The organism is Grimontia sp. SpTr1 (assembly GCF_947387585.1).
GTDB lineage: Bacteria > Pseudomonadota > Gammaproteobacteria > Enterobacterales > Vibrionaceae > Enterovibrio > Enterovibrio indicus.
Genome location: NZ_CANDOD010000002.1, coordinates 57266 through 114936, shown reverse-complemented (window position 1 = coordinate 114936; position 57671 = coordinate 57266). Strand labels below are relative to the sequence as shown.

Sequence of the window (57671 nt, the reverse complement as noted above, 5' to 3'; positions counted from 1 at the left end):
GTCTCCGTTGATGCTCCAGTCCTGCTGTAGGTCAGCGCCCTATTCACTGAGGTAATCCCCCGCTGCTTCGTCTCGAACCAGCAGTCTCTCAACAAAAAACTCTAAGTGTCCGCCCGGATTTCGTGGCACAGGCCATGTCAGGGCCTTGTTTGCCAGCGCATTGAGTGCAAGCGCGGCTGGAGACTTAGGGAACGCATCAATCACGACACGTTGCTTCTTCACAGATTGACGCACATGTTCGTCAAGTGGAACACATGCTACTAATTCTAGATTAGCATTTAAAAATCTTTCTGTTACACGAGTTAATTTTGTAAATAAATCGCGACCCTCGCGATAACTGCGCACCATGTTGGCGACAACCTTGAAGCGGGTCACGCCATGTTCACGGCTCAGCAGCTTGATCAGGGCGTAGGCATCAGTGATAGAAGTTGGCTCATCGCAAACCACAATCAATACGTCCTGCGCCGCGCGGGAGAAACTCAACACCATGTCCGATATACCTGCCGCGGTGTCCACCAGCAGTACATCGACATCTTCTTCAAGCGTACCGAATGCACGAATAAGACCTGCATGCTGCGCGGTGCTTAACTCTGTCATTCCACGCATGCCTGAGGACGCAGGAATAATCTTCATGCCATGTGGACCTTCAACAATAATGTCTTTCAGGTCGCAGACGCCTTGCATCACGTGGCTGAGGTTTTTACCTACCCGCAAGCCCAGCAGGACGTCGACATTGGCCAATCCTAAGTCAGCATCCAACACCATCACTTTTTTACCTTGTTTGGCCATGGCTGCTGCCATACCCAAAGTGATGTTGGTTTTACCTACCCCGCCTTTACCACCAGTAACAGTAATAACTTTGGTGCGAGTCGGGTTGGTCAGGCGGCGGAGGCCGCTTGCTTGATCATGCATGGTTGTCTCAATCATAAAAGTCCGCCGCATTCGACTCTGGTACATCATGACTCCAGAAATGGTTTCGCTGCTCTGAATCTTGATCCATCAGTTCACTCGCCTTGTTAACCAGGTATCTCCCACTTGCCTGGCGAATGTCCTCGGGTACACGCTGGCCATCAGCCAGATAGGTAACCGGAAGGGCGTTTTCTATGGTCACACTCAATAATTCCCCCAGACTGAGGGATTCATCCAACTTCGTCAGTACACACCCTGAGAGGGGAATACGTCGGAAGTGATCAATAGTCTCCTGCAGCACGCGACGCTGAGAGGTCGCTGGCAATACAAGAAGGCTTCGGATATGTGAACCACTGTTTTGGATAAGAGTATCAAGTTGTTCTGATAGCCTCAGATCTCGCTGGCCCATGCCTGCGGTATCCAACAGGATCAGTCGACGGTGACGTAACTGATACAGTATATCGGCCAGTTCATCCGCATCTTTAGCAACTTTTACGGGGCAACCCAAAATTCTGCCATAGGTTGCCAATTGCTCATGTGCGCCAATACGGAAGGTATCAGTTGTCACAAGGGCAATTTCTTCAGGGCCGAAGTCCATTGCGGCTCTGGCTGCTAGTTTTGCGATGGTCGTTGTTTTGCCCACACCGGTAGGACCAAGCAGTGCAATCACACCGCCTGACTCCAGTAGGTTCTCACTGGTGGTAATGACTTGATCTGCCACTAAATCCAGTAACTCCGACCACGCTTCATTCGGTGGTGTGTCTTCCGGGATATAACCCGCTAGCTGGTCAGCCAGTACCGGGGAGATACCCATTTTTTCCAGACGTTTGATCAGCATGGCGCGAAGCGGCTCTTTGCGCTCCACTTCCTGCCACATCAGACCGGAAAGCTGGTGTTCAAGCAGGCTGCGAATCGTCGCCATTTCTTTACGCATCGCTTCAATTTCTTCATTGCCTTGACGCGAAGGCTGACGACGTTGTTCGGTGCGCAGTTCAAAACGGTCATCACGACCCGGTGCGCGGCGATCTTGCTCGTCACGTTTTTGACGTAACAGGCGTTCAATCTCTTGCCCTTTTGCCTGCTGCTGAGCGCGGGAGAAACCATTGTTGCCGTTGTTTGCCCCGTTGCGGTTGCCATTGTTCTGTCCATTGTGACCATTTTGGCCATTCGGACGGCGGGCTGGCGCAGCGTTGTAGGTATTTTCGTTTTGACGAAGACGGGCATCATTTTGACGCGCCAACAATGCGCTTAAAGAATCTGCTTCCTGCTGAGGTTCATCGGCTGCGCTATTTTCCGGCAGTTGCGACTGATAGCGGTCAAGCAAGCTGGAGAACTTGCTGCCCAGTGCGCCTCCAAGTGGTTTGCGCGCAGCTTCTTTGCTGATGTCACGGCGCAGATGCACAGTATCATCAGCGAGTCGGCGTGTTTGTTGAGCGCGGTCCATGCTCTGCGCCATCTGCGTTTTCGCCGCTTCTTTGCGCACATCACGGGTTGGTGCGTCAGTATCTACTGCCGCCACGATTTCGACACCGCCAGTCACTTTTTTGTTGGACATGATAACTGCGTCTGCGCCGAGTGCTTCTTTCACTTCGGCCAGCGCTGTTCGCATGTCTTTGGCAAAAAATCGTTTAATCTTCAAAATCGTCGTCCTGAGTTACTGATGCCGCACATCAGTTGCCAACCGCTCTTACAATTCTTATTTGTTTTTCATCCGGCACTTCCTGATAAGACAGGACTCGCAGCGACGGAATGGTGTTCTTCACAAATTTCGCCAGTGTGGACCGCAGTACCCCTGAAGTCAGCAGGACGGCCGGTTCACCTTGCAGTTCCTGATGCTGGGTTGCTTCTGACAGGCTTTGTTGCAATCTTTCTGCCAGCCCCGGTTCAATACCGGTTGATTCACCACCTGACGCTTGCATAGTTTTATGCAATATCTGTTCCAGTTCGGGAACCAAAGTAATAACCGGCAATTCTGGCTCTACCCCATTGATTTCCTGAACAATCAGACGTCGAAGTGAAATTCGGACTGCCGCCGTCAAAATGTCGGGATCTTGACTCTTCGGCGCGTACTCAGAGAGTGTCTGTATAATAGTCCGTACATCGCGGATAGGAATCGCTTCATTGAGAAGGTTCTGCATAACCTTGACCACGGCACCGAGGGTGATTTGATCAGGGATAAGCCCCTCCACCAATCGAGGAGACTGCTTAGCCAGCATATCAATAAGGTTCTGCGCTTCTTCGTGGCCCAGCAGGCGCTCAGCGTTGTTGGTCAGCATCTGGCTCAAGTGGGTTGCCAGCACGGTCGCGGAATCAACCACCGTGTAGCCAAGTGCCTGGGCATGTTCGCGCTGTGATTTTTCAATCCATACCGCTTCCAGCCCAAATGCCGGGTCAACCGTGCCTTCACCATCAACCGGCCCAAACACCTGACCCGGGTTAATCGCCAGTTCTTTGTCAGGGCGGATATCTGCCTCACCGACCGCAACGCCCATCAGAGTAATGCGATAGCTGTTCGGTGGCAGTTCCAGGTTGTCACGGATGTGGACAGGAGGGATAAGGAAGCCGAAGTCTTGCGACAGCTTCTTACGTACACCTTTCACGCGATCAAGCAACTCACCACCTTGGTCACGGTCAACCATAGGGATCAAGCGATAACCCACTTCCAAACCAATCACATCAACAGGCTGCACGTCGTCCCAAGACAGCTCTTTCGGCTTCGGCGGTGCCACTTCTTTGGTCGGCGCGGCTTCCGCTTCTTTCTTGATTCGGGCTTGCTCTTTGGTTTTCCAGTAAGCGAAACCACCACAAACCAGCGCTAGCGTTAAAAATGGAATGTGAGGCATGCCAGGCACAATACCCATCACGGTCAGAATGCCGGTCGCAATGATCAGTGCACGAGGGTTATCTACCAGTTGGAAGACCAGCTGTTGACCCATGTCTTCGTCAGTGTTCTGACGGGTCACCATGATGGCGGCGCCAATCGACAGCAAGAGTGAAGGGATTTGAGCAACCAGACCATCACCGATGGTCAGAAGGGTGTAGATTTCAATCGCGTCAGAGAAACTGACGTCATGCTGAATCATACCGATGGAGAGACCACCGATAATGTTAATCGCCAGGATAAGGATACCGGCGATGGCATCACCTTTAACGAATTTTGACGCACCGTCCATCGAACCGTAGAAGTCAGCTTCTTTGGTGACTTCCTGACGACGGGTACGAGCCTGATCCTGATTAATCAGGCCAGCATTCAAATCCGCATCGATAGCCATTTGCTTACCCGGCAAGGCGTCGAGGGTGAAGCGCGCGCTCACCTCGGAGATACGGCCCGCACCTTTGGTCACAACCATGAAGTTGATGATCATCAGGATAAGGAACACCACCAGACCGACGGCGTAGTTACCGCCAATCACGACCGAACCAAACGCATCAATCACCTGACCCGCTGCGCCTGGGCCTTCATGGCCATGAAGCAGCACCACACGAGTGGAAGCCACGTTCAATGCCAGTCGCATCAGGGTAGCTATCAGCAACACTGTCGGGAATGCGGCGAAATCGAGCGGTCTACGGGTGTAAACGGTAACCAACAGCACGACCAGAGAAAGGGCAATGTTAAAAGAGAACATCAGGTCGAGCAGCAACGGCGGCATAGGCAGCACCACCATCGCAAGGGTTGAGAGTACGAGGAGCGGTGCACCAATCGCTGGGAATGCATTCCCTCGCTTGAATGGGTTTTTGTCCTGTACCTTGTCGTAGAACGGCAAAGAAAGCTTCATGTGTCGTTTTAGGTTCTTCTGGGCTTAATCACTGAAGACCTCAGAAGCAAAAAACGAACCAGTTTTACTCTGCCTATTTATCAATAAGTTATTGGCAAATAAAAAGCGCAGTATCACATCAGCGACGTAAATCCGGCGGTATTGGCAGTTGTTGATCCGCCAGCGGGTTTGGCCGTCGTCCACGACCTTTCTTGTACTGTTTAAGCTGGAAGACGTAAGCAAGCAGCTGGGCGACAGCCGTAAACAGACCGTCAGGGATTTGTTGTTCAAGCTCCGTGCTGTAATACACCGCACGGGCAAGCGGTGGAGCCGGCACAATCGTGATGTCATGTTCTGCTGCAATTTCCCGGATTTTCAGCGCCAGGAAGTCAGAACCTTTGGCGACCACTACTGGTGCTTTGTCAATTTTACTGTCATAGCGAAGCGCGACCGAATAGTGCTCCGGGTTGGTAATAACAACGTCGGCAGACGGCACTTCTGCCATCATTCGCCGTTGTGCCATTTCACGCTGAAGCATACGGATCCGCCCTTTCACCTCAGGCTTACCTTCAGTTTCCTTGTATTCGTCTTTGATTTCCTGCTTGGTCATCTTGAGCTGTTCGTTGTGCTGCCAGATTTGGAAAGGCACATCTATCGCGACGACCACCAGCAGGGAGCAACAAATCAACAATACGAAATTCAGCAGAATATCGAGGGCGTGATAGAGGTTGGTCGGGAAGGTTTCGATGTTCAGTTGGTAGAAATCATCAAGACTCACCCACATCAGATAGAAAGCCACACCGGACACCAGCGCCACTTTCAGAATCGACTTGAGAAGCTCAACCCAGCTTTGTTTGCCGAACATGCGCTTGATGCCCTGCAACGGGCTCATTTTGGACAGCTTAGGTCTGGCGGCTTCCCAAGAGAAAGAAACCCCGCCAAGCGCCGACGCGCCAATCAAACCGGCGATAAACAGCATCAAAAGTACAAAGGTGATCGGCCAGACAATATGGAATATCGCGCCGTAAGAAATCAGCCCCAACGAGGTGACATCAAATATCTCTTCCCGCGTAAGCGTAAAGAGCTTTCGCATCATCTCCATCAAGGCTTTGCCAAGACTCTCGCCAAACCACATCAATGCCACTGCGCCCACGACGAGCACGGCGACTGATGCCAGTTCTCTTGAGCGCGGTACCTGACCTTTCTCCCGCGCCTGCTGTCGCCTTCGGGGCGTTGCGTCTTCTGTGCGTTCCTGACCGTCGTTCTCTGCCATTAGGCACCTCCCTCGACATAACACTCGAGACGGATAAGATCACAGATAGTCTTAAGTCCTGTGTCCCAGTGATTCAGGTAATGCGGCAAAATGCCGTTGAGCAGGTACATACAGATCAACAAGCCCACCAGCAAGGCGAACGAAAAACCGAGTGAGAAGATGTTCAACTGAGGCGCTGCACGGGTCATGACACCGAACGAGAGATTGACCGTCAGCAAGGCGATGATGCCCGCCAATGCCATGCCAAGTGCCACGCTGAACATGATGCCAAACCAACTCGCCAGTGCGCGGTAATCTGCAACACCCAGCATTTCACCCACAGGCAGGGTTTTAAAGCTCATCACCACCAGATTAAGCATCTGAAGATGTCCGTCGGTGGAAAGGAAAATCATGGTGGCAACGAAGAGATAGAACTGGCCCAGCAAGGGCGTGTTCTGCCCGTTGGCCGGGTCGACCATGGAGGCAAAACCCAAGCTCGATTGCATACCGATAATTTGACCGAGCAACACGAAGGTTTGAATCACAAACTGGGTCACCGTCCCCATCGCGATGCCAATCAGGATTTGTTGCGCCAACACCACAAAGCCACCAAAAGAAACCAACTGGATGGTTTCAGGCACTTGAGGAAGCGCAGGCATCACCGCAAAGGTGATAGCCAGAGACAGATACAAACGGATTCGAACCGGCACAAATCGGGCACCGAAAAACGTCATCGTCATCATCATTGATGAAATGCGCGTAAACGGCCAGAAGTACTGTGCCAGCCAATTGAGAATGATATCTGCCGGATATTCCATGCCTGATGCTCAGTCAGTAAAGCAGCAGGGGTATTTCTTCAATCAAGCGGAAGAAATACTCCATCAGCATGCGCGTCATCCAATGGCCAAACACCATCAGAGCAACCAGTGTCGCAATCAAACGCGGCAGGAAGCTTAAGGTCTGTTCGTTAATTGAGGTTGCCGCTTGGAAAATTGCCACCAGCAAACCAACAATAAGGCCAGGAATGATAATGGCGCAGACCATGACCAGGATGAGGTATAAGGCATCCTGGAACAGTTCGACAAACGCTTCTGGTCCCATGACTCACTCCTACCCGAAACTGCCTGCGAGGGTCGACAGGATCAGATTCCAGCCGTCCACCAGCACAAACAACATCAACTTAAATGGCAGTGATACAATCATTGGCGAAAGCATCATCATACCCATCGCCATCAGTACCGAGGCCACCACCAGGTCGATAATCAAAAACGGCAGGAAAAGCATAAAGCCTATCTGGAACGCCGTTTTCAGCTCTGAGGTAATAAACGCCGGGATAAGCACCGTCATCGGCACCTCTTCCGCTTCAGTCACCTGTGAGCCAGACATATTCACAAAGGTTTCGAGATCTTTTACTCGCGTCTGTTGCAACATGAACTCACGGAGAGGTACCTGCACACGATCAAACGCTTCGCGCGAGGTAATTTCTTCATTGAGATAAGGCTGCACCGCAGTCACGTTCATACGGTCAATCACCGGTGACATGATGAAGAAGGTCAGGAACATGGCAATACCGATGATCACCTGATTCGATGGTGTCTGCTGCAAGCCCATGGCTTGACGCAAAATCGCCATCACCACCACGATACGGGTGAAAGAGGTCATCAGGATAACAATCGCTGGCAGGAAGCCGAGAGCTGTCATCAACGCCAGGATCTGCAGGGTGACCGAATAATCCTCGCTGCCATCCGGGTTAACGGTCATGGTCAGCGCAGGAATACCGCCACCGTTGCGCGCCTGAATCATCGAGGCTTCACCTGCATCGTTGATCAGGGTTTCAGTAATGGTTTCTGACGCTGGAGCTGGCTCTTCTTCAGCCAGCGCAAATGGGGTGACAAAAAAGCAGCAAAGCGCCAGAAAAATGGCAGTGACGGATTTAAGACGCATCATTTTTCTTCAGAATCTGGTTGAATTGGGAAGAGAAAGATTTGGTGGACTCCGCTTCAGTGATCGGATTTTCCAATGATTTAATCAGCGTGATTTGCTGAGGCGTGACACCCACGAGCACTTGCTCACCGTTCACATCCAATACCACGACACGCTCTTTCTGGCCTAACGGTAGTTGGCTCATCACCTTCAGCCCAGATTTCGCGCCCATCAGCGAAGGAACCTGCATGCGTTTGAGCGCCCAAGCCAGGCCGAAGATCACGCCAATCACCAGTACTAACGCACCGAGTGTCGTCGCCAGGTCCTGGCCATCAGGCGCGGCGGCGTAAGCGCCCGGGGCAAACGTCAATCCAATTACAGCTCGTCGCAGAAATACCATGAACTCTCTTTCTCAGCCTGTGTTTTTTGGGTAATACACCCTTTAAGCAAAATCCAGGCCTAAAAAACGCCCACCGCAAAGCGGCAGGCGTCTTCCATTCAACAAGCGAAGGGGTTGTCGTTAACGCAGCTTTTTAATTCGTTCTGTTTGGCTGATAACGTCAGTGAGTCGGATACCGAACTTGTCGTTCACCACCACGACTTCGCCATGGGCAATCAGGGTTCCGTTAACCAGCACATCCAGTGACTCACCGGCCAGACGGTCTAACTCGACCACCGAGCCTTGGTTAAGCTGAAGCAAGTTACGAATGTTGATGTTGGTGCGTCCCACTTCCATCGAAATGGTCACCGGAATATCAAGAATCGCGTCCAGCTTTCGGGCTTCATCAGCATTGATGGGTGGTGTTTCATCGACCAACTCATCTAAAGGGGCAGTTTGTACATCATCACCGCCTTCCACTACCGCCTGTTCGGCAAGCGCTGCAGCCCAATCGTCTTCTACATCACTCATGATTATCTACCAACGTATTAATTAATCTTCAGAATTTTGTCCATCGGGGCCCAAGTCTTCAAGCAGCTCGATCGGATCGTCTTCTAACAAGGTCACTGAACTCTTCATCACTTCCGGTCGTTTGAGTTTGTCAGTGATCTTAATCGCCAGATTGTCGTTTGACTGGCCCATCTTGCCCCGGAAGGTCGGCAAGTCTTCAATATAAATCGTGCAGGCATCCGGCATTTTCACCGGAATCACATCACCGGCTTCCAACTCCATCAAATCACGGAGTGACAGTTGGGTTTCCAGCAGCTTAGCCGTCAGCCCCACTTCCACATCCATCACTTCATCCTGCAGCGCTTTCGACCAGCGCTTGTCGGTATCCATCTTGTCACTCTGGATACCTGCGTCGAGCAATTCACGGATAGGCTCGACCATGGAATAAGGCATGACAACGTGGAAATCACCGCCACCACCATCAAGTTCGATGTGGAATGAGCTCACAACAATCACTTCTGTCGGGCTCACGATGTTCGCCATTGCCGGGTTCACTTCTGAGTCGAGATATTCGAACTCGACCTTCATGACCGGTGCCCAAGCGTCTTTGTAGTCTTCAAATATCAGCTTAAGCAGCATTTGAATAACACGACGCTCGGTTGGGGTAAATTCACGCCCTTCGATACGTGCGTGGAATCGACCGTCACCACCAAAGAAGTTTTCTACCAGAATGAACACCAGGCGCGCTTCCATGGTGACCAACGCGGTCCCCTTCAGCGGACGGAAGCGAACCATGTTCAAACTGGTTGGGACAAACAGGGTGTTTTGGTATTCACCAAACTTCACCATTTGTACCCCGTTAATCGACACTTCAGCCGTTTTGCGCAGCATGTTAAACAAGCTGATACGCATATGACGCGCAAATCGCTCGTTTATCAGCTCCAGGGTGGGCATGCGCCCACGGACGATTCGGTCTTGAGAGGAGAAGTCAAAATTCGAGGCCGAGGCGATATCGCCGCCACCGCCGCCGGAATCCTGTTCCTCTTCTTCAACGTCGTCTACACCATGAAGAAGCGCATCAATTTCGTCTTGACTGAGGAGATCGGTCACATTGCACCTATTGCATTACAAAGCCAGTAAATAACACCCGCTCAACCACTGTTTTGCCGGTGACTTTTTCCATTGCAGCCTGCACGGTATCGACAGCCTGCTTGCGGACTTCCACCTGTCCTTGCGGCGTACGCAGTTGCTCAACGGTTGCCGCCCCGAACGTTGTCAGAAGGCTGTGCTCAACCAAAGGCAAATTCTGCTTCGCCAATGTTTCGTTCTGGTCGCCACGCACCAACAGCTGAACTTTAACTTGTACCAACCGTTGTTGCATGTCGCCGGTTACGTTAAACACAAAAGGCTGCGGTAACGTAACGTAAATTGCTTGAAGGTTCACTGGTTCAGGCTCTTCAATCACAATGTCTTCCTGTGGCGCGCTTTCACCACCCATCAGGAAAAAGAAAGCACCTGCACCACCACCGAGTAACAACACTGCCGCCACGATGATAATGATCAGTTTCTTTTTACCGCCACCACCGCCGCCAGCTTCAATATCTTCATCTGCCATGATTCACCTCAGTTTCGGGTTAATTCGATTTCCAGTTTCAAAACAAGCGCAGCAAGAATGCTACATTAAGCATAATAGTCAACACGATCTTTTGATGTATTGACATAGAGCTCAGTGTTTACCACAGAGTGATCTGCGTCCTGTTCATTTCCCCTGCCAAATCGAGATGAGTCACCTTGTCCACTCTGCCCGCTCTGACCTTCACCCTGTTGGGCTTGGTTACCTGCAAATTGCTGTCTGCCGCCTGCATCCTGATGTTGAACAGAGGACTGGGACAATTGCAGACCTTGCTGCTGCATCATTTCACGAAGACGCGGCATGGACTGTTCCACCAAATCCCTTGCGGCCTGATTCGCCACCGTAAACTGCACCGAAGCCTGATCGTTGTTCACCGACAGTTTGATTTGCAGTCTGCCCAGTTCAGGTGGGTCGAGACGAATATCCACATGCTTGAGGTTTTTCGACATCATCATGTTGACGCGTTCAGACAAGGCATTCGCCGCTTCTGTCTGGTTTTGGCTCATTTGTAACGGTGTTTGTGCCACTGCGGCATCCAGTTTTGCTGCTGTGGTTCCCGCTTGCTGACCAAAACTTGAGGCCAGTTGCTGAGCAAGGTGATCCGCTTTTGCTTCACCCGGACGCGCGGTTTCCGTCAACTGTTGGGCGGCTGTCGCTTCAAGTACTGCTTGGCTGGCTGCAGGCTGTGGTTGGTTAGCACCATTTTGCATCCCTGCCGGCGTCCATGGGATTGCGGCAAACGCTGACATTGGGGTAGTTTGCTGAGCTTGAGGGTTCACCGCTGCTTGCACCGCAGAGGCGGCTTGACTCATGTTTGCCTGAGCCGTCGGCGTTAACCCTTTCGCCTGCAGTTCTGCCGCGAGCGCTTTCTCTGGCTCACCATTCATGGTCGATGCCGTCGCCATCTGGGCTCGCATCATCATATCCTGCTGGGCTTTTGTTCCCGCCCACTCTGGTGACTGACTGGCTTTCGCCATCATTTCCGGTGTAATTTCCACGTCACCGTTCGCGGCTACCATTGAAGCTGCCTGAGCCACTACCGGCGCTGCGACAATCGGTGAATCGGGTTGTGTGATTTCTTGTGCTGTCGATGCGCGAAGGGTATCCACTGCCGCAATCAGTTCTGCGTCGCTCAGAGGTTTGGCATCAGCCTCAACACTGCTTTTTACGGGTGAAACGTTCAGGGAATCCGCTTCTACCTTGGCAACCAGTTGTTGAATGACAACTTTTTCTTCATCGGTGAGCATATTGACTGGCTTAGAAAGCAAGGCATCCACTTCGGCTTCAACGGCTTTGTCCAATGCTGGCTTGGCGCCATCTACCTGTGTTTCTGTATCAAGCTGAGAAGCCCCCTTTGCCAATGCTGGCTTTAGCATTTCAGCCTGTATTGCCAACGCGGGTTTTACCTCTTCAGGCATAACTTCGGTGTTGGCTTTCTGTGGCGGCAAGCTTTTGCCATCAGCCATCACGGGTTCAACCTGCACGGCTTTAAGTTCTGGTGATGAGGTATCGGGTTTGGCCTGAAGTGCCTGATTGGACTCATTAAGGCGCTGCAACAAGACTTCGCCATCATGCTTAGCGACCTGTTGACGTGTCACAACAGCGTCTTCGCCATTTTCCTCAGAAGCCGTGGCTTTCAGCACCTGTTCTTCAGCTTCTCCGTTTGCCACTGGCTTGGTGACGACTTCTTCGCCTTCAGCGTCAAAAATCACTTCGTCCAGCGCCAACTTTTCGGCATCTTCACCTTCGCCACTGGCGAGTGCTTTCGTCAAAGCGGCATTAATCGCCTCTTCACTCGCAGCATCACCTTCGGCAGAAACAGCTTTTTCACCAACAACCACGTCGGCTTCACCATCACCAGAAACCAGCTGCGTCAGTTGTGCAAAGAAACCTTCTCCTTCACTTTCAGACACTTCTGGAGACATGACAGCTTTACCCTCCCCAACAGGGGCTTTGCTGCTTGATAAACCGGAAAGTAAGAAACTGGTTTGGCTCATAATTATCCCGCTTCAGATTCTTTATCGTTTGACGCCGGCAACCTTGCCCGGCAACGTGTTACAAAGGTAAAAGCAATTATCAGGCCAGCTTAGAATTTCGTGGCATTTTGACGGGTATAAATGAGGGTGGCGAACTCGTCCATCTGTTTTTGCTCCAGACGTTCAGCCCGTATTTTTGCTTCGTTCTGGCGTTTTTCAACCAGCCATTCAAGGGACTTGGTTTTCTGCCGACATTGCTGCCAGTGCTCTCGGCACTGCTCGACATTGTCTTCGAAATCCATTGCCGCCTGGCGTTGTTTTGCCAGTGTTTCATCCAGTTGGACGATAAAACGGTTCAGGTGGCCATAGCTGCTGGCGCTTAAGCCAGCCTGTCCACGCTCGGACATTTGGCGGAAGTAATCCAGACGGTAACGCTCAATCTGTTCTACCTGAAGGTGGTAATTTTGAAGTTCTTGCTGGGCAGCTACCAAAGCCTGCTGAGCCTGTTGTTCCTGCTCTTTGGCTTGGTCGATCAGAAGGTTCATCGCGGCTTCAGACATGGCTCACCTACTGAAGCGTTGAACGTAGCATGTTGACGCACATGTCGTAAGGCACCACATCTTTCATCCCCTGTTGCAGATACATGTCCAAACGGGGTTTGAGGGTGAACGCCTGATCGATCCCTTGATCGGTGCCCGGCTTATACGCACCAATCGACACCAAATCCTGATTTTTACGACACACGGAAAGCACTTGCCGCACAGCTCGCGCCATCAGCATATGTTCGTCATCAACAATATTAGGCATCACACGACTGACTGAGCGTTCGACATCGATCGCCGGATAATGCCCAGCGTCTGCCATTTCACGGGACAGTACAATGTGACCATCAAGAATCGCACGAGCAGCATCTGCGATAGGGTCCTGAAGGTCATCCCCTTCGGTTAATACCGTGAAGAATGCCGTGATAGATCCCTGTCCTTCGTTGCCGTTACCCGCACGTTCTACCAGTGCAGGCAGTTTCGCAAACACCGAAGGCGGGTAACCTTTGGTGGCAGGCGGTTCGCCAACAGACAACGCAATCTCGCGCTGCGCCTGAGCGAATCGGGTCAGTGAGTCCATAAGAAGCAGGACATCCAAACCCTGATCACGGAAAAACTCGGCAATGGTGAGTGCAGTCTGACAGCCCTTTAAACGCATCAAAGGTGACGCATCGGCAGGGGCCGCAATCACCACTGAGCGCTCACGGCCTTCTTTGCCAAGGATTTCATCAATGAATTCTTTCACCTCACGGCCACGCTCACCAATCAACCCCACCACAACTACCTGTGCAGTCGTGCCTCGGGTCATCATGCCGAGCGTCACCGATTTACCGACACCAGAGCCAGCAAACAGACCAATACGCTGACCTTTACCTACGGTTAACAGGCCATTGATGGCTTTAATGCCGACATCCAACGGTGTATCAATAGGCTTTCTTGCCAGTGGGTTGATAGCCGCAGGCGTGAAAGGCGCCGTTTGTCCGGTAAAGATATCCCCCAGTCCATCCAGCGGATTGCCCACGCCATCAATGACGCGACCAAGGAGTTCAAGACCAACTGGAATGCCCTGCTCGCCAACCATAGGGGTGACGCGCGCGCCCGGTAATACACCGGAGATTTGCTCGCTTGGCATCAGATATAAGGTTTCGCCAGAAAAGCCCACGACTTCGGCTTCAATGGTGCCGTTGAGGGTTTCGACTTTGCACAGGCTGCCAACCGGGGCGCGGCAACCAATGGCTTCTAAAGTCAGACCAACCACACGAACCAGTTTGCCTGAGGCAACCGGACGTGTGGAAAGATTATCGGTTTTCAGCGTGGCGAGGCGCTCAAACAGGCTGACCATCGTCTTCTCCTGCCTGAACGTCTGCATCAGGAATTTCTTCGATGGCAGGTTCAACGTCTTGTGCTTGTTCTGGTTCACTGGCAGAAGCGAGCACGTCTTCATCCTGTGGTTCAGACAAAGATTCTTCTGGCTGTTCAAGCATCTCACCTGTCACCACTTTGTCTGCACCTTGAAGAACGTCAGCACCCAAGCCATCAGCAGGTGCTTCTGGATCTTTCGCCATATTCTGGCCAGCAAATCGGGTCAGCATTTCACGGATGCGATCTTCCATGCGATAGTCCACCACCGAGTCGCCACAGGCTACCTGAATATCACCACGGTTAATCGAGGGTTCTGCAATCAAACGCCATTCACGGTCGCGAAGGGATTCAACACTGTGCGCGGTTGTCACCACATCCAGATCTTCCGGATGGAGGTAAATGGTAATTTGACGCCCACTCATCGGCAGCGCATTGACGGCCTCACGCAAGGTGTTAAGGATCACCTGGGGATTGGTTTGCACTTCAGTTTGAATCACGGCTTTTGCTAAGTGCAGCACCAGTTCAACCATCTGGTTTTGTACCTGATGATCAACCTGTACCAAAGGGAATGCTAGCTTAGAAAGAATGGCATCAAGTTGGTGACAGCGGTTTTCAATTAACTGCTGACCTTCTTCCATGCCTTGCTGATAGCCTTCTTCCTTACCTGCATCAAAGCCTTCTGTTTTGCCTTCTTCAAAGCCCGCTTCTTTGCCTTCGGTAAAGCCCGCTTCACGCCCTTCTGCCATACCTTCTTCAACAGCAGATTGGCGGATTTGCTCAAGCGCATCAGCAGTCAGCATAGAAAGATCGAGTTCAGGCTCCTGGTCGTCTTCTTCCAGTTCAGTCGGTTCCCAACCCGGATCGTAGTTCATTGCGGTATCGCGCGGAGGGGCATTCGCTGGGTCATAATTAGGGATGTCCCAACGCTCCAGAACGTCTTCTGTTTGCTCGCTTGCGCGAATGTATCCGCGACGACGTTCTAAACTCATGCTGTTACCTTATAAAACGCTGTGTTCAAGCTTGGTTGATTGGACAAAAAGTACGGAATTACAGGAATTCGTCCGCACCGCCGCTCGCCAGCATGATTTCGCCAGCATCGGCCAGTTTGCGTGCCACAGACAGAATTTCTTTCTGCGCCGCTTCCACATCTGCCACGCGAATTGGACCCATGGCTTCGAGATCGTCCTGCAGCATTTCTGCAGCACGTTTCGACATGTTGCCCAAAATCTTGTCGCGGAGCCCTTCTTCTGCACCCTTGAGTGCTTTGAGCAGTGCTTCCTGAGGAACGTCTTTGAGGATAGCCTGAATACCGCGGTCGTCCACGTCTGCCAGATTGTCGAAGACGAACATGAGATCCTGAATTTGCGATGCCATTTCTTCATCGTTCTGGCCAATTTGCTCCATCAGCGCAGACTCGAGCGCGTTGTCCATGTAGTTCATGATATCGGCAGCCGCTTTCAGGCCACCAATCTTCGCGGCCTGTGCACCTGCTTGACCCGCGAACTGTTTCTCCATGATTTCATTCAGCTCATGCAGTGCAGCAGGCTGAACTTCTTCAAGGTTGGCAATACGCATCACCAGGTCGAGGGCATCACGTTCTGCAAACTGAGAAAGAATAACCGCTGACTGCTCCGGTTCCAGGTAAGAAAGTACGATGGTCTGGATCTGCGGGTGTTCGTTGATGATGATGGAAGCCACCTGACGAGGATCCATCCATTTGAGTGAATCGAGGCCTTTTGAGCCACTGCCAAGCACAATCTGATCGACCAGGTTGTTGGCTTTGTCCTCACCCAATGCTGCAACCAGTGCATTACGAACGAAGTCTTCACTGCCCATGCCTATAGCCGTGTAGCCCTGAATGTCTTCAAGGAAGGCGCGATGGACAGCATTCACTTTGTCCTGATTAAGATCAGCCAACTGGGTCATGGCGCTACCCACCTTCTGAACCTGTTTTGGTTCAAGGTGGCGAATAATGCTGGCCGCGTCCTGCTCAGTGAGACTGAGGAGGAGAATTGAGGCCTTTTCTATGCCTGATAGCTGCGACACATCAAAGGTGTTCGCAGGTAAGTCTTTATCGTCTTTAGCCATCGTTGCTTACCCAGCTTTTCACTACCTGAGCTGCCAAATCAGGTTCATTGGCAACCAGTGCCCGAACTGCTTTCAGCAGGTCTTCATCTTTATGGAGGTCTGGCAGGTTCAGGTTCGAAGAACTCATGCCGAAGTTGTTCGAGCCATCGAGCTCTGCACCAATCAAGCCAATATCGTCGTCTGGGCTGAGAGGCAAGCCATCTGGCCCCAGCATCTCGCCGTTTGGTCCCAGTAAGCTGTCGTCGTCTTTCGCTGGGTTGATAAGTTTGGACATCGCTGGGCGAATCAACACCAATACCACCACGATGATAACCAGAGAGGCCGCCAGCCAACGCACCCAGTCGTTGAAGTTTTGGTGCTCCCAGATTGGTACATCACCCAAGGACACTTCTTCCGGTGTCACGAACGGCACGGAAATCACTTCCAGAATATCGCCGCGGTTTTGCGCGTAGCCTACACCACCGACAAGCAGGCGGCGGATTTTTTCCAGCTCTGCGTCTCCGACAGGCGTACGGGCAATTTCACCGGTTTCCGGATTAGTGGAAGCAATGTAATCCACGGCCACTGACACGGTTTGACGGGCAATGGTGCCAGTCTGACCACGGCGGTGACTGATGGTGGTGTCCAATTCAAAGTTTCGGGTGGCTTCGCGACTGAGTGAACCTTTGTCACCGACGCCGCCGTTTTTCAGATCCTGCACGTCTTGCGGAATCGCTGAATCAGCCGGTGGCTGGTTACTCAGCGCGCCCGGAATACCGGCAACATAGTCGGTATTGTTGTAGTTCTCACGTGTGTATTCGCTTCGGGTTGAGGACGTTGCCGGATCGAAACGCTTGCGGGTTTCTTCAATGGAGCTGAAATCCATAGTGACATCGACCTGAGAGGTGTAATTACCCAAGCCCAGAACAGGGATCAGAATCGCGTCAATTTTGTCTCTAAGCGCCTCTTCTTGCTTGCGCTCCAGCTCGTATTCTTTGCGGCGTTGAGAAGCCATTGGGTCCTGACTGCCTGAACTTAGCAAACGGCCATGTTGGTCAGTCACTGTCACGCGTGAAGGTTTCAGGCTTGGTACGGCAGACGCCACCATATCAACAATCGAGTCCACTTCTTCCTGACCCAGCTGAGTGGTACCGCGCACGGTAAGGAACACGGTTGCGGAAGCTTCTTGGTTGTGGCGAACGAACACGCTTTGTTTCGGCATGGCCAGTAGCACTCGGGCTTTGCTGACTGCACGGATTTTCTCAATCGCAGCAGCAAGCTGGCGTTCGCGGCTCAGTTTAAGACGCTCACGTTCAAGTTGCTGAGAAACACCAAAACCCATGTCCTGCATCAGAATATCGTCACCGGCTTCAGTGACAGAATTCAGACCGGCGCGGCTCAGGTTGAGTTTGATGGTCGAGTAATCTTTCGCAGGCACACGAATGGTGTTGCCTTCTAGCTTGTAATCGATTTTTTGCTGGTCAAGATGGTCAAGAACCGGGATCAACTCTTCCGTTTCGTAGGTGCCCAATGGGCGCATTTCTGGTTCTTGAACCCACAGGAAAAGCAGCACAACAAGAGAAATACAAATAGCGACGGCTGCAACGAGGATCAGTTGGCGTGCAATATCAATCCCGCCCAGTGGACCGGTTGGGGTGACATTTCGCTCCATCATGTCCGGATCGGCAAGCGACGATCCGCCATCGGTGGTGGCAGGTAATGCTGCTGCACCATCGTTTAGAGCGAGTTGTGTGTTGTCGTTGTCTTCCGCCACAGGTTACGTCCTACGTTAAACAGGCATGTTCATCAGTTCTTTGTACGCTTCGACCAGCTTGTTGCGGGTCTGCACCGTTGCTTCGAAAGCAACGCTGGACTTGTTACGCGCAATCATCACATCTGAAAGGCTGACGCTGCGGTCGCCTTGGTCAAAACGTGTCGCCAACTCACTGGACGTCTTTTGAATGCCATTCACGGAATTGATGGCGCCAGACAAAAGTTCGCCAAAGTCCTGAGAGACTTGTTGACCAGTCGCAGCACGTGACGTGTTCTGCGCTTCCAATGCCATGGTCTGCATTTCATGCTGCATCGGGTTAATTTTCATAGGTCATCCTCGCTGTCAAAACTTTGGCAATTCCCGTCAGTTCGGGCTTTTTGGGCTATCTGATTACTATTTATGCAATTATTAAGCCAGTTATTATAACGTAGTCACTCAGCAAAAAGCACCGATTCACTGAGGAATGTCGATCCCCGCATCACGCATTTTGGCGAGTTTATAGCGCAAGGTTCTTGGACTGATGCCTAAACGCTCAGCCACATCTTTCCGGCGACCTTCACAGGCACGAATCGTATCCAGAATGATGGCGAACTCCTGATCGCGAAGTTCACTCCCCAGACTGTCAGAAGATGCAGTAACAGGTTCGGAATGGTAAGATTCAACGCGATTTGGCATGGCTTGTGGTTGAATAGTCGGTGACACAGCTTCACTGCCCGAGACCAGATTCTGCAAGCTGCCAGCGTCTTGCCAGTCAACGCCTTCCAGAAGGATGTCGACAGCTTCAATCACTCCCTGATTGCAAAGGATCAAAGCGCGTTGCATCACGTTGTCCAGTTCACGCACATTCCCCGGCCAGCGATACTGTGTCAGTTTTTCGGCAGCGCCTTGGGTCAGTTGCGGAACCGCTTGTCCCAGCTTGCAGCAATGGCGTTTCAAAAGGTGTTCGGCAAGCGGAATAATATCTCCAGCGCGCTCACACAGCGGCAACCAGGAGATTGGGAAAACATTCAGACGGTAGTAAAGGTCTTCTCGGAAATTTCCTTCTTCCACGTACTGGCGAAGATCGCGGTTACTGGTTGCAAGCACGCGAACATCCAACTTGATGCTCTTGCGGCTGCCCAGACGCTCGACTTCGCGCTCCTGGAGCACGCGCAGCAGCTTGGCTTGCAGTGCCAAGTCCATTTCACTGATTTCATCCAGCAAGATGGTGCCGCCCTGAGCCTGCTCAAATTTGCCCGGGCACGCCTGAACCGCTCCGGTAAAAGCACCTTTCTCGTAACCGAACAGAGTCGCTTCCAGCATATTTTCTGGAATCGCCGCACAGTTGATGGCGACAAAAGCCCCTTCAGAACGCAAAGACTGACAGTGAATATGGCGTGCCATGACTTCTTTACCTGAACCGCTTGGGCCTAGGATCATCACGTTGGCATCGGTCTTCGCTACACGGTCAGCTAATGCAATCAGTGCCTGACTTTTCGGGTCAGCGACCACAGCATCACTCGTGTCAGCCTTAACCGGTGCATAACGGCTCACCATGTTCAGCAGCACTTCGGGTGCGAACGGTTTGGCCATGTAATCAATCGCGCCCTCTTTCATGGCGGCGACCGCATCCTGAATATTGGCGTAAGCCGTCATCAGCAGCACAGGCAGGTTGGGATAGTTCAGCTTTAGGTTTCTAAGCAAACCCAGACCGTCCATCCCTGCCATCTGAACATCAGAGACCACGATGTCGACGGTTTCATTTTTCAGCAGTAACAGAGCCTGTTCGGCGCTGTCTGCTTCAAGCCACTGGTAACCTGCAAGTGCAAGGGTATCCACCAAGGCTTCACGCAAGCCTTCATCATCTTCAACGATAAGTACTTTGCTCTGATTCATTGTGCTTCTCCTGATACCTCTTCCTGCGTGGTATCGCAGTTGTCTGCCAGCGGTAGGCAGAGCGTAAAACAGGCACCCTGGCCCGGTTGAGATTGAAGAGTCAGCCTGCCTTTATGGGCATGGCAGACCATTTGAACAACAGCGAGACCAAGGCCTGTGCCTTGCTGTCTCGTTGTGAAAAAGGGTTCGAGAATTTTGCTTTGAAGTTCCGGCGCAATACCGGGACCATTGTCGGCAACCGACAAGAAGAGTTGTCCCTGTATTTCGCGTGCGTCGACAACCACCTTGCTGCCTTTACCTGCCACCTGAATGGCGTTAACCACCAGATTCGACAGGGCGCTGGCCAGCGCATTCATATTTCCGAGCAGCTGGTGGGATTCGTCATCACAGTTGATTTCAAAGTCGACTTGCTGACTGCTCACCAGGGCTTCGACCATTGGCTCAAATTCGTTCAGCAGGTGCTCGAGGGTAAAAGTGTTCACGACTTTGTTGTCGCCACCTTTGGCGAATAGCAGCATGTCGTTGACCTGCTTTTCAAGATCGTGAAGCCTATCCACCAGCTTCATCTGGAAGCGTTTACGGGTAGGCTCATTAAGGTTTGGCGCACCTAGGTTTGCCGCATAGAGCAAAGCACTGGAAAGCGGGGTTCGCACCTGATGCGCCAGTGAGGCGACCATCTTACCCAACGAGGACAGACGCTGGAGATCGCTCACACGTGATTGCAACAGGCGGGTTTCCGTCATATCGGTGATCAGAATGAGCTGACCGGAATCAGAAGCGGAAATGCCGAGTTTCACCTTGCGTCCGTCACGCAGTGAAACTTCATGACCATCATCTTCACGGGGCGAGAAGGCACGGTTGATTACATCAACCCAACGCTCTTGCGTTAACGGTGTGCCAAGCAAGCGAAATGCTTCTGGGTTGGCTTCCGCCACACGGCCGTAGGGATCGAGCAGAATCACGCCTGCGGGCATGACATCTAACACTTGTTTGTATCGTAGAACCTGCTGATCAACGGTTCCCAAAGGAGAATGATTCGCTTCCATGATGCTCGACTATTTAGCTCTCTTTTTCTGACGCTAAGTAGCTCTAAGCAGGGAATGTGCCAATTATTAAATCATTGAAAATCAGTAGATTAAGCAAGATAGGAACAAAAAAGCGAAGTCAAAAAAATGACTTCGCTTTACGGTTAACCTTTTTAGTGAAAGGTGTTTACATCCAAACAACCTGAAGATGCTCATATTCAGGTCGTTTGGGTATGTAATCAGGTCACGTCTTCTTTGTTGAGGCCGTACTTACGCATCTTCTCAACCAGCGTGGTACGTCGCATACCCAGCATGTCGGCTGCACGGGCAACAATACCCATTTGCGCTTCGAGTGCCTGACGAATCATTTCCACTTCCAGGTCCGCTAGCATAGCTTTCAGATCAACACCTTCCGGTGGTAGCCCTGCTGCTGAAGGACTCGCAAAGCCCGGCATTTCTTCTTCCGGCTCGTCCATCGCAAACACCGCATGCAGTGCGTCACGCTCCAGGTCTTCCTCGGCTTCCAAACCGCCCAAGGTTTCTGGTTGGAATTCCGGGATATCGCTATAGCGATATTTCTTCGGCAGTCGGTTTACATCCACCATCTGACCTGGGTACAGAATCACCATGCGCTCGATGAGGTTAGCGAGTTCGCGGACGTTGCCCGGCCACTCGTGCTCCATCAAAGAACTGATCGCACGTGGTGTCAGGTGAACCTGATTCGCCCCTTCTGCTTCCAAACGCGCCATGAGTTCTTGAATCAAAAGCGGAATGTCTTCAATGCGTTCACGCAGCGCTGGCATTTCGATTGGGAACACGTTCAGGCGATAGAAAAGGTCTTCACGGAACGAGCCCTCTTCAATCATGGTATCGAGGTTGCGGTGTGTCGCCGCGACAACACGTACATTCACCTGAATGGTCTTATTGCCACCAACACGCTCAAAACAACGCTCTTGAAGTACGCGCAGCAGCTTAACCTGCATTGGCTGCGGCATATCACCAATTTCATCCAGAAACAGCGTGCCACCTTCTGCCAGCTCAAAACGGCCTTTACGCGCAGAAATCGCGCCGGTAAATGCCCCTTTTTCGTGACCGAACAGCTCACTTTCCAACAGTTCCGGTGGTATCGCACCGCAGTTCACTGGCACAAATGGCCCTTTCCCGCGTTGCGAATGGTAATGGATGTTACGTGCAACAACTTCTTTACCGGTGCCGGATTCACCCAGAATCAGTACGCTGGCATCCGTTCCTGCAACTTGCTCAATAAGATGACGAACATCGGCGATCGCTTCACTGCGACCGACCATGCTTCTGAAGAGCGTATTTTTTCGGCTAAGTTGAGGAATATTGAATGCGCGCTTGCCGGAAAACTCCTGACAGTGTCGGAGTGCATCAGCAAGTTGGGGATAATTTAGTGGCAGCTCGAGCTCACCGACGAAGTTTGGCAGTCCAGACAATTCCGCTTTGTGTTTTGCAAGCGCAATAATAGGAATGTGATTATTAATCGCCAAACTGTCCAGCACTTGGGATAAGCGCTGCGGTGAGTGGATGTTACCCAGAAAACAAGCACCCTCGGCCTGTTTCCAGTGCGAATCATTTAGCTCAGTGGTTGAACATAGCAGGTATTGCTCACCAATAAACTCCAAGATAACGCCTAAATCGTGACGAAATTTTTCATCATCCTCGATAACAAGAATCTTCGTTAAACCTTGCATGTGTGAGATATATCTGCCCTAAAACCATCTAAGTCATCGGCGCGACGGATGTCACCAATAACAGAATAATCCAGCTATTGTAATTATTGCTTGGTATAAGGCAACTAGAGACACAATAAAGCTGTGACTCCAGTGCCAAGACAGATTAGATTGTAGTGAATCTGACGCGTTTTTATGCGTCTGCAGAGGTGATATTGTGATACTCAGCCGGTATTTGATCCCACGCCGATTTAATTTCGCGCAAAATATCGACAACTTCATCGATTGGCGCTTCCAGATTGTCTCGATTAGCCTCTGAGATTTGGCGGATCATGTAGTCGTAAAGCGCATCCAGGTTAGAAGCAATCTCCCCACCCTCTTCCATCGACAAACAAGTACGCAAGCTGATGATAATATCCAGCGCCTTACCCAGACGTTCACCTTTCACTGCAATGTCGCCTTGCAACATCGCTGCTTTGCCCTGAACCAAACGTTCAATAGCACCTGCCATCAGCATTTGAATCACTTTATGTGGTGATGCCGCACTCAACTGGCTGTCTATTGAAACCTTTTTGTAGGCCTGAAGTGACCCTCTCATAACATTCCTCACCTACTCGAACTTTTTGTAAATTTGCACTGACTGACGCCCTTTCTTAAAACGACTGGCATGGGCTGCAGCACTATCACGTTGTACTTTTATAAGGCTAAATAACTGCTCAGTTCTGGCAATAGCCTGTGACCAAGCGGCTTGTTCCGGCTTCTCCGGCAACATCGTGATTTCTGCCAGACATTGTTTTCGAATATTCAATAACCGTGCCATCTCATTGGAGTCAACAGGGTCTGAATTCAGTACTGCCAGAAGTTGTTCATCAATCTCTGACAGTTGGGATAGCAAAGTGTGCATCGTTATCTCGCTTACATCGACGGCATGATATTCATCATGGCCGACAGTTGAGATTGCATCTCTGCCATCGCGTTATCCATGGCGGAAAACTGCTTTAATGTGCGGTTTTCCAAATCTTCCATTCGGCGATCCAATGTTTGCTGCTCATCTTGCAGGCGCATACGCTGATCGCCCAAGCTGGATTCGCGGTTGCGAATAGCACCGCCAACACCAGTAAAGTTCTGTACGGTTTCTTCCACCTTGCGAGCGAAACCCTGATTACCACCGAAGAAACCTTCCAATGCCCCGAAGTTGCGTGTCAATTGTTTGTCCAGCAGGTTGTAGTTGATTTCCAACCGGCCATCCATCGTGGTGGAGATACCGAGCTCGCTCAATGTTTTGAGCGAATCAGGCGCACCTTCAATTGGCGTAGAAAACAAAGAGCGCATCTGGTTAACCGCGGAGCGAATCACGCTGTCCCCTACCAAAGGCCCACCCTGTTGGGTTTCAGGGTCGTACTTCGACAATGCTTTTGTCACTTGATAGAACGCGTTGTAGGCGTCTACAAACTCTTCGAGTGATCCTTTCACCGTGTCCCTGTCTTCGTCCACAGTGACAATCACAGGGCCATCTGACGGTGATGTCAGCTGGGACACATCAATGTTGACACCGCGAATGGCATCAGAAAACGTATTGGTGTCGCTGGACACAGATGCCAGACCATCGATCAGAATGCGGGCATCCAACGCCGCCTGCATCTCATTCATCGAGTTGCTCGGGCTGGCAGGGTCATAAGCCAGTGCTTGCAGCGGTGACGTCACCGGTGCGTTCACACTGACGGAAATTTGGTTATCGACACCGGTTTTATCACCACCGAGGATCAATCGCGCGCCGCTGTCATCATTGATAACGGATGCTTTGATACCAGGATTATTCGCACTGCTGTTGATGGTGCGGACGATATCGAGCAAGGAGCTGCTGTTTTCATCGATATCTATGGTGGTGGTTCGGCCGCCCAGACTCAGCGTGATTTGCCCAGCGCCAAAATCAGCTTTGGCGTCTAAACCGTCAGAGACGAGTTTATGAGACTGTGCGAGTTGCTGAACGTCGATGGAGTAAACGCCGGTAACGGCTTGGTGGTCGGCGGATGCGGAGACAGCTTCTTCGTTGCTTGAAACTGTACTCCGCGCCGCGAAGGTATTATTACGGCGAAAGTCATACATTAAGTCTTTCATCGTATCGAGGGAGGTCTTGAGTCTACCGTAGGCACTGATGTTAGTTTCAACATCGTTCAGGCCCTTAACGATTCGCTCTTGTTTAGGCGCACGCTCAGCTTCAACAATTTTGCTGACCATGGAGTTGATGTCCATGCCACTGCCAAGGCCCGTTGCGCTTAAACCCATTTTTCACTCACCTCAGTTATACCTTTTCTGCAACGAGCCCCCTCGCATGAAGAGACAGTTGCTGTGCTAGCTCTAGCATTTCTTTCTCAGGAATCTGTCTGATGATGTCGCCGCTACTCATTTCGTAAACAGTCACAACACTTCTTCCAGAACTCTCATCAAGTCGAAATGACAAGCCTTTGTTAAAGGTAGACACAAACTCATCCAGTCGCTCAACCAGCATTTCGAGCTGTTCTTGCTGCATCTCCCGTGTAGCTTCAAGTTTTTGGACTTGTTCTACCCGGCGTTGAGACAGCTTTTCAACATTCTCTGCCATCTGCCGCTGGTTCGTGATGTTGGGTTGAGTCCCCTCCACAGATTGTTTACTGCTAGCAACTTTCGTGCCTGACTGTGGAGTCACATGAGACAGGGATGACGTAGAAACGGATGATAGGTCCATCGTAGTTCACCTCCTGTTAGCTATTGACGGTGAGGGGCAAGCTCACCGTCATTTTGGTCTTGCTATTAGCCTAACAGGCTCAGTGCAGCTGACGGTGCTTGCTTCGCTTGTGCAAGTATAGACGTACCAGACTGCTGCAGGATCTGAGATTTAGTGAACTGCGTCGTTTCCTTAGCAAAATCAACGTCTCGGATACGGCTGTTAGAAGCACTCACGTTCTCGTTAACGTTATCCAAGTTAGAGATTGCGTGGCTCAGACGGTTCTGCTTCGCACCCAGTTCTGCACGGTGTGAATCGATGTATTGCATCGCGTTATCCACCAGGCCAACTGCGCGCTGTGCGCCACCCACAGTACTAACGTCAACGTCTTGTACAGTTTGGTCAACTTTCGCTGCACCTGCGATACCCAGAGAGGTCGCCAGTGCGCCGGTGAATGCTACGTCTGCGCCAGAGGCAGAAACGATTTGCAGTTCGCCGTTTTCAGTCACAGATGCAGAAACTTTGCCGTCTGCTTGACCGTTGATGTAGGTTGCCACTTCTTCCACATCGTCGCCTGCTTTAGCAGAAACGTTGATGGTTGCAGTGGTACCGTCAGCGTTGGTGATAGCCATAGACAGTGTTGCACCACCCGTTGCGGTCCAAGCAGCCATGTCAGCAGACGCAGCTACAGTCGCTTTATAGGTCGCACCACCCATCATTGCTTCGTCAGCACGGATGTTCTTGAACTCCATGAAGACCGCTTCACCAGCGTCAGCACCGATTTGGAATGCTTTGGTACCGTAAGTACCGTTCAGCAGTTTCGCACCACCGAAAGAGGTTGTTTCTGCGATACGGTTCAGTTCGTCTTGCAGAGCAACGATCTCTTCCTGGATTGCCACACGCTCTTGGTCACCGTTAGCACCGTTAGCAGATTGCAGTGACAGATCACGCATACGCTGCAGGATGTTGGTGGATTCTTCCATCGCACCTTCAGCAGTTTGTGACATTGAAATACCGTCGTTTGCGTTACGTACTGCAACGTCCAGACCACGGCTTTGCGAAATCAGGCGGTTAGAGATTTGCAGACCTGCTGCGTCATCCTTTGCGCTGTTGATACGGAAGCCCGAAGACAGACGCTCCATCGAATTGTTCAACGCATCGGTTGAGCTGTTCAGGTAGCGCTGAGCGGTCATTGCAGGCACGTTAGTGTTTACTGTAATAGCCATAACTATTCTCCTTTGGTACTAAGTCCGGCTTCCGCCCAGCAACCCAGGGAAAACCAGTTCTAAATCTCTCACAACCCATGTAACGGCACGTTTGGAAAAACCTTTACACCTTTTTTCCTACTTTTTTTACAAGCCACCTTGGAGGGTGAAAAGCCGTAAAATCATGGTGCTATGAAGGTTTTCGCCTTAAAGGAAGAAAACTTTAGAGATGATTTAAAAAATTTGTCGGCAAAAATACGCTGAGGACAGAAAAAGCCATTAATAACAAGGCATAACAAGGAAAGAAGCTGGATAGGGAGTCAGTCTTTTCGCTGAAAAAACGCACAAAAAAAGCGGCAATGGCTTGCCGCTTTTCGGGATCTATATTCCAGATTACTGGAGGAGGTTGAGCGCCGCCTGTGGCAACTGCTTCGCCTGCGCAAGAATAGAGGTACTTGCCTGCTGCAGAATTTGCCCTTTGGTGAGCTCTGTCGTTTCTTTCGCGAAGTCAGTATCGCGGATGCGGCTGTTAGACGCAGAAACGTTCTCTTGGATGTTCGACAAGTTACTGATGGTATGGCTCAAGCGGTTTTGCTTCGCACCCAGGTCAGCACGCTGACTGTCGATGTACTGCATCGCTGAGTCGATAATACCCACGGCCATCTGCGCACCACCCGCATTACTGACGTCGATGTCTTGCGTCGTGGTTGCAGCACCTGCGCCGGTCACTAAGCCCAGAGAGGTTGCCAGACCACCACCAAAGGTGACGTTACCAGAGAGCTTCTCTTCCGCGATGAAAACTTGCAGTTGACCTGCTTCGTCGACAGATGCCGTCACCATCTCGTCAGATTGACCATTAATATAGGTCGCTACTTCCTCAATATCGTCGCCAACTTTGGCATCAATGTTCAGGTTGATGGTATTGCCGTCTTTCGTGGTGAACGCCATGGTCAGTGTCGCGGCAGTACTTGCCACTTCCCAACCTGCCGATTTGCCGTTTGCGGCGATAAACTCGGTACCACCCATGCGGAAATCATCAGCACGAATACTGGTTAAGCCCATGATGATGGCCTCACCCGAATCAGCACCAATTTGGAAAGATGCTTCACCGAAAGAACCATTCAGCAGTCGACGGCCACCAAACGCAGTGGTTTCTGCGATACGGTTAAGTTCGTCCTGAAGCGCTGATACTTCTTCCTGAATCGCGATACGCTCAGACTTACCATTTGCACCGTTAGCCGATTGCAGGGAAAGGTCACGCATACGTTGCAGGATGTTTGTAGATTCCTGCATTGCACCTTCTGCAGTCTGGGCAATGGAGATACCATCGTTAGCGTTGCGCATCGCAACATCTAGGCCACGGGTCTGGGCTATGAGTCGGTTCGAAATCTGCAGACCAGCGGCATCATCTTTCGCACTGTTGATCCGACTACCAGACGACAAGCGTTCCATCGACGTATTTAGATCGTTTGTCGACTTGTTCAGGTAACGCTGCGCAGTCATCGCAGACACGTTGGTGTTAACTGTTACACCCATTTTGCTCTCCTTTGACTTTCGCGTATTTTGCGAAACAGCCTACCCGCGACAAACTTGTCCGAATGTAGAAGCGGGACCAGCCTTCAGTTCGTTATCAGGAACGGTATCAGTGCAACTGACACCTCATGCCGAATGTTATTCAAATAGCATGCCAATTTTTGGAAAGTCTTGTTTATCATCAACTTAGGAGCAACGAGAGCGGAGTCGATTAACAAAACGGCAAATAATTTGATTTTCTCCTCAAGAAAATCGGCAACTCGCCGCCTCCGGTCATTGCCTCTTCATAACCATAGCACCAGATCTTGCAATTAAGAGGGATGAATCACATTTTGTTCGAATAAATTTTTATTCTCAAAACAGAGACAAAGCAGTCCGCCTTCTAAACACGTGCGAATTTATCCATAAAGTAAGCGTCTTCCGGCACGGTATTTGCTGTCTTTTATTTAGTTTAAAAACTTAAGTTTTTCGCTCGAATAACTATATGGATTCCTTATGAACAATCCCTCCCAAACCAATGAAAGTGCTATGACACTGGAACAAGCGTTTGAGCATGGCGTTTCGCTCTATCAACATCAGAAAAAACGCGAAGCCAGAGAGGTGTTCGAACACATTCTTTCCCATGCGCCTGATGCTCTGCCTGTCCTGCAGGTACTGGCGGTGATGGACAGCGAAGAAGGTGCCTGGCAAGACGCACTGAAAAAGCTGGATCATGCGCTGACCGTTGAGCCCGGCAATGCTTCAATCCTTTTCGATAAGGCAACCTTGCTGACAGAAAACGGCATGAACAAAGAAGCCCTTGAAATCGTTGATGCCCTGCTCGGTGTGGCACCTGATCACCAGGAACTATTGGCTATGCGGCAACAACTTACCGCGGCAATCGGCAATCTGGGCGAAAGTCGCCGCACGGCAAAACAAATACATCAGGCGTCAGCGCAAAAAAATGCCGCCATGGATGCCGAAGTTCAGGAGACACTGGCGCTGGCTGACCAAATGGTGGCAAGCGGCAATCTGGATCAAGCTAAACAGCTCTATAACGCCGTGATCAGTGTGGCGGGAGACAACCCAGCAGCATTGCTAGGTTTGGCAAAGCTTTATATGGGCGAGGAAAACTTTGGGCTTGCACGCCAAAACCTGCTTCGTGCGTTTGATATCGAGACGTCAGAAAAAGAAGTCGTGGTTCTGCTTAGCCACAGCGCCATCAAGATTGAAGATTTCAAAGCGGCACGTGAACATGCCCGCTTCGGCCTAAAGACCTGGCCGGCAGAGCCTCTCTTTTGCCGCTTGATTGTGCTGAGCTACGAAAAAGAAGAAAACTGGCTGGAAGCCTACCGACAGGCGAAAACTTTCATCAAGCCATACCCGACTGACGTGGATTTGCTGAACAGACTGGCAACAGCAAGCTTCCAGTTGCTGCGCACTCGCCATAATTTCACGCCAGCGGCAATTTTGGAATGTCAGCAACACATCCAACAGGCGGCAAGCGTGGCAAACGAAGAAAACAAGCTGCGTCTTTCCACTTATCTTGCGGAAGTACTCTGGTACAAAGGTGAAGCCAAAACCTCAAAAGCCCTGCTTGAAGATTACATTGCCCAATACCCTGACGACGTAGAAGCGGGTTTCAACATCAGTTTTGTTTACCGTACCCTCGGCGAATGGGAAAACTACTACCGCGCCAATGAGCTCGGCCTGACTTGCCATCGTCGCCTCCAATACAGTGGCAACATGCCTCAGTGGAACCTTGAACGCCCGAAAGATGACGTTGTTCTGGTGATGCCAGAGCAAGGCGTGGGGGATGAAATCCTTTATTTCCATAATCTTGCTTTGGTTTTGGAAAACACTCAAAAAGTTTATGTTGCCTGTGACCCTCGCTTGGAATCTGTGCTCAACCGCGCGTATCCAGAGGCAATCATGGTGCCGATCAAACGTATTGAAGGCGAAAGCATTCATATTCCAGAGGAAGTGATGAACGACATTACCTCTTGGGTGGCGGGCGGCAGTCTGGCTGGCATCTGCTTTGAAAAACATGGCCGTCACGTTTACCAGTCTGGTTACGTGAATTTGCCGGAAGACACCAAAACGCACTGGCAATCGAAATTAGCAGAGATTCGTTCAGTTAACGCAGACAAGAAACTGATTGGTATTTGTTGGCGAAGTGGCCTTGCCGCCGCAACCCGTAACATCCATTACCTGATTGCAGAAGAAGTCGCGCATTTGGTGAAGCAATTCCCGGATGCGGTATTTATCAATCTTCAATACGGGGATTGCAGCAAAGAACTCAACAAGATTGAAAAGCTTTCCGGCGTACGCATTATGCAGCTTGAAGGTCTGGATCTGCGCGATGACTTTGAAGGCACAGCTGCCGTCATCAAAGGGTTGGATGCTGTGATCACTGCGGGTACCGCGGTGCATCGTCTGACCACTGCCGTTGGCACACCTTGCCATGTATTCTTTGCCGGCACGGAAGAGTCTGATTTCAACCAGCCTGAACCTTTGTATTGCGACAGCGAGTTTGGTTACTTCTACCCACCTATGCTGGAAAACAAATATCCGCTGCTGGAATCCATTGTACGCCACATTCAAGCAAACTGATTCACAGCCAAAACAAAAAGGCCGCATCATAGTGATGCGGCCTTTTTTCTGAATTCACTGAACAAATTCTTTCGGCGTGCACCCTTCCCAGCGCCGGAAAGCTCGGTGAAAAGCTCTGGGCTCCGAAAATGCCAACCAATAGCTGATTTCCTTAATACTCAGCCTGCCCTGCTTTAAGTAAGCCACAGCCAAATCATGCCTAGTCGTATCCAGAATATCCTGAAAGGTTTCCCCTTCTGCTTTGAGCTTTCTGTATAACGATTGCGCGCTGACCCCAAGACTGTCTGCAATCTCTTCTGAACTCGCTTTTTGGTGATGAAGACTGTCCACAATCCGCTTTTTCACTTCATTGGCAAAAGACCCCGAAGCGGCAATCTCTTGCATCAGTTGCCTGGCATGTTCCGATAAGACGCCATGAATATACTCATTACTGCCACTTAACGGCATGTTGAGGAATCTTGTGTTGAAGACCAGTTGATTAAATGCTTTGCTGCCCAACACTTCACACCCCAGCAATCGGCTGGCTGCTGTTTGTTCTGCCTCAGATAAATGGCGGGTCAATTCGATATGCGCATTCTGGACCGCATCCAGCGGCAAATTCTGACCAGAGAAGGCCACGAAGCCGCCCAACATCCTGTCAGTGTGCTTCTCAAGTTCCCACTCTTCGTTTTCATTCAGTATCCGCAGGTAGGCAATATCCTCCTCTTCCACTAGTACGATCCGCTGAGCTTGATTGAGCAGCGGCGACATTTCGCTGAGTTGCTGCAGAGAGTGACGCAATGTGGGGCTGTGTTTGACGGCCTGGCCTAATGCACTTGCACCTTTGAAATCCGGATCAATGCCAACCCTAAATCCAAGCAGTGGATCGTTTCTCTGAGCCAAAGCCAGTTTCCAGAACGCGTTATAGGTATTGAGCCCGCATCTCTCATCCGGCGAGCTTTTTAGATCTTTCGGCAGTTTTAGCTGTGTTTTAATCGCTTCGGTATCCCATCCCAAGTCTGACAGGATCCTGTCGAGCCCCAGCAAAAAGCCCATGACCAACGTTGGTGAAGTGTTCATTTTCATCCCTTGATGACCAGAGTCCCTATTTGATGTCTATGGTCTCTGTGACTGTCATGGCTCCGATACTAACATTTGAAAAAAATGCAAAGGGAACGAGGGAAGAAAAATGCGTGAAGAAACAAATGGCCGCCGTAAGTTTTTAAAAGGATTGATAGGTGTCGGTGTTGTGGTCGCTGGCGGTACCGTCTATCGCGCGGTTGATAACGGCGTATTCAGCGTCGGTAAAGGTGAGCCATTTACACCTTGGACCGACTGGCAGTCGGCGTCAAAAAGCGGTGAACTCGCCATCATCAACGCTGCCGTGCTTGCCGCAAACCCCCACAATACCCAGCCTTGGATTTTTGAATTGCGCGACAACGCGATTTGGCTCTACGCCGACACTGCGCGCCATTTGGGCACCATGGATGTTTATGGCCGTGAACTTTGCATTGGTTTGGGATGTGCCTTGGAGAATATGGTTCAAGCCGCTCCCGCGTTCGGGTTTGACGCGACAGTATTGCTTGGCGACACAGACCTAACCAAACAAACCTGGAGCGGCGTGCCTATGCATGTCGCGACGATTACCCTGACACCGACAGGAAAGCAGGAGCAAAGCGAGCTTTACCAAGCCATTGGTCACCGACATACCGATCGGGGGGAATACCAGCGCGATACGCCGATCGATGCTTCGTCAAAGTCTGCATTGACGGCAATGGCCAACGAGAGCTTCCCTGATGTCAGCCTTTCCCTGCTGACCACAAAAGCACACCGTGACGCCTTTACCCAACAAACGGTCAATGCCACCCGCTTTATTGCCGCCGATCATCAGATGTCATCTGACAGTTTCCGCTGGTTTAGGCTGAGCCATAAAGAGATGCAAACGCACCGCGATGGTGTTTACATTGATACTGCTGGGCTGCCTCCGGCCATGAGAGCCATCAGCAAAATCATGCCGACCTTATCTGAAGAGTCATCGAATCAATATTGGATTGAAGGTACGCAACGCACCATGGAATCCACGCCGATGCACGGCTTGATCACGCTGAATAATCTCTATAGCTCAAAGCAGAACATTGAAGCAGGCAGGTTGTGGCAACGCATTCATCTTTGGGCGACGACACAAGGTATTTCCATGCAGCCGGTTAACCAAACCTGTGAAGTGATAGACAGACAAAAACAGCTAGAACAGCCTCAGACTTTTGCAGACGATCTGCGCGCGTTATCCGGCAAACCTCAATCCGCCACTTTTGCTTTCCGGGCTGGCTACCCAACCCTGACTGCGATCCCCAGCCCTCGTCGCGCCCTGAAAGACGTGGTCGCCAGCGCATAAATAAGGCCTGTTGAGCTTTGGTATAAAAAGAAAAAGGTCAGCACGTGCTGACCTTTTGATTGAGTGGTGACTTTACGCTTCGGCAACCACCTGCGACGGACATGATGGGCGTCGCGTCTCTCTTGCCGATAGCAGCAACAAACCAAAAGCCACAGCGCCTGCCAACAGCATCGCCAAAATCACAGTGTGATAGTTGTAGAGCTCGGCAACAAAACCAACCATCACGCTGGATGCCAAACTTGCTATCATGATGGCGTTATTGAACAAGGTTGTCGCCACACCCATCTGGTTTGGCATCTTGTTCTGAATCACCACCATTCCGAGGCTTGCACTGATACCAACCGCCAAGCCGTTCAGCATTTGCAGCGCATACATTTGCCATAGTTCACCCGCGTTAAACAGCAAGGCATAAAAGAAGCAAGCCGCTGCCGCACTGAGTACCATCAAACGTTGAGGCGCAATTTTAGCCGCCCACAAGCCAGCCAATACCATCACGGGAATTTCCACAAACGCTGCCAAGCCGAGTAACTGACCCGCCACTGATCCTGCCATATCCAGCTCCTTTGTCACATACAAAGGGATCGACATGACGTACATGTTGTTGGCCAAAAACAACATGAACACCGCGCCCAGATATAACGGCGCTCCCGGGATTTTGCGCCATGACAGGCGCACTTCCGCTTCACCTTTAGTATCCGTTTCTTTGATTTTGGTTGACGGGAACATACGCCAAACAATCAATACCGAAATCACCATGGTGACAGCAGCAAACAGGAATGCGCCGTTAAAACCGAAGGTATCGTACAGGATGAAAGCCAGTGGCGGGCCAATAACCCAAGACAAGGACATCATGGCGCGCATCAGCGATACAAACAGCGTACTGTTATCGCCAAGGTTCTTGTCCGCAAACTCGCGGCCAAGCGCGAAAGTCTGTGGTAAAGCGGCGGCTGAAAAGCTCGAGATGAAGATCATCACAGCCAGCGCCAGATAGAAATCGCGGATCATCATGAACAGTGCCATCACAACGATAAACGCGCCTTGCGCCAGCAAGATGATTTGGCGGCGTTCCCAACCCACATCTGACAACTTGGCAATACGCTGCGAAACCATCACTCCGCTAAAAATTGAGATGGCCAGAAACACGCCCATTTGCAACGGCGTAGCGTCCAATCCATCGACAACAAAAATCCCTAAAAGTGGATAGAAAAAGCCACCGCCGAGACCAGCAAACAAGCTGACCAGCAGGTAACAAAGCGCGGCTTTATTGGTCAAAAAACTTACGTAGTTTTTCATGAATTATTTCCCATAAAAATGGTGAATACAGTTGTCTGATTGAACAATCTGTCTGACTATCTCTTTCTTATTTGTGATGCAGTTTAGGGACAAATATGCATCTCGTGTGATAGCTATCGAGCAACCGCTGATACTATTCATTCAATTTCTTCCAACCCACTGACAATCCGGGTAAAACTACAACTGCACCAACCTTTACAAAGCGAGAGAACTTCATGCGGCCAACCATTGAACGTGTTCATAAAGCCGTCAGCCCAAGCTGGCACTTTGCGGATTACCATTGCATCGAGCCTAAGATTGGCGTGCAGTGCGGCTGGCATTACCACGATGAAATCGAGCTGGTGCTGTACTACGACCCTCATCATGTGGCACCCGGTAAAATCATCATTGATGATTACGTCGGCGAAGCGGCACATGGTTATGCCTATCTCACCGGTCCCGGTTTACCGCATATGCTGACCCGAGTGGCTTCGACGGCCACGCCGGAACGCCCCAGCAGCTCACATGTGCTCTGGCTTGATCAGTCTTGGATTCAATCCCTGGTGGTCACGGTGCCGGCATTGTCTGCCGTCAGTGACATGTTGGTACGCGCAAACAAAGGGCTGATGTTATCCAAAGCGACGTTCGATGCTTTGTACCCTTTGATGAATGGCGCGTCGCAGCTGAAACCTGCCGCACAGTTTGTGCGGGTGGTGGAAATCCTTATGCTGCTGTGTGAAGACAAATCAGCGCAAACACTGACTTCTCGCCCTTTCTGCTTTTACGTGGCGAAAGATACGCCAATTCTCGACAAGCTGGAAAAAGCGCAGCAGTTTATCGCCGACAATTACAATGCGCAAATATCTGTTCAAGATATATGCAGCCACCTCCACATGAGCGAAAGCTCGGTGTACAGGATGTTTGAAAAGCATTTTGATGACAGCTTCTCAGACCACCTTAAAAATTATCGACTTGGAAAAGCCTGCGAGATACTGGTGCGATCCAACATCCCAGTGTCAGTTGTGGCGGAGCGGGTGGGATTTTCTAACCTGTCGAACTTCAACCGGCAGTTCAAAACAGCAAAAGGGATGACCCCAACCGAATTCAGGAAGTTGTTTGGGTAGGAAACGGCTTGAAATAAGAGTTCCCAGTGTCTGGGAACTCAGTGGCATTAGATGTAGTTGAAGAGCGAGAGGTCTTTGGTCTTGGCAAAAGCCTGCTGAGAAGCCTGCAATGCCAGCATGTTTTCATTCATGTCGATCACCGCTGTCGAGTAATCCAAATCTTCCATGGTGCCAAGCGAACGGTTAAGCACCAACTTGAAGTCTTTGTGCATGCCTTCTTGTCTGTCCAGCGTGGTCAGACGGGTACCGACTTCAGAGCGCGCTTTGTTGAGATGCTTGAACGCAGCAGAAAACTGTTCGGTGACCTGATGCAACTCAGCCGTCGCTGAAGCATTGAAGATACTCTCGTTTGATAGCTCGATACCTTTCTTGAACGCATCAAACACGTTGAACGTATCCTGACGCTCCAGCACAATCTTGTCACCATCCAGCATTTCGCCTTCAAAACTCAGGCTGAGTGTTCCCCACTGCACGCCGTTTTGCGGATCGTAGACACCGGCACTGACCACGCTGCCATTTTGGGTCAGCTCATAAGTGGTTTGGCCGCCACTATCCACGCTAAAGCTCACCGCATAGTCAGAGTTATCAGCATTGTTAGTGTTCTTCGCTTGCGCTAACAACAGCAAGGAACCGCTATTCAGCTCATATTCCGGTTGATAGTCACCGAACGGGTTTTTGATTTCCATAAACACCTGATCTCCAGGATCGCTGGTTTGCACTTCAACCGCCGGAGCGACTTGCGCGGTGCGGTGATAACTGTCGCCGGCATAACGCACATTCAGCGCACTGTCGCGATAGAAAGGTTGCTTACTGGACTGGGTACCAGAGAACAGGAAGTTGCCTGATTCATCTTTCGCGTTGACCAGATTCATGAAGTTGTCAAACAGACCTTTGAGATCCTGGCGGTGAGCCGTGCGGTCATCATCAGACAAGGAACCGTTGATCATTTCCATCGTCTTACGTTTCGCACTATCGACCAACTGTTCGGCATCATCCACCGCGATTTCCGCACGGGTTTGGCGGTTGCGGGCAAGGGTGATCGAATCGATGTATTGATCGAGCTGTTTATCCTGCTGGCGGAAGTTCTGGATATAAATCGAGGAAACGGGATCGTCCCCCGCTGTCAGCACACGCTTACCCGTGGCAAGCTGGTCTTGGTTATCCTGCAACTTCACCTGCTGACGCATCAAGTCATTCGAGACTGACTGGTAGTTGTGAAAACTGGCAATACGGCTAATCATCACTCAGATCCTTATCGGGTTGCATTCAGCAGAGTTTCAAAGGTTTCATTCGCGGCGGTCATGATTCGGGAAGACGCCATGTAGGCTTGCTGGAATTTCATCATGTTTGCCGCTTCTTCATCGAGGTTAACCCCGGAAATCTCTGCTACACGCCCTGCCGCTGCATCATGTTCAACGCGGCTGACATCCTCAAGGCGGGCAAAGGAGGCTTTCTGTACACCTAAATCCGTGTTCAGGCCTTCATAAACGTCAATCAGACTGGAACGGCCACCATCCATCAGTTTCTGGGTTTGAAGCTGCTGCATGCGGATAAGGTTACCGTTCTCACCGTCGGCAGGAAGCAAACTCACAGCAAAGATATCTTCTGCTGCCGCGCCCGGTGTCAGCTCAAACGTGGTGCCATTGACGGTCACCGGAGATGCTGGCGGATAGGCTTGCGGTGCAAGGAGAATATTGCCTTTCATGTCCAGAACAGCAAACTGAGATGCATCAGGAGAAATCGCCACCTGAAACTCTTGTTGCGCGCCTTGTTGAAGCACTTTCAGATTTCCCTGACCAGTGATAACAGAGGTGGAGCTGATATAACTCTGGGCGGCAATTTTTGCCGGGTCTTCCATGGTGACGGCAATCTGGCCGGCACCTTGACGCACTGGACGGAGAATGACGCGTTCGCCCGCAGCCAGACCTACATCAACCTGAATGCGCAAGCCATCATATTCAATCGACGGTGGCGAACCGGAAGGCGTAACAGCAACCATGTTCTTTTCCGGATCGACCAAAGTGTATTGGCTACCATCAAACTTCAAGTGGTAATCGCCAATTTTCAGTTGCGCCAAATCGTCGATATAGACTTTCAGTTCGGCTGTGGAATCCGACGCTTTCACCACGCGATCACGGGCGAAGTCTTCGCTGTTGAAATCCACATAAATGTTTTCACCCACCTGACCAGCAAGATCAAAACCCTGCGATTGCAGCTCGTTGATCGACATGGCAAAGCCTGCGGCTAAGCGGCCAAGTTCATCACGGGCCTGTGCCAGCGTGTTATCACGGTATTCGAACATCGCCCCCAGCTTGCCGCGAATGTCACCATTGTCGATGGGTTTGAGTGCTTTACCTTCCACCAGTGCCAAACGGCGTTTCTGGTAGTCCGGTGTGCCCGGCACCGTTTGCAGTTCACTGGCATGCAAGCCGGAAACCAATGTATGACCGCTACCGATAATGACGTTATACAAGCCATCATCACGCTGGTTCACACTGACTTGGGTAAATTCAGAGAGCTCATTGATAAGCTGCTGGTGACGGTCAAGCAAATCGTTATCCACCGCCTGCGATTTAAGGATCGCTTTATGGATATCCACAATCTCCGCACCAATGTCATTCATGCGTTTTAGTGTGGCGTCGATTTGGACGGTGGTATCCGCTTCCTGGTTTTGCAGAACATTATTGATGTCGTTGAGACCGGCAGCAACCAGACGAGATTTTTCCAGCACCACTTTACGGGCGCCCATGTCACTTGGGCTGTCTGCCAGCCCTTTTACCGCGCCATAGAACTCATTCATGTTCTCTGGAATTTTCTTCGCAGAGTGAGACATCATGTCATCCAACATGGTGAGTTGGCTGTTACGGGTTTGGGCGTGAGCCAATGCAGAGGTGGTGATATTCAATTCGTTTACGGCAAACTTGTCGTAGTTGCGGCGAACGGCTGCCGCGTGCACGCCGTGGCCCCATTGGTTTGCCGACCAATAGGCAGAGTCATTGGCACGCTGCTCAACGGACTGACGGCTGTAGCCATCAGTATTCACGTTCGAGATGTTGTGACCCGTTGTGTTCAGCTGCCGCTGTGCTGTCAGAACGCCCTGAGAACCGAGCGTCAGCAGATCAAACCCCATTCTGCCCCCGTATGCGGAAACGCATAACCTACGAAATTGTCTATTGAGCAGAACAATTCAAGAATCGTGCCACAGAGTATAAGATCTAAAATTCAATGAGATGGGTGATATTTTCAACAACTTGGCGTCGACTTGTGCCGCCAAGGGCAAGGGATTGCCGCCAAACAGTATCAACTGTTAAGCCAGCTCCAAAGCCCCAGTGAGAAGTTGGGCAAAAGATCGATACCCAGGAATGACTTCAATAAATAGAGAGAAGTGATCACAACCGAGAACAGCACAAAGCTACTCAATAGCAAAACCAGTACACGTCCAGCATTGGCTGCCTTCTCTTCAGCACGGGTAAGTTCACGGCGGTTACGTCCAAAGAGGAATACCAGGTAGTAGTTCCACCCAAAACCACCAATGACGGTTCTGAAGTCGATCGCATGACGAGCCTTGGCACGGGTGCCAAACATGAGTTTAAGCTGGAGTAATTGCGCATCGGTGAAGGATTCCGCGACATCCTTCGGAGTTTTCTCCAGAAATGAGCGGATAAACGGATCGCGCTGAATAGATCCGCTAGCATGCTCTGAGATGGTTTTTTGTCCCTGTCCGGGTTCTCTTTCCGGCTTGGGTAGCTGCTCTGCCATTTGCCTTCACCTTTCGCTGCGACAGAGCGGAAAACAACAAACCGCCCTTGCGGATTATTGTTCCATCATGCCTTTAACACGGTTAAACACGCTGATCACTTTGTCGGAGTACTTAGGATCCGTTGCATAGCCCGCTTGATGCAGACCACGGATAAACTGTTCAGGCTCTGCGGTCTGTTGAAGGGCGGTGGCATAACGCGGATTCCGGTTCAGAAAACTCACGTAATCATTGAAACTGTCTTCATATGAAGCATAGGCACGAAATGACGCCATTTCCTGCACCGGGATATCATCATGAAATTCCAGTGTCTGGGTGGCTACTTTGTTACCATCCCAGCGGGGATCCGCTTTGATGTTAAAAAGGTTATGGCTGGAACCACGCGCATTGGCGATCACTTTCTTACCCCAACCGGTTTCCAGTGCGGCTTGCGCAATCAAAATGGCAGGATCTGTCCCTAAGGTACGAGCGGCCTTTTTCGCGTATGGCGTTAAGCGGCTAACAAACTCATCCGGGGTTTCAAAAGGCTTACTGGCTTCTACTTTTGGTACAGCATTTTGCTGCGCCAACATGTGAGCGCTTGGAATAACGGTGTCATCAGAAAGCGGCGGCAACACTTGCTGTGCAGCCTCCTCTTCCGTCATGTTTGGCGCGAGTGGCAGCGTTGGCTGTAGGCGAATACGGTCGCTCGCGCTGTTGTCACCCACATCCATTGGTTCGCTGTTTTGTAATCCTTTGAATTGCTGAACAATCAGATCGGCCAGCCCCAACGAACCTTCACGGGAAAGCGCACTTGAAAGTTGTTCGTCTGCCATTTGCTCATAGAATTTGGACGTGCGGTTATCAATTAAATCTGACTCGAAGGCTTCGTTGGCACTTCGCATCGATTTGAACAGCATTTGGGTGAACAGAGCTTCAAACTGCTCTGCCGCAGCGTGCAAAGCATCGTCTGATTGCTCGCCGTTCGCCGCTTTCTGGCGAAGAATGTCCAATCGGCTGAGATCGTGAATAAATCCGGTATCTAATGGTGCTTTCATGGCTTAAATCACTATCAGTTGACCGTCGATAGCGCCCGCTTGCTTGAGCGCCTGCAAGATTGCCATCAAGTCTGAGGGTGCCGCACCAACGCCATTCACGGCGCGGACCAAATCATCCAACGTGACACCGGGTTTGAAGTGGAACATGCGGCCATCTTCTTCCGTCACTTCCACACCGGAATCCGGCACGACGACGGTTTCACCGCCAGAGAATGCACCTGGCTGGCTGACTTGCAGATTTTCGTTAATGGTGACTGTCATGCCGCCATGTGTGATGGCCGCAGGACGAAGACGTACATTTTGACCCACTACGATGGTGCCTGTGCGGCTGTTCACGATGATTTTTGCCGCAGCATCGGCCGGAACAAACTCCAGGTTTTCTACCGTAGAAAGGAAGGCAACACGTTGGGACAGATCACGGGGTGCACGGACACGCACTGAGGTGGCATCCATTGCTGATGCGGTATTTGGCCCAAGGAAACTGTTAATGGAGTCCGCCATGCGCTGCGCAGTGGTGAAGTCAGACTCGAACAGGTTGAAGGTAATGTGGTCGCCACGGCCAAACGGTGAAGGCACTTCCTGCTCGACTGTCGCGCCGTTAGTGATGCGGCCAACAGTTGGCGTGTTACCGACAATAGAGGAACCGTCTGCACCTTCCGCACTGAAGCCACCCACAATCAGGTTGCCTTGTGCCACGGCGTAGACTTTACCATCCAGACCTTTCATGAAGGTTTGTACCAGCGTACCGCCGCGCAAGCTCTTTGCAGAACCGATAGACGACACTGTGATGTCAATTTTCTGGCCTTGCTTTGAAAATGGCGGCAACTCAGCACTGACGGCCACGGCTGCCACATTCTTGGTTTTCGGTTTGGTGCCCGGCGGCAATTGGATGCCGAAGTTTTTCAGCATGGCATTAAAGCTTTGATCGGTAAACGGCGTACTCTCACCTGTTCCGGCAAGACCTACCACTAATCCGTATCCCACCAATTGGTTGCTACGCACACCCGCCACTTCCGACACATCTTTAATGCGGGCAGCTTGTGCCGCTGGGGCAACCAATAGGGCGATTAAAAACAGCTTTAGCCAACTCTTCACGTCAATTCTCCGGCATCTTTTCTATGCGTTATAGAACGACATTAAAGAATCGTGCCAAGAATCCCTGATCCTGCGTATCCTGACGATCGCCAGTGCCTGAATACTGGATGCGGGCGTTGGAAATACGCGTCGAGGCGATGGTGTTCTCTGACGTGATGTCGTCCGGGCGAATCGTACCGCTCAAACGGATATATTCGTCACCAGTATTCAGCGTCAGCCATTTCTCACCACGGATCAGCAAGTTACCATTCGACATCACATCAATCACTTCAACGGAAATCGAACCGGAAATGCTGTTGCTCTGGTCTGCACTGGTCGAGCCGCTGGTAGAGTTATCATGTGCGGCGGCATATGACAGGTTGCGGTCGCCAATCGTCACTTCCTGACCACCTAACGACAGTGGGTCCATGCTCAGGTCGCTCGATTTTGCCGCGTCGCTGCTGGCGCTCTTTTTCGCCTGCGTTTTCTCTTCCAGCATCACAGTCACGATATCGCCAATGCTGCGCGGTTTGGTGTCATCGTAAAGATCTTGTGCACTCACTGCGCTGAACAGCGAGCCTGTTGCCGTCGCATAGTGTTCCGGCTGACGGGTCGGATGAAGTGGTGTCCAGTTTGGATCACCGGCTACCGGATCTTCGCGTTCACGAAGCAGGCCAATCAGCCCTTCACTACCCGGTTCGGTATTACCTTCAACCGCGTCAGTTTCTGTTGTGCCCTGCACGACTTCGCTTTGATTTTCCGCCAAAAAGGCTTCTGGATTCATCATTTCACAGCCGGAAACCGTCGCCAGCATAAATCCTGTGATCAGTAACTTTTTCATCCGCCTTTTACTCCTTTATAGCTGCTGGTTGACGTAGCTCAGCATCTGGTCGACAGACGAAATCACTTTGGAGTTCATTTCATAAACCCGCTGCGCTTCGATCATGTTGACCAATTCTTCGGTGACGTTAACGTTGGAGGTTTCCAGCATTGATTGTCTGACGCTGCCAAGGCCATCAAGACCCGGTACACCCTCTTGTGGGTCGCCACTCGCGCCCGTTGGCAGGTAGAGGTTTTGCCCGATAGGCTCAAGACCACCTGGGTTGATGAAGTCAACCGTAGTGATCTGTCCGATAACGGCATTGGCCTGCTGTCCACGCAATCTCGCAGAGACTTCGCCGTCAGTACCGATAGTCACCTGAATGGCATCCGGCGGTACGACAATTTCTGGCTCCAGTGGATAGCCTGCACCAGAGGTCACAATCACGCCTTCGTCATTCAGCGTGAATTGACCGTTGCGCTGGTAACCGATGTTGCCGTCTGGCAGCAAAATCTGGAAGAAGCCGTCACCTTCGATCATCAGGTCGAGGGCGTTGTTGGTAGTTTGGGCATTACCGTTGGTGTGAACGCGCTGCGTTGCCACCACTTTCGAACCGGCACCCAACATCAAGCCGCTTGGCAGTTCAGTGTTCTGTGAAGACTGACCGCCAGGCTGGTTGATGTTTTGATAAAACAGATCTTCAAAAACCGCGCGGGACTTTTTAAAGCCCACTGTCGAGGCGTTCGCCAAGTTATTCGAAATGGTCGAAATGTTGGTCTGTTGTGCGTCTAGGCCGGTTTTACTCACCCACAGTGCTGGATGCATACTGAATTCCTCTCAATTAACCCATGCGCAGCAGAGAGTTAGATGCTTGATCCATTTCCTCTGCGGTTTTCATTAGTTTGACTTGCATTTCAAAGTGACGCTGAAGGTCAATCAGTCCCGTCATCTCATTGATCGGGTTGACGTTACTGCCTTCCAGTGCGCCAGTCAGAAGTGACACTCCTGCGTCAGCTTCATACACGGTGCCGGGATTAATCGGCTTGAATACACCGTTTTTGTCTTTAAAAAGCTCATCGTTATTCGGGCGGACAAGTTTGATGCGGTCGACTTCTTCCATCGCTTCCGGTGGCGCGCCTTGTGGCAACACAGACACTGTACCGTCAGTCCCGATTTCAATTTTCGAAACCGGTAAAGGAAGGAAGATTGGCGCGCCACGCTCTCCCAGGATCAAATGGCCGTGACCATTTTGCAGCATTCCCGTTTGGTCAACTTTTAGGTTACCGACTCGGGTGTAGCCCTCTTGACCTGTGCCATCCAAAACCGCCAGCCAACCGTCACCTTTAATGGCAACGTCAAGTTCACGACCAGTGGTGATAGTTGAACCTTGTGCAAAGCTGTACCCAGGACGCTCTGTCATGTTGAACACACGGGTCGGTAAGCCTTCTCCGTATGCTTGCATAGCACGAGCCTGTTCCAGGTCTGCGCGAAAGCCAGTGGTACTGGCGTTTGCCAGGTTGTTGGCACGCAGCTGTAAAGCCTGCATATCTTGTTTGGCGCCACTCATGGCGAGAAATAGTGCGCGATCCATTAAGACGTTCTCCTGTCGCTTATGCATTAAATAAAGCAAGAAGAGTGCCAAAATGTAATATTGTCGAATTACAACAAGTTAGTGCAAGAAATGAGCAGATTGAGGAGAGAGATAAGAATAATTCTGGGAAAAGAATTGCCGCCCGGTCGCCGAGCGGCAAAAGAACACATATAGCGATTAACGAATCTGGAGAATCGTCTGTTGCATCTGGTTACCTACTTCCAGCGAGCGTGAGTTCGCCTGGAAGTTGCGCTGTGCGGTAATCAAGTCCACCAGCTCTTGGGTCATGTCGATGTTTGACTGCTCGATAGTACCGCTTTTCACTTTACCAAACGCGCCTTGCATCGCTTCACCCCACACGGCCTCACCAGACTGCTGGGTCACTTTCCACTGGGTATTACCCGCTTGAGAAAGACCTTGCTGGTTAGATACGCGAACCATCGCCACTCGGCCCAGTGCAACGTTTTCGCCGTTACTGTAGGTCGCCATGATGGTGCCTTTTGGATCGATATCCACTTTCGCCAGGTAGCCCGTGGTTGCGCCATCTTCCGTGAACTTACGCATTTCAAACGGTGATGCGTACTGCGTTGGCTCTTCGAAATTGATGGTAAGCGCCTGCGAACCGTCTGCACCGTTCATTTCAAGGCCAGCACCGTTAGGACCAAACTCTACGGTCTGGATTGGCGCGCCATTGTTGACGGTATTCACTGAACCGTCGCTGTTGAATTCAATCGAGTGACCGACCTGACCGGTTGCACTGGTGAATTCACCGCCGGTCAGACTCAGCGGCTTTTCACCGGTCGCGTCTGTTGCCGTGTAGTAAACAGCCCACTTGTTCGGTGTCACGTTATCTTTGACGTAGTAAGTGGTCAGTTTGTATGGCTGACCCAGTGAGTCAAAGATCGTGGCTGATGTCGATTTGTTGTATGTGTCTGGGTCTTCAGGATTGAATAGCGCTGGATCTTTCTCTGCGCCACCTGCTGGCAGGTTCAAACCGATATCGACATTTTCAGATGCACGTGGCTGACCAAACTGATCTGGCACGTTCAGCGCTTTCGGCTCAAAAGAACCGACTTGCAATGTTTCATTATCAACGTTGTAGCCCAGCAGGAACTGACCCTCTGAGTTAACAATGTTGTTGTTTTTATCAAGGTGGAAAGCACCGTTACGGGTCAACACGTTGTTTTGCGTTGCCAGGTTGTCGTTAGCCACCGCGAAGTAACCGTTACCACTGATACGCAGATCCAGTGGGTTGTTGGTGTAGATACTGGAACCTTCATGGAACTGCTGCGCAACAATCGAGGTTTGCACACCGCTACCTGTGGTGGTCTTTGCGTTCGAGAAGATCGACGCAGAATAAACGTCACCAAACTCAGCACGCGACTCTTTAAAACCAAAAGTGTTGGCGTTCGCAATGTTGTTACTGGTGGTGTTCATGTCTTTTTGAGCTGCCGCCAGGCCACTCAGTGCGATATTTAAAGCCATTGCTGGAACTCCTCTGTCCTTTTAGCTCTTGCTCACGTTGCCAAGGCTGGATGATTTACCTACTTCAAGCACTTCGGTGAGTTTGACCGGAGATGCGTAACCGGCGATGTTCAACATCACGTTACCGTCGCCATTCCCCAATAGAACACTGTTGACGTTCGCGTAGGTGGAAAGCTCAAGATCCTGAGACTTACCATCAATGTTGCCGCTTACGTTGACTTTGTAATTACCTTCCGGCAGTGGGTTGCCGGCATCGTCTTTGCCGTCCCACTCAACACGGTGATCCCCTGGAGACTTGGCACCCATGCTGAAGGTTCTCAGCAACTCGCCACGCTCGTTCTGGATTCGGACAATCACATCGTTCAGGGCCTGTGGCAGTTTCACCATACCGGCAATGCCACCTTCCGCTGATTTGAAGCCTTCGTTACCTGGAACCAATACATCCTGACCTACCAGAGAGGATGCCTGCAGCGCTTGACTGGATGTCATGGCTGCGTTCAGGGAACCGAATTGGTCGTTCATTTTGCCGATGCCGTCTACGGTCGCGAATGATGCCATCTGTGCAATCATCTGCTCGTTATCAACAGGCTTGAACGGATCCTGGTTTGCCAACTGCTTAGTTAGCAGTGACAGAAAATCTTCTTGCTTAAGGTCGGTCTGGCCAGTGACTTTCTCGCCAGTATCACCACGCTCAGCACGTTGCTTTTCTTGCAGCGCTTTGAGCTGGTCGATGTAGCTACCGCCACCTGCTCCGCCTGCGCCGTCAATAGGATTCATAGTGCCGTACTCCTACCTTATTTGCCCATTTGTAGTGTGCGCATCAGCATTTGTTTGCTTGCTTCTGCCACTTCTACGTTGGTTTGATAAGAACGGGATGCCGAAATCATGTTGGCCATCTCTTCCATCACGTTGACGTTGGGCTTGTAAATATAGCCTTCCGCATTTGCCATTGGGTGTTCAGGGTTATATTCCGCACGCAGCGGCTTCTGACTTTCAACAATGCCTGCAACACGAACCGGTACGCTGTCGCCTTGCTGGTATTTATTTAACTCTGCGGCGAACACAGGGTGACGTGCTTTGTACGTCTCTGCTGCTGAGCTGCTCACTGAGTTAGCGTTTGCCAGGTTACTGGATGTGGTGTTGAGTCGAACGGACTCTGCACTCATGGCAGAACCGGTCACATTGAACACATTAAAAAGACTCATCCATTATTCCCCTTTCAGTGCCTTGGACATGTTTTTGAACTTAGAGCCAAGGAAATCCAATGACGCTTGATACTCAAGGGCATTTTGCATGAACAGGTTACGTTCTACCTGTGCATCAACGGTGTTGCCGTCGCCGGTATCAGGCTGGTTTGGAATGCGGTACATTTTCTGGCCGTTGACCTGAGAGGTGGCAGGGATATGCCGCTCGTTGGTACGACTCAGGCCAAAGTTTGCCCCAGAGGTTGCCGCTTGCAGCGCACGTTCGAAGTCAACATCCTGTGCTTTGTAGCCCGGCGTGTTGGCATTTGCCAGGTTGCTCGACAGGGTTTCCGCCCTTTGAGCACGCACACCCACAGTGTGTTGATGAACGCCAAGCGCTTTGTCGAATGATATCGCCATACGGCACCTCCAAAAATCTTCTACCGGATAATTTGCAAGTAAGATGCCAACTTTAAAATCTCATTCACCAAAGGTGTTAGCATTTATAAAATCATAAACTTAGTAGTATCCGGCTATTTGTTAAGCGGCAACGCGCTTTTCAATAGATACAAAAAAAGCGGCAACTTCTGTGCCGCTTTTCCGAGACGTAGGTAAAACCTACTTTAATTTATAGATAATACCGGGGTTACAACGGATCATATCAAATCTGTCTGTCAGCCCCGTCAGGGATTCTGACGCACCCAGCAACAGATAACCGCCTGGGTTCAGGCTGCCCGCCATCTGGTTCAACACTTTGGATTTCATGTCAGGTGAGAAGTAAATCAACACGTTACGACAAAAAATAATGTCAAACTTGCCCAGCATGCCATAGCTTTCCATCAAGTTTTGAGGCTTGAAGGTCACCATGCGCTTGAGCGTGTCTTTCACCTTCATTCGCCCTTCGCCAGCATCTTCAAAGAACTGACGTTTGCGTTCCGGTGACAGGCCTCGGCTCAATGCCAGGTTGTCGTAAATACCGGTGCGGCAATTTTCGAGCATGGTGGAAGAAATATCTGTCGCTGTTATCGATACATTTCCCAACATACCCGGCTTCTTTTGCTGCACTTCCTGAATGGTCATGGCAATCGAATAAGGTTCTTGTCCGGATGAGCTTGCCGCTGACCAAATTTTGATTGGCCTTTTGCTTTCTGCCACTTCTGGCAAGAGACGGTTGGCGAGCACCTCAAACGGATAGGAATCCCTGAACCACAAGGTTTCGTTTGTGGTCATGGCATCAATGGCTGAGACAGCCAGATCGCGGTTACGGTTTGTAAGAACAAGCTGAAACAGTTCAGTCATTGAAGCAAGCTTGTATCGCGTTAGCAGAGGGCTGAGTCGGCTTCTAACAAGATATTGCTTGCTATCACCTAGAACAATGCCACATTTGCTTTCGAGGTACTTACAAAAATCACGATACTCTTGTTCTGTTATCGCTATATTCGTCATGGATTAGTTTTCTTGACCTTTACCTTTCACCGCGTTCATTACGGCTTCGCCGAGTTCATCTGGGTCGAACTTCGGAATGAATGCATCTGCCCCAACTCGCTGTACCATCGCTTCATTGAAGACACCACTGAGCGACGAGTGCAATACTACATGAAGATCTTTGAGGTTAGGATCTTTTTTGATTTCAGTCGTTAAGGTGTAACCGTCCATCTCTGGCATCTCGATATCAGAGATGACAAGTGCAAGATCATTGATGGTGCCTTCCGCCGCCATACCCTGCAATTTATCTAGTGCATCTCGTCCATCATGCGCCAAAACAACGTTGTAGCCAATGGTTTCTACTGCACGCTTCACCTGACGACGAGCCACACTTGAATCGTCAGCAACCAACACGGTAGTTGGATCTGTACCGCCTTCCTCAAACACAGGTTTGTTCGCCAGCACTTCTTCACTGATGTCTTCGTTCACTGGCGATATCTGATTCAGAATTTTTTCTACGTCAAGAATCTCCACCAGCTCACCTTCGATTTCAGTCACCGCGGTCAGATAGTTAGAACTGCCGGTACCTTCTGGTGGTGGCAAGATAGATTCCCAGTGCATATTCACAATTCGCTCTACTGAACCCACCAAGAATCCCTGCGTTGAGCGGTTGAACTCTGAAATGATGATAAAGCGGTTTTCTGGGTCTGTGATCGGCATGCCGCCTGTTGCCAGACTCATGTCGATAACTGAAATGGTTTGTCCGCGGATGTGTGCCACCCCTTTAACCAGCGGATGTAAATTTGGCATGGAAGTCAGCTTCGGGCACTGGAGTACTTCCTTTACTTTAAAAACGTTGATGCCGTAACGCTGCTTACGCATCAAACGAAAGGTCAACAGCTCTAAGCGGTTTTGTCCGACCAGTTGCGTACGCTGATTGACCGTATCAAGAATCCCCGACATAAGATAAACTCCATATTGCCCTGTTTTTGTTATCGCATTGCAGCAAACACCTTCGTTTTCACCCGCATTCTTGGCATGCGAATTGAAGGAATCACTGCATCTAAATTCACCATACTAACCAATATGTGACATATGTGTTATCAACGATTAGTCTGGCTCTTTATCGGCACGTTTCTCTATAGCTTTAGCTCAATTATAGCCGCTGCACCATTAAGTCAACTCGATGCAGTAAAAGAAGCCGCAGAAGTGCATGTAGAATCTCTGATCACCGCCCCCGAATATGGAAAGCTTGAGGTTCAGGCAATCAATCTGGACAGTCGCCTACAGCTATCTCACTGCCCTTCACCATTAAAGGCTGATGTCCCAGGCAGGCAATCTCTCAATAAGAGTGTCACGGTGATGGTGAGCTGTGAAGAAGATGGCTGGCAAGTATATGTGCCTGTGCAAATTAAACTGCTCACGCCCGTCGTCGTCGCTCGTCGTCCCTTGGACAGGGGCATAACGATCTCCCACGATGACTTGATTGTGCAGCTGGTCGATGCGCGCTTTCAACGCGGACAAACCTACACTGATGGCGCAACCATTGTAGGCTCACGTATCAAACGCGTTGTGGGTATTGGCGAGCCCATCAATGGCAATGATATCTGTATGGTCTGCCGTAATGACGAAGTGATTATTACTGCGTCCGGTAGTGGACTGAATATCATTGCAAAAGGAACAGCATTAAGTGACGGTGCTCTCGGTGAGCAAATTAAAGTCCGTAACAGCAAATCCAATCGAATAGTCGATGGTACAATTACTGCTGTCGGTCAAGTCATCGTTAAATTCTAATTTAATGCAATTAAGTGCTAAAGTTCATATTAATGCGGCCGATACTGTGAGCAACAGAAGGTTCGGACAAAGATAAGGCTTTATTATGGCAAGTATCGATCATCTGCGTTCTGGTCAGCCATTGAGCACGAACAGAAGCAACCAAAGTAAGACGCAAAGCACTGCCGCCGAAAGCGGTAATGTTGGCGAAGTACGCAATCATCGCGGGGATGCATTCTCTATGAGTGACGAAAGCCGCGCAATTGGTGCACTCAATCAGCAAATGGCGAGCGAAGCCCATTTTGACAGCGCTAAGGTAGCTGCAATTAAAGCCGCTATCGCTAACGGCTCGTACAAAGTGGATGCAGACCGACTGGCTGCAAACATTATGAAGCACGAAGACGATCTTCGTGGAATGAAGTAATTCGTCATGTCTGAAGCACTCTCTTTTGAGCAACTTCTTCAGGCACAAGCTGAGAATGTTAACGCGCTGCTTGAAGTCATGGAAAACGAAACCTCGGCCATTGCCTCCCGAAAGGCAGCCGACATAAACGCGTGCGCGAAGCAAAAACTCACTCTGATTCAAAACATCCAGCTACGAGATGCCCAACTGGCAAAATGTCCCGAGCTTCAATCACCTTCTGAAGAAAGCATCGCGGTTATCTCGAGCATCAAAACGTCCCTTGAAAAGTGCCACCAGTTAAATGACGCCAACGGTGTTGCACTTCAGCGTGCTCAACTTAGCATGCACAAGCTTCGTAACCTGTTCCAGGAAGCAGCAGGGAAAAATGAAATGACTTATGACAGCGAAGGTCAGGCATCAGGCAGCCGAACACTAGGCACTAATGTTAAAGCCTGATCCTTAAACATGAATCCAAAAAGAAAGCCGCTCTTACTGAGCGGCTTTCTTTTTATCCAATGTCTATCTTCTAGAAAATAATCGAGTCATCTCTAGGCACATGATGGGATTCACCATAATCTGACATCTTCTTCATTTTACGCAGATTCAGCTGAAGCTCAGTGACATAGCTGTCACCCACTTTGTAACTGGCAATCACTTCTGCCGCACGGATAATGCCATCTGATGCACCATGGGTTCTATCCTGCCCCAATTGCTGATCCTCTACCTGGGTCAAACCACTCACGCGAATGCCATACACTTGCTCTGACAGCTCTTTGTAAGCTTCGAGCTTTGACGCCCTCATGGCACGGAACTGTTTTTCTTCTTCCGTTTCACCGCGTTGCGCGCTGATAGATGCCGTGCCTACCGCTGTCAAAATGTCATCTGAGCGAATAGTGGTAATAGGTTGGCACGCGGTCAACATCAATAGCATTGCCAGGGTTAGCCAAGTTTTCATATTCACTCCAGAATTACGGTTTCAAAATAATGGTGTCAGTAGGATGCTTACGCTGATCACCTCGGATGATCACGCCATCTTCAATACGAACTTTACGCAAGGTATCGATGTCGCGGCCAATTCTGTCCGCTGGGAGGAAGCCCTGTGCCGATGCGACTACGACACGAGAGCGCATACCTACGATGCGGGCATTAACCAGCACACCGCCACCTTGGCGCAGCATGGTGCCTGTAAGCACGTAATCGATTTGCTGCTCTGGGTGTAACTCTTTCCAATCACGGCTGAGTGAAAAATCACCGTCTTTGGTTACCCGGATGGTGCCGGTATTTTTGAAGTCAATGATCGTAAAGCCGCGTCTCTGCATCTGGTAAATCATGCCCTCAGTCACGGAGTTCCCCAGCCAGTTGGTTTCATCCATCTCTTCAACATCGACAAAAGACACAATCGCCATCGGCGTTCTGGCTGTGAGGTAGTTGTTGGTTTCCAGCAACTCTTCCGCCAAACCGTCCATAAAGTAATCCAATGTGTGTCTTGGGGTTTGTTGCAACAGGAACTGGCTCCCCGAATACGGTTCTTTACCGTTGTAAATCGGGTTATAGGCGCAAGATACGGTTGCTAGACTGAGTAATATCACTATCCAGTTTTTCATTGTCGTCTGGCTCCGGACACGATTTCGGACTGACCTGTTACATCTAGGGCAAAAGCCCAGTCCACTGTTCATCCCTATTTCGGGAACATTATTTGCATTGAGTGGCTATATTCTCGCTTTATTGGCTAACCACCTTGCCGCTTTTTCAGCGATGTTATCTGGTCTAGCAATTTTTATACCTACTATTGGAAACCAAGGTTATGCGCAAAAGAATTCTTAAGCCTCTCGTCGCTTGTATCGCGCTGGCATCAGCCTCTGTTAACGCTGCGTGGTACGAAGTGACTGGGGTTAGCACGGTTTTGGAAAGCAAAGAGCAGGCAAGAGAAAGAGCCTTGGAAGATGCGATTTATCAGGCATTAAAATTCTCCGGTGCAGATATTGCCGGCCTGACAAGTATTCGTCCTTATCTGAAAGAAGCGAAAAACGACTATCTGTTCAGTGGTGATGAAATCCGCCACATTCAGGTACTGGAAACCAAGGAAAAAGGCGGCGTCATGAAATTGACAGCCCGCATCGATATCTACCCAACGGCAAATGCTTGCCACAAGCATCAATACAAAAAAGGCCTGGTCATGGGTCGTTTCGATATTGTATCCCCTCAACACGCGGCGTTGGGCGGCATCTTTCAATTTGGCGATGACTTTACCGTTTTGCTTCAGCGCCAATTTGAAACCCAGGCACAAAGCTTTGTTGTTCAGGGTATTACGCCTTATTCAATTTCTCCGACTCAGCCTGATGTTGTCACCATGGTGGCGGAAGATACTGGTGCACAGTATCTGTTAGTGGGCACGATTACTGATATGACGGCAACCATTGATCAAAAAGTACTGAGAAAAGATCAGACAAACCGTCAACTGGCATTGTCAATTGATGTGATTGATGGGAAATCCGGTGAGGTGATTTATCAAAATATCTACCGCGACATCGCTACCTGGCCATTTGAACGACACAGTAAAGTCGATACAAAAACAGCACGTTTCTGGGCTTCGCCCTATGGCGAAATGGCACAGCGAATGAGCCGCAATATTTTGTTGGATCTAGAAAGTAACCTTGCGTGCAGAGCGACAACCCCAGAGATCGTCTCGATCAACGGTCAAACTGGGCAAATCAATGCCGGTCGTATTCATGGCGTGAAACATGGAGACGAACTGGCGCTATGGCACAACGCCTCTTTCACTGACCAATATGGCATTCACCGTACCCAAATGAAAAAAAGCGCCATTGGCCTGTCAGTGACCCGTGTTTACGAGAGTTCTGCGGAAGTTGCGGTGTCTCCTGTCGAGCTGGGTTCTAGCATTCAGATCGGCGATTTGGTGACCAAATACACTCAGTAACTTCTTTAAAGCCTTAACGTTACGGCACAATTGGGTATACTAAACACTCGGCGTTGATATTCTCCACATCAGCGCCAACGCTCCCATAGCTCAACAGGATAGAGCAGTCGCCTCCTAAGCGATCGATCGGGGTTCGAGTCCCTGTGGGAGCGCCATTTTTAATGTCACCAACACCACTAGTTCACTCCTTTTCTTCCAGCTTGTGTCAATTTACAGCCTTTTGCAGATATAAAAAAACGCCTGCAAGGCAGGCGTTTTTTGTCATTCAATTCGCAATCAATTATTTGATAGTGAAAGGAATTGTCAGAGTAACTTTGATGTCGCTCTCGTCTTGGAACAGGTTGGTGTATGGTGCCCAGTTACCTGCATCAGTGTCGTTCACGTATTCGGTGTAGTACATACCCAGGTTTGCACCTTGCAACGCACCGTTTTGGATTGCGTAGTTAGCAAATACACTACCTGCGTATTCGAACAGGTCATCGGCACCTGCTACGTCAGTAGATGCCATACCGAATGCACCGCTGATACCAGCGCTGAAGCCAGGAGCACCCAGATCAGTGAAGTCACGCGCTACAGAAGCAAACGCCGCAAATTCGCCGTCGTGGTTGAAGTCAGAACGGTTGTTCCACCAGATGTCATAAGTACCGTTTGAGCCGCCGTATGCTTTAGTCAGACGGTAGGACATGTTACCAATCAAAGATGCATCTTTGTCTTCAGCAACGGTGTAAGTTGCTTCTGCACGAACATTGTACGCACCGAAAGATTTAGCAGAAAGGAACGCCAGCTGGAATGCAGTACTGTCAAACTGACCGTCATCTTCTACAACATACAGTTGTGGAGACAAGTACAGGCCGCCGTCAGTAGTGTACTTCACTTTAACGTGAGCGTTTTTACGGTCGCCATCAGTCAGGCCAGCGTAAGCAACGTCTAACAGAAGGCCGTTGTCAAAGGTGTAACGACCACCGATTGAGTACGCATCACCCGCATCAGTTTTACCGTCTGCTTCGCGGAAACCGTAAGTGTCTTTGAACCACGGAGCCTTGTATTCAGTAGCGTAGACGAAACCTAGTTGCAGGTTATCTTGATTGTAGCCAATTTCACCACCAGTGTAGCTACCCGCCGCGTATGACCAGTTCACACCAATCGCACCAGGTACGGAAGGTTGGAACCAACCAGCTTTCGCTGTCACGCTGTCGCCGAACTTAAATTTAGCAGCTGCAGTTTGCACAGCAACGCCATTGTCAGTACAGCCTGAATCCCATGTACCTTCACAGCCAGTGTTAGCATCTGGTTGCATGTCATATGGGTTGTTAACGTTCCAGAAGTTCATCTCATGGTCAGGGCTACCATTGTTGTATAGATCGAATGTGCTATACACGTTCAGATCCAAACCAGCAACGTCGCCAACATAGCCAGACGCGAAGCCCAGGTTCATCATTACTGAACCATGGTCTAGGTTAGTGGTTTTAGGTGTATCTTGACCGGTAGCTGAATCAAAGCCGCCACGAGTACGGTCGCGGAACCAAAAGTTAATGCCGCCAGAGATAGATGAATCTTCAAAGAAGCCTTCAGCTTGAGCAGTCGGTGCAGTAATCATTGATGCGCCAGCGATTACACCTACAACCGCCATGCTCAGCATAGAGCGTTTAAACAGTTTTTCCATGGAATACTCCTAAAATTTCAATTTAAACCGATGGGGAGTTCGTCACTCTTAGTTGGCCGCCGAGAGCAACGACACCGGTGTATTTATTGATTTAATGTATCAACGAGTCGAAAGCTTAATTCGTAACGATAAAAAAAAAATCTGAGACTGCGGGAACTTTGAAATGCCTCAAAATTAAAATGCAAAACAATATATATCCAAATATATCAATGGCTTAGATAGGTTAAAAAAACATAAAAAAGACACACTCTTTAGCTTTATCAGAGTGCACCTGATCTTGATCACGCAAACCAAAAGAAAAAGGAGCCTTATCCTCAAAAAGAGAAATAGATAAAGCGTCATATATTGATCTGATTCTCATTTCTTTCTGATGAAAATCACACTTATTCAACCTATCAGCAAAGAAAAAGCCCCTGAAGAAATCAGGGGCTCAATGGTTATGCGTCCAATTCTCGATTGTTGTTACTGAGCTTCACGCTGTGCGATAAACTCTAAAGCTTGTTTGATACGGGAAATAACACGAGCTTTACCAATCAGATTCATTACCGCATCAACTGATGGTGACTGACCCTGGCCTGTTACCGCAACACGAAGTGGCATACCCACTTTACCCATCCCTAACTCGAGCTCACTGCAAACGTCAGCGATAAGTTGGTGGAGGTTTTCAGTGTTCCACTCTTCAACAGACTCAGCTTTACTTAGTGCCAACTCTAAAGCTTCTTTTGCCACAGGACGAAGATGCTTTTTCGCAGCACCCTCTTCAAACTCTTCGAAGTCTTGATAAAAATAGCGACATTGTTCAGCCAGTTCGATCAGAGTGTTGCATCGCTCACCAACAAGCTTTATCACATCAGTGATAGCCGGGCCGTTACTAACATCAATCTCTTTAGCATCAAGATGCCACTGCAGGTATTTCGCTACATAATCTGGCTCAGACGTCTTGATGTAATGATTGTTCAACCAAAGCAGTTTATCTGTGTTGAATGCAGATGCTGACTTACTAACCGACTCAAGATTAAACAACTGAATCATTTCATCTAGAGAGAAGATTTCCTGATCACCGTGAGACCATCCCAAGCGAACAAGGTAATTCAGCAGTGCCTGTGGAAGGTAACCGTCATCTCGGTACTGCATCACACTCACTGCGCCATGGCGTTTAGAGAGCTTTGCGCCGTCATCACCCAGAATCATTGAGCAATGTGCGAACTCTGGTACTGCCGCACCAATGGCTTTGTAAATGTTGATTTGGCGAGGAGTATTGTTGATGTGATCTTCACCACGAACAACCTGAGTAATACCCATATCCCAGTCATCAATGACCACACAGAAATTGTATGTCGGGCTACCATCAGTTCGGCGGATAATCAGATCATCTAACTCACTGTTTGCAATTTCGATACGGCCACGAATTTTGTCATCAAAAACCACAGAGCCTTCTTTAGGGTTTCGGAAACGAATACAAAATGGTGAGTCTTCTGTCGCCGCTTCATTCGCTGCGACCACTTTAGGATGGCCTGCATCATAACGCGGCTTTACACCGGCAGCCATTTGCTCTTCGCGGATTTCATCCAGCAGCTCTTTTGGCGCATAACATTTGTATGCTTTATCTTCTGCTAGTAACTGATCAACAACTTCGTTGTAACGATCAAAGCGCTTGGTTTGATAGTACGGACCTTCATCCCAATCAAGTCCCAGCCACTCCATGCCTTCAATGATGGCATCGATAGCTTCTTGGGTTGAGCGCTCTAGGTCAGTGTCTTCGATACGAAGAACAAATTCACCACCAGTGTGTTTGGCACAGAGCCAAGAATACAGTGCAGTACGCGCACCACCTACATGCAAGAAGCCTGTTGGGCTTGGAGCAAAACGAGTTTTAACAGTCATGTTAATCCTATAACGTTCAGCGTGATTGAATAGAACGGAGGGATTTCCGATAGGGCGCTATTGTATGCTGTGAGCGCAGTCAGGACAACGTCTGAAAGTTTCTGGGCGGCTGCCTTTCAAAAGGAAAATTAGGGATGAGAAATAGGAAAGCCCCGATCGGGACATCGGGGCTTTCAAAGCATATGGATGAGAAGGTTACATCTCATATTTATATGGGGCTGGCACTTCTCCGCCTCGGCCTCTACAAAGAACGGGAGGCATCATTGTTGATTCACCGTTGATAATGCATGGCCTTTCCCAGAGAGTAGGGCCAGCTTTAGAGCTACTCGCTTGGGCTGCTCCAATACTTGAAGCCAAAATCACAGATAACATCACAACTGTTTTTAAAATACGCATCTAAATTTCTCCTATTGCGTGATATTGCTCGCAATTTGAGAATAGAACAGGTTGTTTTTTTTGTGACAAAAATAAGCAATTTTTTTTTCTTTTCAAATCAGGTGATTAATTCCAGCCAGCCACACCGTGTGAAGCATTATCGACAAATACAAAAAGCCCCCGCAAATGCGAGGGCTTTCATTAGGCGTAATTCTTACAGGAAGTTGTAAGGAACGATAACTTGCAGACGGAAGTCTTGGCGAGCCCAGTCAGAGTTGTCACGCATATCACGCTCTAAGTGAGTTGCGTGGAAACGAATGGTTGAACCTTTCAGTGCGCCATTTGGTACAGAGTAACCAATTGTACCGTTAACTGCGTATTCTGCATCCCAAGCAACTTGCTCTTCACTGATGTCAGACAGAGCTACACCTGCATATGCAAACCAGCCATCACCCAGGTCGAAGTTGAAACGGTTATACCAAGCGATTTGGCTGTCTTGGTTCCAGTCAGACAGAGCATCCCACCACTGTTGCCAAGTACCGTTGTTTGTGCCATAGCCACGGACTGTACGAGGAGTAAACTCAGCGGCATTTTTAGTGTGAGTGTAACGAACTTGAGAGTCCCACTTCACGCTTCCAAGAGGCATTGCAAACTGGATACCGTGGTGAGCACCAAGACCGTCATAAGTTGAATCGTCGTTTACAGCATAGATGCCGTAACCTAAGCTCCAACCATCAGCAGCATAATTAAACTTGGCTGCGTAAGAAGTAGAACTATCGTCCGAA

56 protein-coding genes and 1 tRNA gene (2 of these 57 running past the window's edge) are annotated in these 57671 nt (G+C 50.2%); 8 read left to right on the top strand and 49 right to left on the bottom strand.

The features are described 5' to 3' along the window. From QL223_RS04730 to QL223_RS04595, 28 genes are all read right to left on the bottom strand, one after another. Positions 1 to 47: the beginning of an RNA polymerase sigma factor FliA gene (locus QL223_RS04730; protein WP_039849820.1), read on the bottom strand. 676 nt of this gene lie to the left of the window's left edge; the window shows 47 of its 723 coding nt (coding positions 1–47); it begins with the start codon at positions 45 to 47; the stop codon falls past the left edge of the window. Further along, on the bottom strand, positions 40 to 927 hold the full coding sequence (locus QL223_RS04725; protein WP_046302928.1) for a MinD/ParA family protein: 888 nt from the start codon (positions 925 to 927) through the stop codon (positions 40 to 42). Before QL223_RS04725 ends, QL223_RS04730 begins: the two co-directional genes overlap by 8 nt. Further along, complete coding sequence (flhF, locus tag QL223_RS04720) at positions 920 to 2548, bottom strand: flagellar biosynthesis protein FlhF (RefSeq protein WP_002537854.1); 1629 nt, start codon at positions 2546 to 2548, stop codon at positions 920 to 922. Before flhF ends, QL223_RS04725 begins: the two co-directional genes overlap by 8 nt. 31 nt (positions 2549 to 2579) lie before the next feature. After that, complete coding sequence (flhA, locus tag QL223_RS04715; RefSeq protein ID WP_002537856.1) at positions 2580 to 4685, bottom strand: flagellar biosynthesis protein FlhA; 2106 nt, start codon at positions 4683 to 4685, stop codon at positions 2580 to 2582. A 118-nt stretch (positions 4686 to 4803) separates the two neighbouring features. Then, positions 4804 to 5937, bottom strand: a complete 1134-nt coding sequence (flhB, locus tag QL223_RS04710) for a flagellar biosynthesis protein FlhB (RefSeq protein ID WP_046302926.1) — start codon at positions 5935 to 5937, stop codon at positions 4804 to 4806. Beyond that, on the bottom strand, positions 5937 to 6734 hold the full coding sequence (gene fliR, locus QL223_RS04705) for a flagellar biosynthetic protein FliR (protein WP_046302925.1): 798 nt from the start codon (positions 6732 to 6734) through the stop codon (positions 5937 to 5939). The genes flhB and fliR overlap by 1 nt, the downstream gene beginning before the upstream one ends. Positions 6735 to 6747: 13 nt before the next feature. After that, the gene (fliQ, locus tag QL223_RS04700) at positions 6748 to 7017 is read right to left on the bottom strand and encodes a flagellar biosynthesis protein FliQ (RefSeq protein WP_002537861.1); all 270 of its coding nucleotides are present in this window, start codon (positions 7015 to 7017) and stop codon (positions 6748 to 6750) included. Positions 7018 to 7026: 9 nt separating this feature from the next. Continuing rightward, positions 7027 to 7860, bottom strand: a complete 834-nt coding sequence (gene fliP, locus QL223_RS04695; protein ID WP_046302924.1) for a flagellar type III secretion system pore protein FliP — start codon at positions 7858 to 7860, stop codon at positions 7027 to 7029. Further along, on the bottom strand, positions 7850 to 8239 hold the full coding sequence (gene fliO / locus QL223_RS04690; RefSeq protein ID WP_281544053.1) for a flagellar biosynthetic protein FliO: 390 nt from the start codon (positions 8237 to 8239) through the stop codon (positions 7850 to 7852). The genes fliP and fliO overlap by 11 nt, the downstream gene beginning before the upstream one ends. Before the next feature lie 120 nt (positions 8240 to 8359). Further along, a complete protein-coding gene (gene fliN / locus QL223_RS04685; RefSeq protein WP_002537865.1) occupies positions 8360 to 8749 on the bottom strand; it encodes a flagellar motor switch protein FliN in 390 nt (129 codons plus the stop codon). Positions 8750 to 8770: 21 nt separating this feature from the next. Beyond that, a complete protein-coding gene (gene fliM, locus QL223_RS04680; protein ID WP_002537866.1) occupies positions 8771 to 9838 on the bottom strand; it encodes a flagellar motor switch protein FliM in 1068 nt (355 codons plus the stop codon). 7 nt (positions 9839 to 9845) lie between these two features. Then, complete coding sequence (gene fliL / locus QL223_RS04675) at positions 9846 to 10343, bottom strand: flagellar basal body-associated protein FliL (RefSeq protein WP_002537867.1); 498 nt, start codon at positions 10341 to 10343, stop codon at positions 9846 to 9848. A 65-nt stretch (positions 10344 to 10408) separates the two neighbouring features. Next, positions 10409 to 12358, bottom strand: coding sequence for a flagellar hook-length control protein FliK (locus tag QL223_RS04670; protein ID WP_281544052.1), 1950 nt, complete (start codon positions 12356 to 12358; stop codon positions 10409 to 10411). Positions 12359 to 12447: 89 nt separating this feature from the next. Further along, a complete protein-coding gene (fliJ, locus tag QL223_RS04665) occupies positions 12448 to 12897 on the bottom strand; it encodes a flagellar export protein FliJ (protein ID WP_281544051.1) in 450 nt (149 codons plus the stop codon). A gap of 7 nt (positions 12898 to 12904) precedes the next feature. Next, entirely contained in the window at positions 12905 to 14221 is a 1317-nt protein-coding gene (gene fliI, locus QL223_RS04660) for a flagellar protein export ATPase FliI (protein WP_281544267.1), read from the bottom strand. Next, on the bottom strand, positions 14205 to 15230 hold the full coding sequence (gene fliH / locus QL223_RS04655; protein ID WP_281544050.1) for a flagellar assembly protein FliH: 1026 nt from the start codon (positions 15228 to 15230) through the stop codon (positions 14205 to 14207). The genes fliI and fliH overlap by 17 nt, the downstream gene beginning before the upstream one ends. Positions 15231 to 15288: 58 nt before the next feature. Further along, the gene (gene fliG, locus QL223_RS04650; RefSeq protein WP_002537872.1) at positions 15289 to 16329 is read right to left on the bottom strand and encodes a flagellar motor switch protein FliG; all 1041 of its coding nucleotides are present in this window, start codon (positions 16327 to 16329) and stop codon (positions 15289 to 15291) included. Continuing rightward, complete coding sequence (gene fliF / locus QL223_RS04645; protein ID WP_281544049.1) at positions 16322 to 18082, bottom strand: flagellar basal-body MS-ring/collar protein FliF; 1761 nt, start codon at positions 18080 to 18082, stop codon at positions 16322 to 16324. Before fliF ends, fliG begins: the two co-directional genes overlap by 8 nt. 15 nt (positions 18083 to 18097) lie before the next feature. Next, on the bottom strand, positions 18098 to 18409 hold the full coding sequence (gene fliE, locus QL223_RS04640) for a flagellar hook-basal body complex protein FliE (protein ID WP_002537874.1): 312 nt from the start codon (positions 18407 to 18409) through the stop codon (positions 18098 to 18100). Between the two features lie 126 nt (positions 18410 to 18535). Then, positions 18536 to 19957 carry a sigma-54 dependent transcriptional regulator gene (locus QL223_RS04635; RefSeq protein WP_281544048.1) on the bottom strand — a complete coding sequence of 474 codons (1422 nt, stop codon included), beginning with the start codon at positions 19955 to 19957 and terminating at the stop codon, positions 18536 to 18538. Then, positions 19954 to 21003 (bottom strand): ATP-binding protein, encoded by a 1050-nt coding sequence (locus QL223_RS04630; RefSeq protein ID WP_281544047.1) that lies wholly within the window; start codon positions 21001 to 21003, stop codon positions 19954 to 19956. The genes QL223_RS04635 and QL223_RS04630 overlap by 4 nt, the downstream gene beginning before the upstream one ends. A gap of 218 nt (positions 21004 to 21221) precedes the next feature. Then, positions 21222 to 22697: a sigma-54 dependent transcriptional regulator gene (locus QL223_RS04625; RefSeq protein WP_002537877.1), complete on the bottom strand. Its 1476-nt coding sequence runs from the start codon at positions 22695 to 22697 to the stop codon at positions 21222 to 21224. Positions 22698 to 22869: 172 nt separating this feature from the next. Continuing rightward, a complete protein-coding gene (fliS, locus tag QL223_RS04620) occupies positions 22870 to 23274 on the bottom strand; it encodes a flagellar export chaperone FliS (protein ID WP_046302913.1) in 405 nt (134 codons plus the stop codon). Between the two features lie 12 nt (positions 23275 to 23286). After that, positions 23287 to 23580, bottom strand: coding sequence for a hypothetical protein (locus tag QL223_RS04615; RefSeq protein WP_281544046.1), 294 nt, complete (start codon positions 23578 to 23580; stop codon positions 23287 to 23289). 11 nt (positions 23581 to 23591) lie between these two features. Further along, positions 23592 to 24962, bottom strand: a complete 1371-nt coding sequence (gene fliD, locus QL223_RS04610) for a flagellar filament capping protein FliD (protein ID WP_046302912.1) — start codon at positions 24960 to 24962, stop codon at positions 23592 to 23594. A 16-nt stretch (positions 24963 to 24978) separates the two neighbouring features. Beyond that, positions 24979 to 25401: a flagellar protein FlaG gene (locus tag QL223_RS04605; RefSeq protein WP_039849824.1), complete on the bottom strand. Its 423-nt coding sequence runs from the start codon at positions 25399 to 25401 to the stop codon at positions 24979 to 24981. A gap of 65 nt (positions 25402 to 25466) precedes the next feature. Next, a complete protein-coding gene (locus tag QL223_RS04600) occupies positions 25467 to 26606 on the bottom strand; it encodes a flagellin (RefSeq protein ID WP_046302911.1) in 1140 nt (379 codons plus the stop codon). Positions 26607 to 26978: 372 nt separating this feature from the next. After that, positions 26979 to 28121, bottom strand: a complete 1143-nt coding sequence (locus QL223_RS04595; protein WP_281544045.1) for a flagellin — start codon at positions 28119 to 28121, stop codon at positions 26979 to 26981. A gap of 492 nt (positions 28122 to 28613) precedes the next feature. On the opposite strand from QL223_RS04595, the gene QL223_RS04590 reads away from it, so the two are divergent. Then, the gene (locus QL223_RS04590) at positions 28614 to 30710 is read left to right on the top strand and encodes a tetratricopeptide repeat protein (RefSeq protein WP_281544044.1); all 2097 of its coding nucleotides are present in this window, start codon (positions 28614 to 28616) and stop codon (positions 30708 to 30710) included. Positions 30711 to 30764: 54 nt separating this feature from the next. On the opposite strand, the gene QL223_RS04585 is transcribed toward QL223_RS04590, so the two are convergent. Then, positions 30765 to 31769, bottom strand: coding sequence for an AraC family transcriptional regulator ligand-binding domain-containing protein (locus tag QL223_RS04585; RefSeq protein ID WP_281544043.1), 1005 nt, complete (start codon positions 31767 to 31769; stop codon positions 30765 to 30767). A gap of 109 nt (positions 31770 to 31878) precedes the next feature. On the opposite strand from QL223_RS04585, the gene QL223_RS04580 reads away from it, so the two are divergent. After that, complete coding sequence (locus QL223_RS04580; RefSeq protein ID WP_281544042.1) at positions 31879 to 33081, top strand: hypothetical protein; 1203 nt, start codon at positions 31879 to 31881, stop codon at positions 33079 to 33081. 72 nt (positions 33082 to 33153) lie between these two features. On the opposite strand, the gene QL223_RS04575 is transcribed toward QL223_RS04580, so the two are convergent. Further along, positions 33154 to 34374, bottom strand: coding sequence for a sugar efflux transporter (locus QL223_RS04575; protein WP_281544041.1), 1221 nt, complete (start codon positions 34372 to 34374; stop codon positions 33154 to 33156). Between the two features lie 215 nt (positions 34375 to 34589). On the opposite strand from QL223_RS04575, the gene QL223_RS04570 reads away from it, so the two are divergent. Further along, positions 34590 to 35477 carry an AraC family transcriptional regulator gene (locus QL223_RS04570; RefSeq protein ID WP_165014163.1) on the top strand — a complete coding sequence of 296 codons (888 nt, stop codon included), beginning with the start codon at positions 34590 to 34592 and terminating at the stop codon, positions 35475 to 35477. Positions 35478 to 35524: 47 nt separating this feature from the next. Here QL223_RS04570 and flgL read toward each other — a convergent pair whose 3' ends face one another. The 14 genes from flgL to QL223_RS04500 form a co-directional block, all read right to left on the bottom strand. Next, positions 35525 to 36718 carry a flagellar hook-associated protein FlgL gene (gene flgL, locus QL223_RS04565; RefSeq protein ID WP_281544040.1) on the bottom strand — a complete coding sequence of 398 codons (1194 nt, stop codon included), beginning with the start codon at positions 36716 to 36718 and terminating at the stop codon, positions 35525 to 35527. An 11-nt stretch (positions 36719 to 36729) separates the two neighbouring features. Next, positions 36730 to 38607 carry a flagellar hook-associated protein FlgK gene (flgK, locus tag QL223_RS04560; RefSeq protein ID WP_002537896.1) on the bottom strand — a complete coding sequence of 626 codons (1878 nt, stop codon included), beginning with the start codon at positions 38605 to 38607 and terminating at the stop codon, positions 36730 to 36732. Between the two features lie 170 nt (positions 38608 to 38777). Then, complete coding sequence (locus QL223_RS04555; protein WP_281544039.1) at positions 38778 to 39236, bottom strand: hypothetical protein; 459 nt, start codon at positions 39234 to 39236, stop codon at positions 38778 to 38780. A gap of 54 nt (positions 39237 to 39290) precedes the next feature. Beyond that, on the bottom strand, positions 39291 to 40271 hold the full coding sequence (flgJ, locus tag QL223_RS04550; RefSeq protein WP_281544038.1) for a flagellar assembly peptidoglycan hydrolase FlgJ: 981 nt from the start codon (positions 40269 to 40271) through the stop codon (positions 39291 to 39293). Positions 40272 to 40274: 3 nt separating this feature from the next. Beyond that, positions 40275 to 41366, bottom strand: coding sequence for a flagellar basal body P-ring protein FlgI (locus QL223_RS04545; protein ID WP_002537900.1), 1092 nt, complete (start codon positions 41364 to 41366; stop codon positions 40275 to 40277). 28 nt (positions 41367 to 41394) lie between these two features. Beyond that, a complete protein-coding gene (flgH, locus tag QL223_RS04540; protein ID WP_002537901.1) occupies positions 41395 to 42186 on the bottom strand; it encodes a flagellar basal body L-ring protein FlgH in 792 nt (263 codons plus the stop codon). A 15-nt stretch (positions 42187 to 42201) separates the two neighbouring features. After that, positions 42202 to 42990 carry a flagellar basal-body rod protein FlgG gene (gene flgG, locus QL223_RS04535; RefSeq protein WP_002537902.1) on the bottom strand — a complete coding sequence of 263 codons (789 nt, stop codon included), beginning with the start codon at positions 42988 to 42990 and terminating at the stop codon, positions 42202 to 42204. Between the two features lie 16 nt (positions 42991 to 43006). Then, positions 43007 to 43756, bottom strand: a complete 750-nt coding sequence (flgF, locus tag QL223_RS04530) for a flagellar basal-body rod protein FlgF (protein ID WP_002537904.1) — start codon at positions 43754 to 43756, stop codon at positions 43007 to 43009. A 177-nt stretch (positions 43757 to 43933) separates the two neighbouring features. Beyond that, complete coding sequence (flgE, locus tag QL223_RS04525) at positions 43934 to 45241, bottom strand: flagellar hook protein FlgE (protein ID WP_002537905.1); 1308 nt, start codon at positions 45239 to 45241, stop codon at positions 43934 to 43936. Positions 45242 to 45262: 21 nt separating this feature from the next. Next, the gene (flgD, locus tag QL223_RS04520; RefSeq protein WP_002537906.1) at positions 45263 to 46018 is read right to left on the bottom strand and encodes a flagellar hook assembly protein FlgD; all 756 of its coding nucleotides are present in this window, start codon (positions 46016 to 46018) and stop codon (positions 45263 to 45265) included. A gap of 17 nt (positions 46019 to 46035) precedes the next feature. After that, entirely contained in the window at positions 46036 to 46446 is a 411-nt protein-coding gene (gene flgC, locus QL223_RS04515; protein WP_002537908.1) for a flagellar basal body rod protein FlgC, read from the bottom strand. Between the two features lie 3 nt (positions 46447 to 46449). Beyond that, entirely contained in the window at positions 46450 to 46845 is a 396-nt protein-coding gene (gene flgB / locus QL223_RS04510) for a flagellar basal body rod protein FlgB (RefSeq protein WP_002537909.1), read from the bottom strand. A gap of 198 nt (positions 46846 to 47043) precedes the next feature. Beyond that, positions 47044 to 47871 carry a protein-glutamate O-methyltransferase gene (locus QL223_RS04505; RefSeq protein WP_046302901.1) on the bottom strand — a complete coding sequence of 276 codons (828 nt, stop codon included), beginning with the start codon at positions 47869 to 47871 and terminating at the stop codon, positions 47044 to 47046. A 3-nt stretch (positions 47872 to 47874) separates the two neighbouring features. Then, the gene (locus tag QL223_RS04500; RefSeq protein ID WP_002537912.1) at positions 47875 to 48813 is read right to left on the bottom strand and encodes a chemotaxis protein CheV; all 939 of its coding nucleotides are present in this window, start codon (positions 48811 to 48813) and stop codon (positions 47875 to 47877) included. A 132-nt stretch (positions 48814 to 48945) separates the two neighbouring features. Between QL223_RS04500 and flgA the strand changes: the two genes are divergently transcribed. The 3 genes from flgA (at position 48946) to flgN (ending at position 50482) form a co-directional block, all read left to right on the top strand. Then, entirely contained in the window at positions 48946 to 49644 is a 699-nt protein-coding gene (gene flgA / locus QL223_RS04495) for a flagellar basal body P-ring formation chaperone FlgA (protein WP_281544037.1), read from the top strand. 85 nt (positions 49645 to 49729) lie between these two features. Further along, on the top strand, positions 49730 to 50047 hold the full coding sequence (gene flgM, locus QL223_RS04490) for a flagellar biosynthesis anti-sigma factor FlgM (RefSeq protein ID WP_281544036.1): 318 nt from the start codon (positions 49730 to 49732) through the stop codon (positions 50045 to 50047). Between the two features lie 6 nt (positions 50048 to 50053). Continuing rightward, positions 50054 to 50482, top strand: a complete 429-nt coding sequence (flgN, locus tag QL223_RS04485; RefSeq protein WP_281544035.1) for a flagellar export chaperone FlgN — start codon at positions 50054 to 50056, stop codon at positions 50480 to 50482. 70 nt (positions 50483 to 50552) lie between these two features. On the opposite strand, the gene QL223_RS04480 is transcribed toward flgN, so the two are convergent. Next, positions 50553 to 50981: an LPP20 family lipoprotein gene (locus QL223_RS04480; protein ID WP_002537919.1), complete on the bottom strand. Its 429-nt coding sequence runs from the start codon at positions 50979 to 50981 to the stop codon at positions 50553 to 50555. 13 nt (positions 50982 to 50994) lie between these two features. Then, entirely contained in the window at positions 50995 to 51630 is a 636-nt protein-coding gene (locus QL223_RS04475) for a FlgO family outer membrane protein (protein ID WP_281544034.1), read from the bottom strand. A 200-nt stretch (positions 51631 to 51830) separates the two neighbouring features. Between QL223_RS04475 and QL223_RS04470 the strand changes: the two genes are divergently transcribed. Both QL223_RS04470 and QL223_RS04465 read left to right on the top strand, forming a co-directional pair. Beyond that, positions 51831 to 52964, top strand: coding sequence for a flagella assembly protein FlgT (locus QL223_RS04470; protein WP_281544033.1), 1134 nt, complete (start codon positions 51831 to 51833; stop codon positions 52962 to 52964). 79 nt (positions 52965 to 53043) lie between these two features. Then, positions 53044 to 53119 (top strand) — tRNA-Arg (locus QL223_RS04465). 125 nt (positions 53120 to 53244) lie between these two features. Here the strand turns inward: QL223_RS04465 and QL223_RS04460 are convergent. From QL223_RS04460 to QL223_RS04450, 3 genes are all read right to left on the bottom strand, one after another. After that, positions 53245 to 54627, bottom strand: coding sequence for an OprD family outer membrane porin (locus QL223_RS04460; RefSeq protein WP_039849826.1), 1383 nt, complete (start codon positions 54625 to 54627; stop codon positions 53245 to 53247). A 462-nt stretch (positions 54628 to 55089) separates the two neighbouring features. Beyond that, positions 55090 to 56511: a glutamate--tRNA ligase gene (gene gltX / locus QL223_RS04455; protein ID WP_281544032.1), complete on the bottom strand. Its 1422-nt coding sequence runs from the start codon at positions 56509 to 56511 to the stop codon at positions 55090 to 55092. Positions 56512 to 57100: 589 nt separating this feature from the next. Further along, positions 57101 to 57671, bottom strand: the end of a protein-coding gene (locus QL223_RS04450; protein WP_281544031.1) for a porin. It continues 722 nt past the right edge of the window; only the last 571 of its 1293 coding nucleotides appear in the window; the start codon falls outside the window, past its right edge; the stop codon is at positions 57101 to 57103.

Excerpts from the sequence above, each read along its gene's own strand:
- QL223_RS04725 (WP_046302928.1), bottom strand. The coding sequence starts at position 927 with ATGATTGAGACAACCATGCATGATCAAGCAAGCGGCCTCCGCCGCCTG.
- flhA (WP_002537856.1), bottom strand. The coding sequence starts at position 4,685 with ATGAAGCTTTCTTTGCCGTTCTACGACAAGGTACAGGACAAAAACCCA.
- flhB (WP_046302926.1), bottom strand. The coding sequence starts at position 5,937 with ATGGCAGAGAACGACGGTCAGGAACGCACAGAAGACGCAACGCCCCGA.
- fliR (WP_046302925.1), bottom strand. The coding sequence starts at position 6,734 with ATGGAATATCCGGCAGATATCATTCTCAATTGGCTGGCACAGTACTTC.
- fliQ (WP_002537861.1), bottom strand. The coding sequence starts at position 7,017 with ATGGGACCAGAAGCGTTTGTCGAACTGTTCCAGGATGCCTTATACCTC.
- fliP (WP_046302924.1), bottom strand. The coding sequence starts at position 7,860 with ATGCGTCTTAAATCCGTCACTGCCATTTTTCTGGCGCTTTGCTGCTTT.
- fliO (WP_281544053.1), bottom strand. The coding sequence starts at position 8,239 with ATGGTATTTCTGCGACGAGCTGTAATTGGATTGACGTTTGCCCCGGGC.
- fliN (WP_002537865.1), bottom strand. The coding sequence starts at position 8,749 with ATGAGTGATGTAGAAGACGATTGGGCTGCAGCGCTTGCCGAACAGGCG.
- fliL (WP_002537867.1), bottom strand. The coding sequence starts at position 10,343 with ATGGCAGATGAAGATATTGAAGCTGGCGGCGGTGGTGGCGGTAAAAAG.
- QL223_RS04670 (WP_281544052.1), bottom strand. The coding sequence starts at position 12,358 with ATGAGCCAAACCAGTTTCTTACTTTCCGGTTTATCAAGCAGCAAAGCC.
- fliJ (WP_281544051.1), bottom strand. The coding sequence starts at position 12,897 with ATGTCTGAAGCCGCGATGAACCTTCTGATCGACCAAGCCAAAGAGCAG.
- fliI (WP_281544267.1), bottom strand. The coding sequence starts at position 14,221 with ATGGTCAGCCTGTTTGAGCGCCTCGCCACGCTGAAAACCGATAATCTT.
- fliH (WP_281544050.1), bottom strand. The coding sequence starts at position 15,230 with ATGAGTTTAGAACGTCGTCGCGGATACATTCGCGCAAGCGAGCAAACA.
- fliG (WP_002537872.1), bottom strand. The coding sequence starts at position 16,329 with ATGGCTAAAGACGATAAAGACTTACCTGCGAACACCTTTGATGTGTCG.
- fliE (WP_002537874.1), bottom strand. The coding sequence starts at position 18,409 with ATGAAAATTAACCCGATGCAGCATGAAATGCAGACCATGGCATTGGAA.
- QL223_RS04635 (WP_281544048.1), bottom strand. The coding sequence starts at position 19,957 with ATGAATCAGAGCAAAGTACTTATCGTTGAAGATGATGAAGGCTTGCGT.
- QL223_RS04630 (WP_281544047.1), bottom strand. The coding sequence starts at position 21,003 with ATGGAAGCGAATCATTCTCCTTTGGGAACCGTTGATCAGCAGGTTCTA.
- QL223_RS04625 (WP_002537877.1), bottom strand. The coding sequence starts at position 22,697 with ATGCAAGGTTTAACGAAGATTCTTGTTATCGAGGATGATGAAAAATTT.
- fliS (WP_046302913.1), bottom strand. The coding sequence starts at position 23,274 with ATGAGAGGGTCACTTCAGGCCTACAAAAAGGTTTCAATAGACAGCCAG.
- QL223_RS04615 (WP_281544046.1), bottom strand. The coding sequence starts at position 23,580 with ATGCACACTTTGCTATCCCAACTGTCAGAGATTGATGAACAACTTCTG.
- fliD (WP_046302912.1), bottom strand. The coding sequence starts at position 24,962 with ATGGGTTTAAGCGCAACGGGCCTTGGCAGTGGCATGGACATCAACTCC.
- QL223_RS04605 (WP_039849824.1), bottom strand. The coding sequence starts at position 25,401 with ATGGACCTATCATCCGTTTCTACGTCATCCCTGTCTCATGTGACTCCA.
- QL223_RS04600 (WP_046302911.1), bottom strand. The coding sequence starts at position 26,606 with ATGGCTATTACAGTAAACACTAACGTGCCTGCAATGACCGCTCAGCGC.
- QL223_RS04595 (WP_281544045.1), bottom strand. The coding sequence starts at position 28,121 with ATGGGTGTAACAGTTAACACCAACGTGTCTGCGATGACTGCGCAGCGT.
- QL223_RS04590 (WP_281544044.1), top strand. The coding sequence starts at position 28,614 with ATGAACAATCCCTCCCAAACCAATGAAAGTGCTATGACACTGGAACAA.
- QL223_RS04585 (WP_281544043.1), bottom strand. The coding sequence starts at position 31,769 with ATGAACACTTCACCAACGTTGGTCATGGGCTTTTTGCTGGGGCTCGAC.
- QL223_RS04580 (WP_281544042.1), top strand. The coding sequence starts at position 31,879 with ATGCGTGAAGAAACAAATGGCCGCCGTAAGTTTTTAAAAGGATTGATA.
- QL223_RS04575 (WP_281544041.1), bottom strand. The coding sequence starts at position 34,374 with ATGAAAAACTACGTAAGTTTTTTGACCAATAAAGCCGCGCTTTGTTAC.
- QL223_RS04570 (WP_165014163.1), top strand. The coding sequence starts at position 34,590 with ATGCGGCCAACCATTGAACGTGTTCATAAAGCCGTCAGCCCAAGCTGG.
- flgL (WP_281544040.1), bottom strand. The coding sequence starts at position 36,718 with ATGATTAGCCGTATTGCCAGTTTTCACAACTACCAGTCAGTCTCGAAT.
- flgK (WP_002537896.1), bottom strand. The coding sequence starts at position 38,607 with ATGGGGTTTGATCTGCTGACGCTCGGTTCTCAGGGCGTTCTGACAGCA.
- QL223_RS04555 (WP_281544039.1), bottom strand. The coding sequence starts at position 39,236 with ATGGCAGAGCAGCTACCCAAGCCGGAAAGAGAACCCGGACAGGGACAA.
- flgJ (WP_281544038.1), bottom strand. The coding sequence starts at position 40,271 with ATGAAAGCACCATTAGATACCGGATTTATTCACGATCTCAGCCGATTG.
- flgH (WP_002537901.1), bottom strand. The coding sequence starts at position 42,186 with ATGAAAAAGTTACTGATCACAGGATTTATGCTGGCGACGGTTTCCGGC.
- flgG (WP_002537902.1), bottom strand. The coding sequence starts at position 42,990 with ATGCATCCAGCACTGTGGGTGAGTAAAACCGGCCTAGACGCACAACAG.
- flgF (WP_002537904.1), bottom strand. The coding sequence starts at position 43,756 with ATGGATCGCGCACTATTTCTCGCCATGAGTGGCGCCAAACAAGATATG.
- flgE (WP_002537905.1), bottom strand. The coding sequence starts at position 45,241 with ATGGCTTTAAATATCGCACTGAGTGGCCTGGCGGCAGCTCAAAAAGAC.
- flgD (WP_002537906.1), bottom strand. The coding sequence starts at position 46,018 with ATGAATCCTATTGACGGCGCAGGCGGAGCAGGTGGCGGTAGCTACATC.
- flgC (WP_002537908.1), bottom strand. The coding sequence starts at position 46,446 with ATGAGTCTTTTTAATGTGTTCAATGTGACCGGTTCTGCCATGAGTGCA.
- flgB (WP_002537909.1), bottom strand. The coding sequence starts at position 46,845 with ATGGCGATATCATTCGACAAAGCGCTTGGCGTTCATCAACACACTGTG.
- QL223_RS04505 (WP_046302901.1), bottom strand. The coding sequence starts at position 47,871 with ATGACGAATATAGCGATAACAGAACAAGAGTATCGTGATTTTTGTAAG.
- QL223_RS04500 (WP_002537912.1), bottom strand. The coding sequence starts at position 48,813 with ATGTCGGGGATTCTTGATACGGTCAATCAGCGTACGCAACTGGTCGGA.
- flgA (WP_281544037.1), top strand. The coding sequence starts at position 48,946 with ATGTGTTATCAACGATTAGTCTGGCTCTTTATCGGCACGTTTCTCTAT.
- flgM (WP_281544036.1), top strand. The coding sequence starts at position 49,730 with ATGGCAAGTATCGATCATCTGCGTTCTGGTCAGCCATTGAGCACGAAC.
- flgN (WP_281544035.1), top strand. The coding sequence starts at position 50,054 with ATGTCTGAAGCACTCTCTTTTGAGCAACTTCTTCAGGCACAAGCTGAG.
- QL223_RS04480 (WP_002537919.1), bottom strand. The coding sequence starts at position 50,981 with ATGAAAACTTGGCTAACCCTGGCAATGCTATTGATGTTGACCGCGTGC.
- QL223_RS04475 (WP_281544034.1), bottom strand. The coding sequence starts at position 51,630 with ATGAAAAACTGGATAGTGATATTACTCAGTCTAGCAACCGTATCTTGC.
- QL223_RS04470 (WP_281544033.1), top strand. The coding sequence starts at position 51,831 with ATGCGCAAAAGAATTCTTAAGCCTCTCGTCGCTTGTATCGCGCTGGCA.
- QL223_RS04460 (WP_039849826.1), bottom strand. The coding sequence starts at position 54,627 with ATGGAAAAACTGTTTAAACGCTCTATGCTGAGCATGGCGGTTGTAGGT.
- gltX (WP_281544032.1), bottom strand. The coding sequence starts at position 56,511 with ATGACTGTTAAAACTCGTTTTGCTCCAAGCCCAACAGGCTTCTTGCAT.